Here is a 49,184-nt window from a genome sequence, read left to right as displayed (position 1 = left end):
AATTTTTTCACAAGGTTTTGTTTGTGTAACATGAATACTTACTATCTAGTTTTGAATGTATAACATTCAACTTTATCTGGTGCCTATGGCAAAGAGGTCACACCTGTTCCCATGCCGAACACAGAAGCTAAGCTCTTTAGCGCCGATGGTAGTCGGACTTACGTTCCGCAAGAGTAGGACGGTGCCAGGTAATTTAATGGGAGAGGTCATTTCGACTTCTCTTTTTTTTTATGCATTTGTGTCTAATACGATACATTATTAATAGCCTTAACAACAGAGGAAGGGGGATTCCAATGGTAAGTGATGTTCATACGTGGAAACAACTGATAGATGATTTATTATGTGATACACAGCCTCAGAATTATGAACAAGATGCCAGTGACGATATCACTGAAACGTATATGCGTGTTGTATGCAAAATCATATTGATATGATTAACAAGGTTACAGCGATTCCAACAGCGCTTTATTATGCGAAAGATATTGTTATAGAAGATCCATATGATGCAACCTTATTTAAAGGGGCGGCAGTTACATATGAAGGATTTCATGAAAAAGGGGATGTCTTGTTTTTACCACAAAAAGCTGAGTTGATTGCGCCTATTAGTACCGGACATAATCATAAAGCAGCGATGGCGTTTAAGCTCTATGCGCAGGTAGGTGATCATCATATTACGATAGATATTATTGAAACGATGGCTTTCAATGAAGAGGGAGATATTACCGACATCACTGCTTATTGGGGGAAAGAGAATGTGACATTGCTCGATTGAAACATGAGCATTATAAAAGACTGGCAGTATGTAGGGTGACTATATATTGCCAGTCTCTTCTATCTTAAATCAAAAGTGAATACAGCATTTTATTTTCGTTGATATAGATGTTTTTAGGATCGAATGTGTTTACGTTAGCAATCAGTTGTTTTAAATCTTGATGTTTTTGTAGTTGAATACCGATGATGACAGTTCCGGTATTTTGAGAAGCTTTTTTCAAGTATTCAAATTTTGTAATGTCATCATTTGGTCCTAGTACATCATTAACAAACTGACGTAATGCCCCTGGTCGTTGAGGAAAGTTTAAGATGAAGTAGTGTTTCATTTCTTCATAAAGTAATGAACGTTCTTCAATTTCTTTCATTCGGTTGATATCATTGTTTCCACCACTGATGATACAGACGACATTTTTACCTTTAATTTGTTCACGATACTGCTCGAGCGCACTAATACTTAACGCCCCGGCAGGTTCTGCGACGATAGCTTGTTTTGAATACATATCTAGAATGGTTGAACATACCGCGCCCTCATCAATTTGAACATAATCATGTAAAAGACGGTTACAAATATCGAAAGTAATCTCACCGACACGTGCGACGGAAGCACCATCTACAAATTTGTCGATATTGGGCAATGTTACGACTTGTTGCTGTTGTACTGCTGCGTGCATGCTACTTGCGCCTAATGGTTCGACTCCAACAAGTTGTGTTTGAGGACTATTGGCAGCAAAGTAGGTAGCAACACCAGACATCAAACCGCCACCGCCAATCGCACCAAATAAATAATCAAATGAAATATTTTCTTCTGCGGCTGTTTGTAATATTTCTTTCGCAAGTGTGCCTTGTCCCGCAATTGTATGAACGTTGTTAAATGGATCGATAAACGTCATATTATGTGTTTCTGTGTATGCCAATGCTTCTTTTAAGCAATCGTCAAAAGTATCACCAATCAGTTGGATTTCGACGTTGCTATCACCAAAAAATCGGACTTGGTTTACTTTTTGACTTGGTGTTGTAACTGGCATAAAGATAACTGCATGCAAGTCCAGTTGACGTGCAGTAAATGCAACGCCTTGTGCATGGTTACCCGCACTTGCACATGTAATACCTTTTACTTGTTGTGCATATGGTAGGACAGAAATGGCGTTATAAGCGCCTCTTAATTTGAAAGAACGTACCCATTGTAAATCTTCACGTTTTAAATAGACATTGCAGTCATATTTCATTGATAAGTAATGATCTTTTTCTAATGGTGTTTGTTTGACAGTTTGTTGTATGCGTAAAAATGCCTCATCGACATCTTTAGCAGTGACGGTTTGTGTTTGTACAGTCATATATTTCACTCCTTAGTGTTGTTGTTCATATGCGGTGATTTCTGACGCATATTGTAAAGTAATCGCAATGTCATCCAAGCCATTGACGAGTTTATGTTTCCATGTTTCATCAATATCGAAGCTGAATGTCTCATGTGCAGTTTTAATTTGTTGTTCAGGCAGGTTAATAGTAAGCTCTGATTCTTGCGCTAAGCGTTCACGTGTTGCTTTGTCCAATACGATAGGCAGTAACGCATTTTTCGTACAGTTCATGTAAAAAATATCGCTATAACTACCGGCAATAATGACTTGAAAGCCGTAATCTTTCAATGCCCATGCTGCGTGTTCTCGGCTCGAACCACAGCCAAAGTTTTCACCTGTAATCAAAATAGAGGCACCTTGTGCTTCAGGTTGATTTAGCTCAAAGTTAGGGTTGTTAGAACCGTCTTCCAAGTAGCGCCATTCGTCAAATAGAAAAGGACCAAAGCCTAGTTTGGAAATGCGTTTCAGATGAACCTTAGGAATGATTTGATCGGTGTCAATGTTGTTGTGAAAGAGTGCAACCACTTTTCCTGTATACTCAGTAATTGGTTTGATTTCCATTATGTGTGAACCACCTTTCTAACATCTACAAAACGCCCATGAATTGCCGCTGCTGCAGCCATAGCAGGGGATACAAGATGTGTACGTGCCCCTTTACCTTGGCGTCCTTCAAAGTTACGGTTGCTGGTAGAGGCACAGTGGACACCAGCAGGGACTTGGTCAGGATTCATACCTAGACACATACTACATCCAGGTTCACGCCATTCAAAGCCAGCGTCCTTAAAGATTTTGTCTAATCCGAGTGCTTCAGCTTGTTGCTTGACTTGTCTTGAGCCAGGTACAACAATTGCGGTAATCGAATCGTAAACATGTTGTCCTTTAACAAACTTACTTGCTTCAATTAGATCCGACAGACGTGCATTTGTACATGAGCCTAAGAAGACATAGCCGAGTGGGATGTCTGCTGCAGTTTGACCGGGTTGCAAGCCCATATAATCATATGCACGTGCATCGTTGGTATTTTTAATCGATGGAAATGGTGTTGAGAAGTTCACACCCATTTCTGGACTTGTACCCCATGTGACTTGTGGTTCTAGTTCTGTGACATCCAGTGTGATGACTTTATCAAAAACAGCATCGTCATCACTATATAACGCTTGCCATGCTGCTTTTTGTTCGGTGATATTGCCAGCGTAGGGTCTGCCTTCCATATAGTCAAAAGTTGTTTCGTCTGGACGCATGACACCATATTTCGCACCTGCTTCAATCGCCATATTACAAATGGTCATACGCGCCTCCATAGATAGCTGTGCAATTGTTTCACCTGTAAATTCAAGCGCATAACCTGTCCCAAAGTTCACACCATGTTGATTGATAAGATATAAAATAATATCTTTCGCATAGACACCTGCTGGAAGTGTACCGTTCACCTCGATTTTTAAATTTTTTGGCTTCGTTTGCCAAAGTGTTTGTGTGGCAAAAACATGTTCAACTTCACTTGTACCGATACCAAAAGCTATTGCACCAAAAGCACCGTGTGTAGCTGTATGTGAATCACCACAAACAATTGTTTTGCCTGGCTGTGTGAGGCCTGTTTCGGGGCCAACCATGTGGACAATACCTTGTTCATCTGAGCCCATATCAAAGAGTTTTACATTAAATTCTGCGCAGTTTTTCTGCAATGCTTGAATCTGTTTGTTTGCAATTTCATCTTTAATATTGAAGATATCGATAGTTGGAACGTTATGATCAAGTGTCCCAAACGTTAAGTCAGGTCTTCGTAACGTACGATTTTGGAGTCGTAATCCCTCAAACGCTTGAGGAGAGGTGACTTCGTGAATCAAATGTAAGTCAATGTATAACAATTGTGGTTCTCCTGGCTGCCCTGTAATGACATGATTATCCCAAATTTTATCGAATAGTGTGCGTCCCATGTCTAGACCTCCTTAATACGAGATTGAAGTGCTTCGAAAATCTCTGTTGTTGTTGCATGACCTCCTAAGTCAGGCGTTGTAATTTGTTGTGCAATTAGTGAATCCACTGCATTTTCTATCCATGTTGCCATATCATCACGTTGTGCGGAATTGCGTAGACACATTGCTAGTGATAACAACATGCCGAATGGATTGGCTTTGTTTTGACCTGCAATGTCTGGTGCAGAGCCATGAATCGGTTCATAAAGTGCCGGACCGGATTCGCTAAAGCTAGCAGATGGTGATAAACCGAGCGAACCAGGGAGCATGGATGCTTCGTCACTTAAGATATCACCGAATAGATTTTCAGTTACGATGACATCAAAGTCAGTTGGACGCTTCAGTAAGTGCATGCTGCAAGCGTCTACGAGTAAATGTTCGACAGCCACGTCCGGATACTGTTCAGCGATACGATTAATTGTTTGACGCCATAGCTTACTTGAAGATAAGACGTTTTCTTTATCAACGGATGTCAATTTTTTGCGTCGTTGTTGTGCCAATTTAAAAGCTTCATGTGCAAGGCGTTCAATTTCATGCGCAGTATACGTTAATGTATCAATCGCTTTATCTGCGTCCCAATGACTTGGTGTACCAAAGTAAATACCACTCGTTAGTTCACGTACAATGACTAAGTCCGTTTGTGCGACAATCTCCGCTTTTAAAGGCGACAAATTCACAGTATGTTCGCTGACACGTGTTGGTCGTATATTCGCAAACAAGCCGAGAGATTTACGCAACTTTAGCAAGCCATGCTCTGGGCGATTATTTGGGTCTTGCCATTTTGGTCCACCAATCGCTGCTAATAACACTGCATCCGCTTGTTGACACGCTGTCAAAGTCGTTTCTGGGAGGGGAGAACCTGTCGCATCGATGGCACAGCCACCCATAAGATGGTCTGTGATATCATATTTAAAGTTGTACTTTTCTGATAGTTTAGCAAGTACATCTAGTGTGCCTGACATAATCTCAGGCCCAATGCCATCACCTGATAACGTCACAATATGAAATGTCATTCTGTGTCACCTTCTTTTGGCTTAGGCGCATCGACTAATTGGGATGCGGCTTCGACATAGGCTTTACATGATGCATATAAAATATCATGGTCAAAGCCAACGCCTGAAACTTGTTTGTCATCGCGTTGCAAAGTGACATGTACTTCAGCTTGTGCATCGCGTCCTTCTGTTAATGCATCAATACGATAATCGATGAGTTTTGGTTGACTTTGTAAAATGCGATCGACTGCGTTGTAGACAGCGATAATTGAACCTGTACCAATACTGCTATCTTGGTAGGTGTTACCTGCTTGGTCTTTTAGCACAACGACTGCACTTTGTAGGCCTTTTGATACGAACTGCAGCTGTAGTGAATCCAACTGATAAGCAGCTTGTTTTTCATGTGCTGATCCTTGAATTAATGCATGAATATCACGGTCGGTTATATACTTTTTCTTATCAGCCATATCTTTAAATGATTTGAAAAGTACTTTTTGTGTCTCAGCATCAATGTCATAACCGAGCTGTTTTAACTTATCTTGGAATGCATGACGACCTGATAGTTTACCGAGTGGCAACTCTGTACTTTTCACACCGACGAGCTGTGGTGTCATAATTTCGTATGTTTCAGGATTTTTTAAGAAGCCGTCTTGGTGAATGCCTGATTCATGACTAAAAGCATTTTTTCCAACAATGGCTTTATTACGCGGTACACGAAGACCTGCATACCGAGCCACTAGGTCTGAAGTTTGTTTGGTTGCTGCAAGTTGAATGTTCGTTTGGATTTGATAATGATCTTGTCGGACGTAAAGACCAAGCGCAACTTCTTCTAAAGCGGTGTTACCTGCACGCTCGCCAATCCCGTTAACCGTACCTTCAATGCGTGTCGCACCATTTTCAATCGCAGCCATGCTATTTGCAACAGCTAAACCAAGGTCATCATGACAATGGGCACTATATGTAATAGGGTGAGGTGTTTTGACTTTATCAATGAGTGTTCTAAAAATCTGACCATATTCTTGAGGAAACGTATAACCGACTGTGTCTGGAATGTTAATAACTGTGGCACCCGCATCGACGGCAGTCTGGACACTTTGTATAAGAAATGGTAATGGTGTACGTGTGGCATCTTCAGGTGAAAATTGAACAATCTCAAAGCGTTCTTTTGCGTAACGCACATGTTCATCAATTGATGCTAATACTTGCGCTTCTGTCATATTAAGCTTAGAGGTTAAGTGGATAGGGCTCGTCGCAATAAAGACATGTATTGATGGAGAAACAGCATCTTTTGTTGCTTCGTATACCGCATCGATATCTGCCTTTAAGCAACGTGCAAGTCCTGTAACAGTTGCGCGTTTTAAGTGGCGTGCGATAGCTTGAACAGACTGGAAACTCCCTTCACTTGAAGCGGGAAACCCAGCTTCGATGACATCCACACCCCATTGTTCTAACTGTGTTGCAATGTTAAGACGTTCATCAAAAGAAAAGCTGACGCCTGGTGTCTGTTCACCATCTCTTAGTGTCGTATCAAAAATTTGAATATGGCTAGACATTGTTAACAACTCCTTAAAATATCATTTATGTAAGGTAGAAGGGTACCGAATGCAAAGGTTCAGTCCCCACATACCTCATCTTGTATGTTTACTTAGAAATACTTTTTGATTTAATAAATGGCATCATGTGACGCAATGTTTGACCCACTTCGGTAATTGCATGATTTTGTTGTGCAGCACGCATTTCTTTAAATGATGCAAAACCATTTTTGTTATCTTCAATGAAGCGGTCACTGAATGTTCCATCTTGAATATCTTTTAGGACAGCTTTCATATTTTCTTTAGTTTCTGCTGTAATTACACGTGGTCCAGAGACATAATCACCGAACTCTGCAGTATTTGAGATAGAGTAACGCATATTTTCAAGACCACCTTCATACATGAGGTCCACGATTAACTTCATTTCATGTAGTACTTCAAAATAAGCAATTTCTGGTTGATAGCCAGCTTCTGTTAAGACTTCGAAACCACTTTGAATGAGGCGTGTTACACCACCACATAAGACAGCTTGTTCACCGAATAGGTCTGTTTCAGTTTCTTCTTTGTACGTTGTTTCAAGGACACCTGCACGCGTTGCACCGATACCTTTTGCGTAACTTAATGCAAGATCACGTGCGTGACCTGTCGCATCTTGTTGGACTGCAAATAATGCAGGAACGGCTGAACCTTCAACAAATGTACGACGAACAAGGTGACCAGGGCCTTTTGGTGCAACTAAGAATACGTCAACATCACTTGGTGGTTTGATAACGTTAAAGTGAATGTTAAAGCCATGTGCGAACGCTAAGGCATTGCCCGCTTCTAAGTTTGGTGCGATTTCGTTTTCATATACATCGCCTTGAATTTCATCTGGTAATAACACCATGACAACGTCTGCTTGTTTGACAGCTTCAGCTACAGTGAATACATCAAAGCCATCTTCTTTTGCTTGATCGAAGGAACGACCAGGACGGATACCAACAATCACATCATATCCATTATCTTTTAAATTTTGTGCGTGTGCATGGCCTTGTGAGCCATATCCAATAATTGCAACTTTTTTTCCTTGTAATACATCTTGTTCTACTGAATTGTCATAATATACTTTTGCCATAAAAGCATTCCTCCATATTTTCATTAATTATATTTTTATTTTTAAATTAGACGATAGCGGCAGGGCCAGTACGTGAGACTTGTTGAATATCATAGACTGATAAATCTTTAAGTAAGCAGTCTAAAGTTTCTTGTGAACCAACAGCTTGTAAATATAAAGTGTCATTGTCTTCTTTTAAACGTATAACGTGTGTATCATAGCGTGTCATCACTTCTGTAAACGATGTGTCGTTCATAGGTTTACGAAGTTTAATCAGCAATAATTCTCGATTAAATGTATTCGTATCTGTAATATCTTTAACCGTTAAAGTATTGACTTGTTTCTTTAATTGTTGAATGATTGTGCGCAAAACTTGATCATCTGGAACTTCTGCCACAAAAGTGATCTCAGTGACACCTGACTCCAAAGTAGGGCTGGCAGTGAGATTGACAATATTGAACTGACGTCGGACAAATGTACTTGTAAGACGATTGAGTGTTCCTGCTTTGTCAAATACTGTTAATTGAAATGTGCGTCTCATTCTAATCCCTCCATTTCGTGGTTTGCCTTGCCACTTGGAACCATTGGTAATACAGGTTCTGTAGGGGAGATGCGAATATCAATCAAGGCAGGACCCGCATAACTGAATGCGTCATCAAGTGTTGATTCTAAGTTATTAGCATTATCAATCAAAAAGCTTTTAACCCCATATGCTTCTGACATTTTGGCGAAATCTGGTTGGTTATTAAAGATTGAATGTGAAAATCGTTTGTCAAAAAACTTATCTTGCCATTGTTTTACCATGCCGAGTGTGCCGTTATTAACGAGTACGATTTTGATATCTAAGTTGTATTCGTTAAGCAATGCCATTTCTTGGTTGGTCATTTGGAACCCACCATCACCAACGAAAGCAACGACTGTCGCATTTGGTTTCGCAAATTTGGCGCCAATTGCGGCTGGGATACCAAAGCCCATTGTGCCAAGACCACCACTTGTGATGAGCTGACCATATGTTTTAAATGGATAAAATTGTGCAACCCACATTTGGTGTTGTCCAACATCTGTCGCAACAAATGCATCGCCATTGGTTAACTTACCGATATATTCAATCGCGCGTTGTGGTTTACTAAATGCGATATCATCTGTATCACGGTATGAGAATGGATGTTTAGCTTTATATTGCGCCACTTCATCCAGCCATGCTTGATGTTCAGCAAACGTATCGTCAAATGCGAGCAATTGTTCGAGTACTTCTTTAACATCTGCAACAATCCCTAAGTCTGTACGGATGATTTTGTTGATTTCAGATGGATCAATGTCGACATGCACTACTTTGGCATTCGGTGCAAAGGCATCTGGTTTACTGGCAAGACGATCATCAAAGCGTGAACCTAAGTTAATTAATAAGTCGCATTCAGTTAGCGCCATATTGCTTGCATAGGAACCGTGCATACCGCCCATACCTAGGAATAGTGGACTGTCATATGGTATGGCACCTAAGCCGTGTAATGTAGTAGCTACTGGAATTTGATGACGTGCTACGAAAGTATCTAATAAGTCATTTGCTTGAGCAAAGTTGATACCTGCACCTGCTAGTACTAATGGTTTTTGTGACATTCTTAACATTTCGCATAATTGTTGTATATCATCTGCTAACGGTGTAGATGTGACTTGATAACCCGGTGTGTGGACTGTACTGTCATCAGGTGTTGCAGTGGTTAGGGTACCCATATCTTTTGGAAAGTCGATAACAACGGGACCTTTACGTCCAGAGTTTGCAACATGGAAAGCTTCCTTGATGATTTTAGGAATTTCGCTCACATTACGTACTTGATAATTATGCTTTGTAATAGGGGTTGTCATCGATAAAATATCCGCTTCCTGGAATGCATCTTTCCCGATACCTGGAGAGGCAACTTGTCCAGTGAAAACGACGAGTGGTAGGGAATCACTATATGCATCAGCAATACCTGTAATCGCATTCGTAGCACCTGGCCCGCTCGTAACGACAACAACGCCTGGTTTACCACTAACACGTGCATAGCCTTCTGCCGCATGTGTAGCACCTTGTTCGTGTCGATAGAGAATATGCTTTGGCCCTTTTTCGTCGTAGAATGTATCGTAAAGTGGTAAGACTGCACCTCCAGGATAACCAAAGATATATTCAACATTTTCCTCAATCAATGCATCAACTAATAATTCTGAACCGCTTTTAAGAGTGGTTGGTGTAGGTTCTGTTGCATGTTCATGATGCGTTGTTTTTACATGTGTCATAAAATTTGCCTCCATTTTAATGGGATTTATAATAAGTCTTCAGGCACTTTCATTACGCCGCCTGTGTTTGCACTCGTCACAAGTGCTGTATAGCGTGCTAAGTACCCCGTTTTTACTTTTGCTTTAAAGGGTTGTCGTGATTCTTGACGCAAGGCTAATGTCTCGGCATCTACATGCAAATCGAGTGTACGTGCGGTTAAATCAATTGTGATTTCATCTCCATCCTCGATTAAACCGATTGGGCCACCAGCTGCTGCTTCAGGTGAAATATGTCCAACAGCGATACCGCGTGTAGCACCAGAGAAACGCCCATCTGTAATTAATGCGACATCTTTGCCTAGTCCACGACCAACGATAGAAGAAGTAGGGGCAAGCATCTCAGGCATTCCTGGGCCACCTTTAGGCCCTTCATAGCGGATGACTACAACGTGCCCCGCTTTGACTGTATGATTGTCGATAGCCTCAACCGCTTCATCGTGACTATTGAAACAAATTGCTTTACCTGTAAATGTCTTAATACTTGGGTCAACACCGCCGACTTTGATAACAGCGCCATCTGGTGCGATGTTACCGTAAAGAACAGAGAGTCCACCCTCTTTATCGTATGGATTGTCGAGCTTTCGGATTACAACATCATTCGTAATCTCTTTACCTTCATTGTTCTCACGCAATGTTTTACCTGTGACAGTGATTCTATCTGGATGTAAAACACCCTCTTTTTTCATAAGTTCATTGATGATTGCTGGAACACCACCTGCTTCATGTACATCTTGCATTGAATAAGATGAACTTGGTGCGATTTTCGATAGGTAAGGTGTTTTTTTAGCGATAGCATTGATGCGAGAAAGGTCATAATCAATGCCCGCTTCTTGAGCAATTGCAAGGGTATGTAACACAGTGTTAGTTGATCCACCCATTGCCATATCTAATGCAAAGGCATCATCAATTGCTTCTTTTGTTACAATGTCACGTGGTTTAATATCATGTTTTACATTGTAGACGAGTTGTTTTGCAGCTTGACGAATCATCTCGCGGCGTTCATCACTGACTGCCAATGCGGTACCATTGTATGGAAGTGCAAGCCCGAGTACTTCCATTAAACAGTTCATAGAGTTAGCGGTGAACATGCCTGAACATGACCCGCATGTTGGACAAGCGTTTTGCTCCATTTCTAAAAATGTTTCTTTAGACATTGTGCCTTCTTTAAAAGCCCCAACTGCTTCGAACATAGATGAGAGTGTCAACGCTTTACCTCGTGAAGATAAACCTGCTTTCATCGGACCACCTGAACAAAAGACTGCAGGGACGTTCGTTCTCATTGCTGCGAGCATCATTCCAGGTGTGATTTTGTCACAGTTAGGAATGTAGAAAACCCCATCAAACCAGTGTGCATTGATGACTGTTTCTGCTGCATCTGCAATGATTTCTCGACTCGGTAGTGAATAGCGCATCCCGATATGCCCCATTGCGATACCATCATCGACGCCGATTGTATTGAACTCGAAAGGAACACCACCAGCTTCACGAATGGCTTCTTTGGCAATGTCACCAAGCTCACGCAAATGTACATGCCCAGGTACGATATCGATGTAAGAGTTACAAATTGCGATAAAAGGTTTATTCATATCAGTAGGTGACTTAATCTGACCTGTCGCATGTAATAAACTCCTTGCTGGCGCTTGGTGATCCCCTTTTTTTATCATGTCACTTCTCATTTTTATTGCCTCCTTGGTTGTTTACAGAAAATAAAATACGCCCCAATATGAATTGGGACGTATCATGGTAAGTCCCATTCAACTAGAAATAGGACTTAAGCACATTTAGTAAATAGTTCTTACTAAAGCTCCAGTCCTGGGCGTAATAATAAAATAATGACATTAAGTTGTTGGTTAGGGAATGAATACTTGTTCGTCATATCAATACGCTCCTTAAAATAGTTGAATGGTTGTTTTCTCAAATAAGCTGTCGTTAGTTGAATGAATTATCTGAAAAAAGGATAAACTAAATTTAACCTATCTGTACAAAGAAGTCAACAGTAAGTTTAAAATTTTCTGAAAAATATTTGAATAAAGTGTTTTTTAGAAGTTTCATAATTGTAATGATCGTTATCAATACCATGCGAAACATTCACAATTCTCCAAAGCGCAAAAATTTGATACAATAGATAAGAAAATTGAGTCAGGAGTGCACATAATGAAAAAGATTCAAAATTTAGCAGATATGGAAGACTTTGCACAACAACTTGCAACACATCTTGAAGCAGGGGATGTCTTGTTGCTTGATGGTAATCTGGGTGCGGGCAAGACGACGTTCAGTCAGTTTTTAGGGCGTGCATTAGGGGTAACACGCACAATCAATTCACCTACCTTTAACATTATCAAGTCATATAAAGGAACAGTATTGAACTTTCATCATATGGATTGTTATCGCTTGGAAGATTCAGAGGAAGATTTAGGTTTTGACGAATACTTCAACGACCATGCAGTAACAGTTATTGAATGGAGCCAGTTTATTGCAGAATATTTACCTGACACATATTTAAGAATAAAGATTGACGTGGTAAATACAGATGAGCGTTCATTACAGTTAGAATCTAAGGGTGCACACTATGAAAAAATAAAGGAGGCACTCGAACATGTATAGTTTACTGATAGATAGCTCGAATCAGCCATTATCCGTAGCACTTATGAAAGCGGACCAAGTTGTGTCAACATATACTACAGCAGTCAAACAAAATCATTCAGTCCAGTTAATGCCACAGATAGCCTCATTGCTTGAATCAGCTAAGATTACACCGCAAGATTTGACAGATATTATCGTAGCGCAAGGACCAGGGTCATATACAGGCTTACGCATTGGGGTCACAACGGCCAAAACACTTGCTTATACGCTGTCGGCGAATCTATATGGTGTTTCGTCATTGAAAGCACTTGCTGCAACATTACCTAATAGTGAGTGTATTCTTGTACCAATTATTAATGCACGTCGTGATCATGTTTATGCAGGCGTTTATCAATGGCGAGGTGGACAACTTCAACAATTGAAAGCAGATCAATATATCGCCATGACGGACTTGATAGCGTATGTCAAAACACTAACACAGGTCTTGTTCATTGGAGAAGATGTGAGACAATTTGAAACACAGTTAAAAGACTTTGATCTCTTACCGGTATTACCACGTGCAGATGCGATGTGGGCACATAAAGGTGAACCACAAAATATACATGGCTTTACACCACAATATTTGAAATTATCGGAGGCAGAACAAAATTGGTTGAACCAGCAAAGCTCAAAGACCAACTGAATATTCGTCGCATGTCACAAGAAGATGTACCTGCTGTGTTTGATTTGGAGCGTGTTAGTTTTCAAAATAGTTCATGGACAATCGACGCATTCTATCATGAGCTAGAGCAAAACAATTTTGCACATTATTTTGTGATGACATATGATGAGGCAATTATCGGTTATATTGGCTTATGGATTGTTGTAGACCAAGCTCAGATAACTACAGTTGCAGTGGCTCCTGAATATCGTGGTTATGGGTTGGGACAACTTTTGCTGAACTATGTCAAAAATTTTGCATCTGCTATTGCGACGATGATGAGCTTGGAAGTAAGAGAAAACAATCTTGTTGCTCAGCATGTTTATAAGAAGTTAGGCTTTCAATATGGTGGAAAGCGTAAAAATTATTATGGTGACGGAGAGGACGCGTGTGTTATGTGGGTGAACTTAAATGACTAAAACAACTTTGATATTAGCAATCGAAACAAGCTGTGATGAAACAAGCGTGAGTGTTATTGCTGATGGACATACTATTTTAAGCAATAGTGTGTTAAGCCAAATCGATAGTCATAAACGCTTTGGCGGTGTGGTGCCAGAGGTGGCAAGTCGCCATCATGTAGAGAATATCACATTAATGATAGAAGATGCGTTGGTGACTGCAGAAGTGACAATAGAGGATATCGATGCCATTGCTGTAACGCAAGGTCCAGGTCTAATCGGTGCATTGCTAGTAGGCGTGAATGCTGCAAAAGCACTTGCGTTTGCACATAACAAACCGTTGATTCCAGTGCATCATATTGCCGGACACATCTATGCAAATCAATTGGATCAAGGACTCACTTTTCCGCTGATGGCGCTTATTGTGTCAGGGGGACATACCGAACTTGTTTTAATGCGTGATCATTTGAACTTTGAAGTGATTGGCGAGACACGTGATGACGCTGTGGGTGAAGCCTACGATAAAGTGGCACGTACAATTGGTTTACCGTATCCAGGCGGTCCACATGTAGATAAATTAGCTGCACGAGGAATCGATAGTTATGACTTTCCACGTGTATGGTTAGAGCCTGATAGCTTTGACTTTAGTTTTAGTGGGTTGAAGAGTGCGGTTATTAATAAATTGCATAACTTAAAACAAAAAGGTGAAGTACCAGTACCTGAGAACGTCGCAGCGAGCTTCCAAAATAGTGTTGTTGAAGTGTTAGTAGGGAAAGCAATTCGTGCATGTGAACACTATGATGTGAAACAACTCATCGTAGCAGGTGGTGTCGCAAGTAATAGAGGTTTACGACTAGCACTTGAACAAGCGACACAAGAACATGACATTATGCTCTCTATTCCCGAGCCTAAATTATGTACAGACAATGCCGCTATGATCGGAGCAGTTGCACATCATTTGTATCAACAAGGTGTGACAGCAGATATGTCATTGAATGGTAAAAGCAATATGTTTTTAGAAACTGTATAGAAAGTAAGAGCACCTTACATTGGTTGGAAGTCAGTGGTAAGGTGTTTTTATAATGGAATCAAATACTATGCTTTATAGTTTATAATTTTGCCAATGCCATCATTGATAATATCCATGTTGGTTACTGACCCATAATTTATGAGATGAAGCAAAAGGGCTTAAGATTTTGAGCAGAACTGAACAATGTTGTTGAAATGATTGATAGTAGTTGACTGAATTGAGAAGGTGATTGAACAAGCTTTTCACAATTCTAGGTAGTTTTATCGTGGTACTACAATGAAATTTTGTAGGTTCCCCAATATGTTTTTTCTCAAGACATTCTTATTTATGGCTTTTAATTTTGGAGACATAAATATATTTTTTACAATTTGAGAGGACTTTACAGTGTAATACAGTGTAGGAAGAGATTTTGTATTTGCACAAAATTACAATGAAATTCTAACATCTAATGATATGATTCAACTTAAATGTCAATAGGGAACGTACGTACTTATGCACAAGTTGTTAACAAAAAGTGGATAACTTGCTGATAAAGCGTGGATAATCTATAAATTTGTGGATATAACTGTGTCATACATACTATTCTGTTTGTGGATAACTAGAATAACTTTGTGGATAGCTGTAATCATCACGTTTTAGCTGTGAATAAAAAAATAAAAGATGGCAGAAAATTCCTGCACATCTTTTACTCATTTTCATTTAACGTACTTACCAGAATTTGTAATTCTTCCCATTTTGTCATTGTATTTTCCAGTTCTTGTTCGATAGATGTTCGTTCTTCAGCGAGTGATTGCATCTGTTCATAGTCATCTATCAAAGTCGGATCTGTCATTGCGATATCAATTGCTTCAATACGAGATTCATACGTTTCAATCGTTGTTTCGTATGCTTCGATTTGACGTGTCAACTTGCGCTTTTCACGACGCATTGCTTTCAAGTCCGCATAAGTTGCTTCTTGTTCTGTAACCGGTGTTTTTGCCATACCCTTATGTCCATTTTGTGCATCGGTATGTGTCTCCAGCGCATGTTGCTGTTCAAGTTTTTCTAGGTAGTATTGATAATTTCCGAGGTAGATATGACTACCTTGGATATCCATAGCAAATATTTTATTGGCTAGTTCGTTGATAAAGTATCGGTCATGGGAAATAAATATTAATGTACCAGAAAAGTTACGCAAAGCTTGTTCTAGCATTTCTTTGGAATCAATATCCAAATGGTTGGTTGGCTCGTCTAGTATTAACACATTATTGCGTTCTAGCATAAGCAAAGCGAGTTGAAGACGTGCTTTTTCGCCACCTGACAAGTCATTGATAATTTTTTGGACATCATCTTGTGTGAATAAAAAGCGTCCAAGTACAGCGCGAATATCTTTTTCTGGCATATGTCTATACTGATCCCATACATAATCTAAAATTGTCTTGTTAGAACGGAACTCTGCCTGTTTTTGATCATAATAACCAATTTTTAAGTTGGCACCAGGTACAACATCTCCCGAAATCTTTGGCAATCGCCCTGCAATTGTTTTAATGAAAGTAGATTTGCCAATACCATTAGGACCGATGATTGCGATACGGTCTCCCTTGGTTATCTCGATATTGATAGGTTGTGTGATAGGAGATTGATAACCCACTTCAAGTTGACGAATATGCATAACATCATTACCGGTATTACGATCAAAGTCAAATTGAATATCTGCACGTCTAGCATCTAACATTGGTTTTTCAATACGTGTCATTTTCTCTAAAACTTTGCGTCGACTTTTTGCCATACCACTTGTGGATGCACGTGTGATATTCTTTTCAACAAATGTCTCCAAACGTTTAATTTCATCTTGTTGACGTTCGTATTCTGCTAATCTTTTTTGATAGTATTGATCACGTTGTGCGATAAACTTTGTATAATTACCAACATAGTGTTTGACTTCGCCTAATGATACATCGTATATCTGTGTCACAATTTTATCTAAGAAATAACGATCATGAGAAATGATAACAATTGCACCACTAAAAAATTTGAGATAGTCTTCAAGCCAAGCCGTTGTTTCCATATCTAAATGGTTGGTTGGCTCATCCAGCAATAACAAGTCTGGTTCGCGTAACAGCATCTGTGCAAGTGATAAGCGTGTTTTTTGACCACCGCTAAAGTCATTAATCGGGCGTTTATAATCCGCTTCTGTAAAGTTCAAGCCGTTCAATACCGTCTTGATTTTACGTTCATAATCATAGCCACCTTGTTTTTCAAAGTCGTTTGATAGGCTTTCATAGCGCTTGATATGTTCTTGATAATCCGCTGTTTCGTATTGATCAGCATGATTTGCCAGCCATGCTGTTTCAGCTTGCATCTTAGTACCGAGTTCCTGCAAGTGTTCGAACGGTTGCAGCATTTCTTCAAATACTGTGTTTTGCGTATTCAGTGTCATTTGTTGCGTAAGGTAGCCTATTTTTAAATTTTTAATTTTAGAGATATGACCTTCCTCATATGGCTCGACACCTGCAATCAGCTTCATCAATGTAGATTTTCCCGCACCATTACGTCCAACGATGCCGATGCGTTCACCCGTTTTTACTTCAAAGTTAACATTGTCAAAAATCGTCGTGCCGTCGAAGGACTTAGAGATTTGACTTAACTGCATTAATATCATAGCGCATACTCCTTTCATTATCTTACATTGTACAACAAAGTATTTACCTATCAAACAGTTAATGTTTCATTATCTTTGAAAGTCAGTTATAATAATACTGATATGCTGTGAAATGTATCACATGTTTTAGAAATAAATTTGGAGGATTGTAGAATGGCGAAAGAAATGACAAAAATTCCAAGAGCGACTTTGAAACGCCTGCCTTTATATTATCGTTTTGTAAATACGCTAAAGGCTAAGGGAGAAAACCGTGTTAATTCGAAGGCGATAAGTGAAGGTTTAAACATCGACTCTGCGACGATTCGACGTGATTTTTCATACTTTGGTGAGCTCGGCAAAAAGGGATATGGCTATAACATTGACAACCTTCTAGACTTTTTCAAATCAGAATTAAGCGATGCAGAAGAAATACGTATTGGCATTGTAGGTGTTGGTAATCTTGGACACGCATTGATTACTTATAACTTTTCCATCCATGATGATATGACAATTACAGAAGCATTTGATATACGTCCAGAAGTAATCGGTAAATCGATTGGTAACGTAACAGTTAAACCACTCTCAGAAATGAACGAGATTATAAATAAGCAAAAGCTTGAAGTTGTCATTATTGCGACACCAGAATCAGCGGCTCAAGCTGTCACAGATCAACTTGTAGAAGCTGGTATTAAAGGTATTCTTAACTTTACACCAAAGCGCGTGCAAGTCCCGCAATCGGTACAAGTACACCAAATTGATTTAGGGGTAGAGTTACAATCACTTTTATTCTTTATGAAAAACTATAGTTCAACACTCAAAGCATAAATGACTTAGATATAGATAGAAAACGCTATGAATGCTAAGCCGTGTTCTAAACCATAACGGAAAAGTAAATCTTTCTATAATTGAAGTGAGGTAACACGAATCCGGGGTTTTAGTGGATATTGACGGATTTCATATAAAAACTGGATAGGTTTGTTTTATTTTATGATAAAGACAGCTCGAATGTGGAAATAACATTACTTTTATTAAAACAAACTGCGTTGCCTCATATAAAATTATGGAGATGAAAGTTATGATAGGCGTTTGTTGTGATATTGATGTGTATTAAAAATGAATTCATATTTTTTCAGTCCCTTTGAACACACATAAGCCTAAAAATAGCTAAAAGTTTTAAAGCATTAACTATAGTAGTACGATTAAATAAGCCATCAAAATTCATTGCGGATTTTGGTGTTTTTTGTTGTCTGAAAAGGAAGGAGAAGTGATTAGGCATAAAACATTAGTGACCCCATAGTGACCATCGATATCGCCTCTATACAATTCATCTACAAGTTCATTAGGTGTTACTTTTCCAAAAACACGTTGTCACCTTTTCGATAATATCTAAATTCTGCTCGTATTGCGCTTCTATAATTGTTGTCTTCAATATTTTGCTCCGTTTTAGATGTACAAAATATGACTTCCTCTGCGCTTTTTAGGCGTTAATTCTCTTTTTATCTTATAAAATAAATTTTCATATTTCTCTTGCGTTATAGTAGAATATTGTATATAATCCAGATAATATTAGTCGGGTATAGGAGGTTAAGACATGCTTTGGACAATTTCTAGTGGTTTATTTGTAGGCTTGTTACTTGGATTTGTAATGCAACGTACACGATTCTGCTTAACAGGTGGTTTTCGTGATATGTACGTGCAAAAAAATAATAAAATGTTCTATGCATTGCTCATTGCGATTGCGATACAAGCAGTAGGTCTCTTTGTATTGCAAAGGGCAGGATTACTTACTATTGATAATGGAGCATTTTCAATTGTAGGGACAGTTGTAGGCTCATTTATTTTTGGTGTTGGGATTATTTTGGCAGGAGGTTGTGCGACAGGAACGTATTATCGTGCAGGTGAAGGCTTAATTGGAAGCTGGGTTGCTTTAATCTTTTATGCACTTTTTTCAGCGATTACAAAGTTCGGTGTATTAAAACCACTGAATGAACGTCTAAAGCACTTTACAGAAGTCCAAGCCGATATGTCAGCTTCAACAGGCGTACCAAGTTGGATTTGGCTCATTGTATTGATTGTAGTCACAACATTTTTTGTGATTAAAACATTACGTCAGCCAAAACCAACGATTGCGATTCCTAAATTAAAGCAACGTTATACAGGTGTGCGTCATTTATTATTTGAACGACGTTATCATCCATTCGTTGCAGCAATTGCGGTAGGTTTAATTGCATTGATTGCATGGCCGTTAAGCAGTTCAACTGGACGTAATGATGGCTTAGGTATTACAACACCTTCTGCACATATTGTTCAGTTTTTGACAACAGGGGATACATCAGGACTTGACTGGGGTGTATTCTTAGTGCTTGGTATCTTTTTTGGTTCATATATTGCAGCAAAAGGCGCACACGAATTCAAATGGCGTTTGCCAGACATTAAAACAATTCGTAACAGTGCACTGGGGGGCATTTTCATGGGCTTTGGTGCAGCCGTTGCAGGTGGTTGTTCAATCGGTAATGGTCTTGTTGCAACAGCTGCATTGTCATGGCAAGGTTGGATTGCACTAGCATCTATGATTTTAGGGACATGGTTTATGAGTTACTTCTTATTTGTAAAACCATTGCGTGCTGCACGACGTCAGACACAAAGTATTAAAGCACAATCAGTGAGCGCATAATTAAGAAAAGGAGAGAGCTACATGGTATACGAATTAGGTACAGTAGGGATGGTTTGTCCATTTCCATTAATTGAAGCACAGAAAAAAATGGAAACGTTGGAGGTAGGCGATGAATTGAAGATTGATTTCGACTGCACACAAGCAACGGAAGCCATCCCGAATTGGGCAGCAACACAAAGTTATCCAGTCACAAATTTTGAACAACTTGGTGATGCATCATGGACAATTACTGTTCAAAAAGCATAACCAGATGCATATCTAAACCCTCACAAACTTGAATTGTTGTGGGGGTTTAATAATGATATACTCACTTGTATATGATGAGATCGATGAAGGATTAAGGTAGGTGAGTGGATGGTATTGATTATCAAAACAGTATGGTTTCTTATAGCGGCTGTTTTAGCTATCATATTTATTTTAAACGATATGTTTGTACCACTGGCTGTCCTTTTAGTTATCAATATAATATGCCATATTTTAATTGAACGGTATTTTAAGTAACAATGGGAACAAATCATCAACTGGACACGATTCACAATGAGACCAGACGCAGAGAAGCTGATTAAAACAATTGATAGTAACTGAATTGACATAATCATATACTTCTTACACTTCTATGACGCAAGGACGACGGAATTCATCTGTTCGTCGCTTTTTTATTTGCCCAAACTTATCCTAATGTTGAATGATCGAGTCTGTTTGAATAATATGGCTGCTTTCAAAAAGAATCGTGACGTAAATGTGAAGACTCGTTGATATTAATAGAAGTTGATAAGAAAACACTTTAAGTTTAGCGAATTTTCAAGGTGGTTTATGGTAGAATAGCTTATGATGTAGTGAGGTGAACAAGATGAACATACAAGATATTGCGAGGCTTGCGGGCGTATCCAAAAGTACAGTGTCACGTTACTTAAATAATGGTTCTGTTAGCCCGAAAACACAATGCAAAATTCAAAAAATAATTGAAACACATGGATATGCGCCTAATCAGTTTGCCCAAAGCTTGAGAGCACAACAGACAAAATTAATCGGAGTGATTATTCCACGCATGTATTCTTATGCGGTTGCCAGTACGGTGCATGGTATCAAGAAAGCATGTGAAATACAGGGTTATCAGATGTTACTTACTTTAACAGAACGCGCGCGCAATCAGGAGTTAGAAGCGTTGCGTTCGTTTCAACGCAGCAAAGTAGATGGTGTGTTATTTATGGCAACTGAGATAACGGATGCACATATGGCAGTGATTGAATCAATGTCTATGCCGGTTATTCTTATTGGTCAGACACATGCACAATTAAGTGCAATCTATCATGATGACGAAGCGGCGGGTAGATTGATGGCAGAGCGCATTATTGCTGCAGGTTATGAACGAGTACGTTATGCAGGTGTATCTGATATAGATAAGGCAGTAGGTCATTTGCGTTATCAAGGTTTATACGATACGCTCAATTCAGCGGGGGTAGCAATTGAAACGTATCAAGCAGCTTTTGACTATGATGAGGCGTTGCGTCAAGTACAAAAGCAATTGACGATAGAAGTGAATACAGCATATGTTGGTGCGACGGATACGATTGCATTAGCTCTTTATCGTGTCATTATGAGCGAACCACAAACATTTACGCCATTTATTGGTGGATTTGGTGGAGATCCAGTTACCGATATTGTTCATCCTAAAATACATACGATTTACTATCAATATGAACGTGCTGGACAGATGGCAGTACAAGCACTATTTAGACAACTTACAAACAATCAAGAAGTAACGACACAGAAGTTAGAAGTATTATCATCACCTAATGTAATTTTATTTGACAAAGATGGAACCGTTACCATATAACAAGGAGGCAACTAATAAATGACAGAATGGACGCGTGACAAACGTTATCGCAAGTTAGAAGATACTACAGCGGAAGAATTAGAGACGTTAAAAGAGACTGTTCAACTTTCTCGCTATCGACAAACATATCATATTCAGCCATCAACGGGTTTATTAAATGACCCTAATGGACTGATTTATTTCAATGGGGCTTACTATGTTGCACATCAATGGTTTCCTCTTGGAGCGGTGCATGGACTGAAGTATTGGTATCAGTATAAGAGTAAAGACCTAGTACATTATGAGCATCAAGGTGTTTTATTGAATCCCGATACTTCTTATGATAGCCATGGCGTTTATAGTGGGAGTGCTTTTGAATATGAAGGCACATTGTATTATATGTATACTGGCAATCATCGTGATGCTGAGTGGGGGAGAGAAAGTAGCCAACTCATTGCCAAAGTGAATGATGATGGGCAAGTTGAGAAGCTTTTACCACCAGCGATTCCACACCCCCCAGCAGGCTATACACAGCATTTTAGAGATCCAAAAGTATTTGAAAGAGACGGCAAGCTTTATGCAATCATTGGTGCGCAACGTGCAAATGAGACGGGATGTGCGGTGTTATATGAAGCAGAACATCCAGAAGGTTCTTGGACGTTCAAAGGCGAAATTCAAACGTCACTCACAGATTTTGGTTATATGTGGGAATGCCCAGATTATTTCCAATTGAATGGGAAAGATGTTTTAGTCTTTTCACCACAAGGTATCGCACCGGAAGCAGAACGTTATCAAAATATTTATCAAAGTGGCTATATTATTGGTGAATTGAACTTTGAAACATTGGAAATGACACATGGTGAATTTATAGAACTTGATAATGGTTTTGATTTTTATGCCCCACAAACACTGATAGATGAAGCGCAACGACGTGTGATGATTGGTTGGATGGGATTACCTGATACAGAATATCCAACAGATTGTGAAGGTTGGGCGCATTGCTTAACTGTACCTAGAACTTTGACTATTGAAGATGGCAAGTTGAAACAAAAGCCACATATGAATTTACGTAGCTTACGTAGCAATAGAGAAACGGCGTTAGGCTATGCAAATAAGTTTTTGAAACAATTGCATCCATATGAAGGTGAGCAATATGAGCTCGTCATTGATATTTTAGACAATGAGGCGTCTGCGATTGAATTTCATTTACGAGCATCCAAAGATGAGGCAACTGTCATACGCTATGAGACAGATACACAGCTGTTAAAGTTAGATCGTTTTGATAGTGGTCGCTTACCAACACCAGTAGAAGGAACAGCACGCCAAACTTATTTGGACACGCCATTACGTCACTTGCGTATTTTTGTGGATACATCTAGTATTGAAATTTTTTGCAATGAGGGAGAACGTGTCCTAACATCACGTATTTTTCCGAAAAAAACAGCGAATAAGATTAAAGTCGCGACAGATTCAGGACAAGTATATTTGAAAATGACGAAATATGATATCGAAGGAGTGAAACAAGATGCCTAATGCGTTTTATGCGATAGGTGAAGCATTGATTGACTTTATCCCAACAGAGCGTGATCAATTGTTAAAAGATGTGAACGGCTTTATGCCTCAAGTAGGTGGTGCACCTTGTAATGTTGCTGCTGCCGTACAAAAGTTAACGGGGCGTAGTCATCTAGTTACACAACTTGGACAAGATGCTTTTGGTGATCGCATTGTAGAAACACTTGCAGAACTTGGTGTGAACACACAGTGGATTGAGCGTACTACTGCAGCGAATACGGCATTGGCATTTGTTAGTTTAACGGCGAGTGGGGAACGTGATTTTTCATTTTATCGTAAACCAAGTGCAGATATGTTGTACGATTCAGCGCATATTCAACGTTTACCATTAGCGAGTGGAGATATGATTCATTTTTGTTCGGTGGCATTGGTAGACAGTCCGATGAAAGAAGCGCATGAGGCATTGCTTGCAAAGGCACATGAAGTAGGTGCAACGGTTGTTTTTGATCCAAATGTACGCTTACCATTATGGGATGATTATCAGGCATATCAACAGACGATTCAAGCATTTATACCACATGCTGATATTGTTAAAGTATCTGATGAAGAGCTTGGTTTTATCACACAAATTGAAGAGGAACAACAAGCACTACAATCGCTATTTCAAGGGCGAGTCAAAGCAGTTATTTATACACAAGGAGGAGATGGCGCGAGCCTCATTTTTGCAGATGGGACGACCTATACAGCATGCCCGACAGCGGTTGATGTGGTAGATACGACAGGTGCTGGTGATGCGTTTATCGGTGCAGTTATTGCCGAATTGATGCAATCAGTTGAACCTATTGAAACGCTAAAAAAAGAAGGTCAAGCAATATTAACATTCGCTAATCAAGTGGCTGGTCATGTCGTACAACAGTATGGTGCATTGACGAGTTTGCCGACACGTGAAATATTAGATAATAATGTATAGAAAATTACCTAAAGTGATGCATGAATGAGATCACTTTAGGTAATTTTAATTTATATTTTTTTAATGTTGCGTACAGATACATAACAAAGTTCACCATTTTTGAAATGAACAACCCTTTCTTTCGGATCCACATTAGTAATGTTATGGCGATTTAGTACATAACTATTATGGCACCGGAAAAAGCGGTAATCTATCTGTGCAAGCTCTTTTAAATTGCCATAAAATTCAATTTGTCGATTATCCAAATGTGCAATCAGACGGTGTGACTTCGGTGAGGATTCGAAAAACATAATCTCATCATAATGGACATATTCAGAACCGCTCCCACGTTTTAATTCTAATGTCTCCACCGTTCCTTCTTTTGTCATGAGGTTCAGTCGATTCATCGCTGTTTCAAGACAATCAACGACACGTGTTCGTAATTGATCAGGGTCATCTTTAAATATAAAATCCATGGCTGCCACTTTGTATACAAATGTAAGATAGGTTAGTTCGCTGTGACTCGTTACATAAATAATATTACCAATAGGGTCATGTTTGCGAATCTCGCTACCAACTTTAATACCATTAATATCAGATTCTAACTGTATATCTAAAAAATAGCAGCCAACATCAGACAGATTTTTAGAGGCTTCAATCAGTTCGTATGGATTATCCGTTGAAAGTTCGATTTCCATCGGTTTTTCTTCAATCATAATATAATTGTTGATAATCTCTTCCATACGCGCTCGTTGTTTGGGATTATCTTCACAAATCAATATTTTCAAACAATCCATCTCCTATACATCTTCATTCATAATTTCTAATTTTTGAATAAAATAATTGTTTTCAAGTGTTGTATCTAATAAAACATTATCTGTACTATCTGTAATCTCTTTTAGTGTCGAGAGTCCAATACCACGATTGTCACCTTTTGTTGAAAAACCTTCTTCAAATAAGGTGTGCAGCTTTGGCATGTTTTCAGGCGCTTTATTCATAACAATGATAAGAATAGCTTCATTAGTTTGAATAAAGGCAATCTGTATCATGGGATCCTCCACCGACATAGACGCTTCAATCGCATTATCCATAATAATACCTAATACACGACTTAAGTCAATAATAGGCATATTAATATGTGTGATTTCGTCTGCAACTTCAACACTAATATCAATATGTTGCTCTTGGGCTTGAATAATTTTAGTAGTTACCATTCCTTTGATTTCACGGATTTTTAACTTTTCAACCCCATTTAATTTCAGTGTAGTATGTTCAAAGTGATCTTTGATTGGATGGATGTGTTTTTCGTAATATTGTTTAAGACCTTCCAAGTCATCCTCTCGTAAATACTCAGACATCGTAGACAATATGTTGATATAATCGTGACGAAATTTGCGCATGTTGTTGTTAATCTGTTCAATTTTGAGCGTGTACTTATAGTAATCCTCAATCTCTTGCTTATTACGGCGATATGTCAATTCTCGAGAAGCTGTTATAGATATAACAATAACGAGTATAGCAAAAGCAATAAAGTATACGATAACCACTAATGCAATCGCTTTCATATCTTCGAGCGAACGGACCTTCTCAGGTGTAAAGACATCAATAAGAATAAAGAATGCCATTAGCATAGTTGCAAGTAAGATAAGGTAGAGTTTATTAACATAAAGCCAAGAGATACGTAACAATCGCATTAAGAAACGAAATAAAATCGTAAAGATGACAGCCCCTGCAACAAAAGTTAAACCATAAATGGCCTGACGTATGTAAAAATACGTGTGACTTGAAGTTAAGTATTCGTATAATAATGTTGATAAGAAATCACTGATTATGAGAATTAAGAAGCTCATCAGTACGCTAATGACACCTATCATTTTCTGCTTCTTATAAAAGAAAATAATAAAACTTAATATTAGATAAAATAATGTTACTTTTCCAAATGACAGGAACAAAATAGTTGAAGGGACTACTATCCCTATGAGAATAGAGAGGTAATCCCTTCGTGTGTATTTTGGTTTGTCGATTAATATTAAATGCGTAACTAAAAATAAGACAAAAGTTTGAAAAAAAGCTAAAAAAGTAATATGAATAATTTCCAATTTTATACACACTTTCTAAAGTAGAGATTTATTTGTCTAATTCTAAAAGTTCACGCGGAATTTCTGGTTCGTCAAAGAAACCTGTGCAAGTTCTAATCCAACCGAAATTACCGATTGCTTTAAGTAAGTTAGTGAAGAATTTAACAATAGCATCTAAAATGTTCATCACAAATCTACCTCCTTAGGAAAAAATATAGGTAATAGTGTTGCTGCTTGAAGTGTTATACCAAAACATATCAATTGTTGATATGGTGCCGGAACGACAAGGGCTACACCAAGAACAATCGTTGTCATAACGATTGATTTGATTTTTAAGCCGCGCTTACGAGAAGCTTTGATTGGCTGTTTTTTCGTCGCAGCCGGTGCATATATGATGACTATTACCCATCCAATCAATGCCAGGATGAATAAATAATGAAATGGTATCGCAAAATAAACGATAGCCATTGGCACCAACACGAATAACAGTATATTTTGGATATGACACATCAATGAAGATCGTGCATGTGCCCCGTGTGAGAATTGACGCACGAGAATATAACTTATGTGAACAGTTAGTGTGTATAAAATGGTATTTAAGAGGAGTGCTAAACCGTATGTTACGATTGCTTTAAAAAAGTTAATCGCAACAATTTGAATGCCCAGTCGTACTTTTAAAAAGTCGATATGGTCTAAATTTTGATGATGTTGTATTTTGCGAGCCAAAGACTCTATACCATTATCAATGATTTGCACTTTGTTTCCCCCTTAAAAACATTATAAATGATAACGAGCAACGAAAGTCATTTTTTGCCTAACTGTTCAGTTTTAGTGCCTAACTGTCGAAAAATAAGTTTATAAGGCAATTTTAACACAAAACAATAACAGTTAAGAACTAAAAACAATAATCTAGGCAATAATTAACAAAAAGCTAAAAATTCATGTTGTAATATAGATACAATCACTTAGACATATCGCGTCATCCAAAGATATTGTTGAATGCGCAAGGTGTACTAAGGTTAGATTTTAGCCTAGTTTGTATTCTTCGCTCATAATACACATCTAAGGTCTAAAAACTAACAAGGATTATTTATATGATAATTTTAGTAGGAGGTGGCAATAATGGTAGCAGATATCGTAGGTACAATCTTAGAATTCATCAAACTTATTGCTGAAACTGTAATTAAATTTACTAAGTAATCTGAAGCATCAGTGTATTCTCTATATTTCAAAACCCCCATCCATATCATATGGAATAGTGTGGTAATATTTGGAATTCATTATATTCCCTTAATACGAACGAAAACAGACAAGTCTCTCCCAAGCTTGTCTGTTTTTTTAGCTGTTCAGTTTCTGTGATGGAAAGAAATGATACGTACCTAGTTTTGTTTATATTGTAGTTTCAGCTAAGTTGAAATAGCTGTCTTTGTTCAGCGTGTAGTCCGTTGTGGATGTGTGATTTTTGCATCTTAAAAAGAATAAGGTAGAATGGCTCACCATGCTATCTCATCACAAAAGATGTCGAATTATTCGAAAGCATTTTCTATGTTTTTAACTCACTTTTTAGCATAACGATATACATCAGGGCGCATATTTTTAAATACTGGGATAGCATCGCGTTGCGCATCAACTTTCGATATATCTAGTATTACTGTGTGTACAGTTTCGTGTTCATTTGCTTCTATTATAATTTCACCATTTGGATCGATAACCATAGAGTGCCCCGCATAAGTTGTCTTGCCATCAGAACCGCAACCATTTACGGCAACTACATATACGTCATTTTCAATAGCACGTGCTTGCAACAATTGACGCCAATGGTTCAGACGTACGTCAGGCCATTGTGCAACATAGAATAGAATCTGAGCACCTTCAGCAGCAGGATAACGCGATAATTCTGGGAACCGTAAGTCATAACAGATGATTTGAGATGCTATTGTGCCATTTGATAATGTAAAAGGGTGAGGTACGTGGTTGCCGGCAGTTAAATAATGTGGTTCATCCAACATCGGGACTAAGTGAATTTTATTGTAGTCATATATTAATTCTCCGTGATGATTCACTGTGAGTGCGGTATTGTATAAGGCGTCTTCATGATGATTGGATACTGAACCAGCAACGATATCTACATTGTATTGTGTTGCAAGTTGTTGGAGGAACGGCAAAGTCCGTGATAACTGATGGTCTGCTTTTTGGTGCAATTCTGTCAACGCATAGCCATTATTCCACATTTCAGGTAAGACTACGACATCTGTATCAGAATGTACAGAAGTTTCAAAAAGGTGTGTAATTTTGTGTTCGTTTGCTGAGACATTGCCGGCTGTGACATTAAATTGCAGTAATTGAACTTTCATGATAAACCCTCCTCATAAAAATGTATAAAATGAGTTTACTAAATAATGAGATGATTAGTAAAGGATGGACAAAAAACATCTTTTGACATGCAACTTTACGTAATAACTGGTAACATTTGAGTTGAAAAACGATTATAATGTGATAGGCAAATGGCCCACTAGGAAAGTCTCAGCCATTATACGTAGCATATACAGCATAACATTCCTAATGATATGAATCAGTGTGAAATGATAAAATGACTTCATAATGTGGGAAAGTACATAAGAGATTCCTACTTTATTGAAAGGACTGTATTATATGACACCACCATTTATCAAAAAATATATCATGTCGAGTTTAGCAACTTTTACAATATTTGGCGCTGTTCAAGTATCGACGAACGTTCAAGCAAAGGAAGCTGAAACACCAAGCTTACAATCTCAGGAGACACCTGATACTCAAGATGAACAAGTAAAGAGAGAATCGAATGAAGTGAAAATTGATATTGGTGAAGGTACTGAACCAGTGCAGCCGGAACAACAAGAAGAGAATGAAAAGGACGATGGCAGTACTGATGCAACTTCTGGGGCAACTGAGACACCAGATAATCATGAACAAACGCAGCGCCCAACTGAACAAAAGCCTTCATCGCCAACGGAGCATTCAGACAAACAACCGGAAAATACAGACCAACAGACAGAGATACCACAACAAGGAAGTGCACAATATCGACCGTCTCAATCCTCCATACAAGCAAATAATGATATGGGAGGCGCCTCTGCTACTTCACAGTTGAATGGTAGTTTTAAATATAACCCACTTAATAATAAGCTTTTACAACAAAGTGCTCATAGTGGTGATATGAATCAACAAGTAATACAACGATTAACGCAAAAAAAGAATTTTAGAGATAATCAATTTTTGAATCAATTACAGCAAGATACAGACTATTTTCGATTTCAAGCATTTAACCCATTATCCACACGTGCATATTATAAAAATTTAGATAAACAAGTCTTAGGGTTAATAGCCGGGGAAGTTGGTACGATGCCTGATTTAAAGAAGAAAGCAGATAAAGGTATTGCATCTCGTCAACAAGAAGATAAAGAACAGCAAATCGAACAAGAACAGACTCATATGACGATCGGGCAAGTACAGCAAGACAAAGAAAAGGTCAGATCTAAAACGAGTATTCATAAATGGTTGATTTGCGGGTTTGTGGTATTGTTGCTTGCAGGTGTGTTATATCGCTTAGTAAATAGAAGAAAAGAATAAGTATGGATTGAGCATAACGAAAGCGGATAGCGAGGGTGTGTTTGTTTTACTCGATTTTTAAAATGTTTTATTCTAACTGCAAATTTGTCCTTTTAGCTCCGATTTTTATAGTATGTCTAAATTTGTCCAAATAAATACTTGCCGTTAATTTTCAGAAAAATAACACGAAAAAATCTTGACAAATATTGTGAAATTAATCACAATATAAGTGTAAAGAAGAGTCCTTTGAAAATACCCACTAACGGAGGTTATGAATATGAAAGCAGTTGTTGTAAACCAAGAAAGTAACGGTGTAGAAGTTGTAGAACATGAAATGCCAACAGTCGGTCATGGTGAAGCACTTGTAAAAGTTGAGTGCTGTGGTGTCTGCCATACAGATTTACATGTAGCACATGGTGATTTTGGTAAAGTTCCAGGACGTATCTTAGGACATGAGGGTATCGGTATCGTACAAGAGCTTGGTGAGGGTGTAACATCACTTAAAGTTGGAGATCGTGTCTCTATCGCATGGTTCTTTGAAGGCTGCGGGCATTGTGAATACTGTACAACTGGTCGTGAAACATTATGTCGTAGCGTAAAAAATGCGGGCTATAGCGTTGATGGTGGTATGAGTGAATATGCGGTAGTAACGGCTGACTATGCGGTTAAAGTACCGGATGGTTTGGATTCTGCACAAGCATCATCTATTACGTGTGCAGGTGTAACAACTTATAAAGCAATCAAAGAAGCAGGTGCAGCTCCAGGGCAATGGATTGCGGTATATGGTGCAGGTGGTCTTGGAAACTTAGCGGTTCAATATGCAAAAAAAGTGTTCAATGCACATGTTGTTGCAATTGATATTAACAATGACAAGCTTGAATTAGCCAAAGAAGTAGGTGCTGACTTAATCGTCAATGGCAAAGAAGTTGAAGACGTAGGTGCGTACATTCAAGAAAAAACGGGTGGCTGTCACGGCGTTGTAGTAACTGCAGTATCTAAGGTAGCCTTCAACCAAGCAATTGACAGTGTTCGTGCAGGAGGTACAGTGGTAGCAGTTGGTTTACCTTCAGAGTACATGGACTTAAGTATCGTTAAAACAGTACTTGATGGTATACGTGTTGTAGGTTCTCTCGTAGGTACACGAAAAGACTTAGAAGAAGCATTCGCATTTGGTGCACAAGGACTTGTTGTACCAGTTGTCGAAAAAGTATCTGTAGACGAAGCACCACAAGTATTTGATGAAATGGAAAAAGGAACGATTCAAGGACGTAAAGTACTTGATTTCTCAAAATAATCAGTTGATATAAAGAAAAAGGACTTAGCTCTGAAAATGCTCAGAACTGAGTCCTTTTTGTGTTTATTTAAATATAGAATAGAATAAACTGTGCTTGTTCTAATGCTTTTTGCATCACATCTTCTGGAATGGAAAATTGGATGAGTGCTACAAGGGCATTTTGAGTCATATGAATACCAATAGCGATACTAAGTCGTTTTGTATAAATATAAAAAGCCGAAAAAATAACGCCCATAACAAAGTAAGTGGCAAAGTGTGTTAAATCAGCATGCGCAACAGCAAAAATTGTAGAACTTACTGTTGTTGCAATCGTAAACTTCACGGCTTTATGCGCTTGGAGTGCATTATAAATGCCACCAAATAATACTTTACGGAAAACGAACTCTTCTAATAAGGGACCTACAACTGCAATAAGTATAATGAGTATCGGCATTTGACGTGCAATTCTCATAATGCGCATCGTATTTTCGCTTTCTGGACTGATACCTAATAGATATGTACTGATTAAGTTGGTAATGATTTGTGCGATAAAGACGATGACAAGTCCAACAAGTATCCATAGAATAATATAGCGCTTTTCTTCTTTGGGCTGTGTTTCAAAATGATATGGATTTTTAATGCGTGACTGTATGATAAGAATCAGTATGGCTGCCAGAACGAATGCAATGACTTGTAAATAAGTGATTTGCTGTAATTGTTCATTGGCTGACTGGGAATCAATCAGACCGAAAATCATTGCTAACTTCGGTGATAACAACGCAGCGATATAGATAACAACTGTTAATATCGATACAACTATTCGATTCATTCGTTAAGAACCTCCTTTTATACCACATTCATTCTATAGGATTTTCAGTCATTCAACAAATGATAAAAGCTTTCTACTTGATATTTTGACCAAATTTGATTATTATTGTTCTTGTATTAGCACTTGGTACATATAAGTGCTAAATAAATGTTGACCATAAGGAGGTACAATGAAATGTTAAAACCATTAGGTAGCCGTGTTGTAATAGAGAAGAAAGAACAAGAACAAACAACGAAAAGTGGTATTGTCTTAACTGAATCAGCAAAAGAAAGTTCAAATGAAGGTGTGGTTGTTGCAGTAGGACCAGGACGTCTATTAGACAATGGTCAACGTGTCGCACCAGAAGTCCAAGTAGGTGACCGCGTTGTTTTCCAACAATATGGAGGCACTGAAGTGAAGCGTAATGATGCGAAGTACCTTGTATTAGATGCCGAAGAAGTTTTAGCAGTTATTGAAGAATAGTAAGTAAAACAATACAAGTTAGAATATAATGGAGTGAATATAAATGGCGAAACAACTTAAATTCTCAGAAGATGCACGCCAAGCAATGTTACGTGGCGTTGATCAATTAGCAAATGCTGTCAAAGTAACAATTGGACCAAAAGGACGCAATGTCGTATTAGATAAAGAATTTGGTGCACCATTAATTACAAATGATGGTGTTACAATTGCGAAAGAGATTGAACTTGAAGATCCATATGAAAACATGGGCGCAAAACTCGTTCAAGAAGTAGCAAACAAAACAAATGAAATTGCGGGTGACGGCACAACAACAGCAACGGTTCTTGCACAAGCGATGATTCAAGAAGGGCTTAAGAACGTTACAAGTGGTGCAAACCCAGTCGGTATCCGTCAAGGTATTGATAAAGCAGTCGCAGTGGCTGTTGAAGCGTTACACAATATTTCTCAAAAAGTAGAAAATAAAGAAGAGATTGCTCAAGTCGGTGCGATTTCTGCAGCCAATGAAGAAGTTGGGCGTTATATCTCAGAAGCGATGGAAAAAGTTGGTAACGATGGGGTTATTTCAATTGAAGAATCAAACGGTTTCAACACAGAATTGGATGTTGTTGAAGGCATGCAATTTGATCGTGGTTATCAATCTCCATACATGGTAACAGATTCTGACAAAATGATTGCCGAATTAGAAAACCCGTATATTTTAATTACGGATAAAAAAATCTCATCATTCCAAGATATCTTACCGTTATTGGAACAAATTGTACAATCAAGCCGTCCAATTTTAATTGTAGCTGACGAAGTTGAAGGCGATGCATTAACAAATCTTGTGTTGAACCGTATGCGTGGTACATTCACAGCAGTTGCAGTTAAAGCACCAGGATTTGGTGATCGCCGTAAAGCAATGTTAGAAGACTTAGCGATTTTAACAGGTGCTCAAGTGATTACAGATGATCTTGGTTTAGACTTGAAAGAAACGTCAATCGACATGTTAGGTACAGCAAGCAAAGTTGAAGTAACGAAAGATAACACAACAGTTGTAGATGGTAATGGTGACCCAACAAATATTGATGCTCGTGTTAATCAATTAAAAGCACAAATCGACGAAACAGATTCAGATTTTGATCGTGAAAAATTGCAAGAACGCCTTGCGAAATTAGCAGGTGGTGTAGCAGTCATTAAAGTTGGTGCTGCAACTGAGACAGAATTGAAGGAACGTAAATTACGTATTGAAGACGCATTGAACTCAACACGTGCTGCCGTTGAAGAAGGTATCGTTGCAGGTGGTGGTACAGCGTTGATGAATATCTACAAAGAAATTGAAGCGATTGAGGCAGAAGGTGACATGGCAACAGGTGTGAATATTGTGTTGAAAGCCTTACAAGCACCTGTACGCCAAATCGCTGAAAACGCTGGCTTAGAAGGCTCAGTCATTGTTGAACAAATGAAGAATGCAGAACCAGGTGTTGGTTACAATGCTGCAACAGACGAATGGGTAAATATGTTAGATGCAGGTATTGTTGATCCAACGAAAGTAACACGTTCAGCCTTACAACACGCCGCAAGCGTTGCCGCAATGTTCTTAACAACAGAAGCGGTTGTTGCAAACATTCCTGAAGACAAAGGCAACGATATGCCACCAATGAGTGGAATGCCTGGCATGATGTAGTCTGAGACAGGCGACAAACAAGTAAATATCAAAAATAATTAAGAAGTAATCTGCTTTTTAATTAATTTACAAGATTTTAACTACTTCCTATTGTTAATTAACATGTGGAGGTAGTTTTTTTAGGTTATTGAAATTTGTCGTGTTGGATTTTATCGAGGATAGAAAATTTAGTGTTTGATGTGAATAGCTGATATTTTTCTTGAGATTAGTAGGTTTAGTAATATGTTTAGTCTTTGAATGCGTTTGGATAAGTATTTCTAGTTCCAACTTGTATCATTTATACCTAGAAAATTTACAGAAAATTCTTTAAAATAGATTAAAATTTTATAGTTTTATGCGATACTAGTAATGTACTATGAAAAAAGTATTGGAGGAACAAGCATGAGCAACTTAATAAATAGATTTATAAAAAATAATTGGATACACACCATTCCACGTAAAGAGCGGGATAAAATAGAACTTTTCAAATATCTCTTAACTTCATTTGATAGGGACAAGGTTTATAGTGAAAAAGAAGTGAATGCCATTTTAAAACAGCATTATGATGATTATGTATTATTACGTAGATATTTAGTTGATTATTCACTTTTGACTAGAGATATAGAAGGGAAAAAATACAAAGTAGCTGAGGGAGAATAATCAAATGGATAATAAAAGGTTGACTAACTTATTTATCTCTTTTAATACATTAGTTATATCAGGTATAGCGCTTTTTTCTCCAATATTGTATATATTCTTAGTTAATTTAGGCTATAGTTATACGGAGGCTGGCATATATTTATCAGTTTTTTGGGGAGTTTCAGCTATATGTGAATTTCCGACAGGGGTGTTGGCAGATACCATAGGACAAAAGCGGTTGTTGGTATATAGCTGCATACTAAGAGCACTTGGTCTGTTATTTATCATAACTGATCATTTTATATTGTTGATAGTGTCTGGAATATTAACAGGTGCTGCTGAAGCTATGTTATCTGGAAGTTTAAGCAGTTGGTATATGAATCAAATAGAAAATAAAGATACTGTGAACTTAGATAAAGTGTTTTCTAGAGCCTCATTATTTAGTGCGCTGTTTTCACTTATAATAGGCTTTGTTAGTGCAGAATTTTTATTTAAAGTAAATATACTTTTACCTATTATAATAAGTGTTGGTTTCTTTATCGTGTTAGGCATTATAATTTATATGTTTTTGCCGGAAAAAAATATATATAATATCTACGGTTTGAATGAAGAAATTAAAAATGTGAGCCCTACGTGGAGAGTAAATTTAAAAAGAATTGTAGCGTTGTTCATAACAAACAAACCATTGATATTAATTTTATTAGTATTAGTCATTCCGAGTATACTTGATATTGGACCGTCTAACCAATGGCAAGTGAGCTTTAATAGCCAACTTGGTTATATGTGGATAGCTATATCTCTCATTGGAATTATGACTAATTGGTTAATTCCTAAGATACCACGTTTTGGCAGTGAACTGAAAGAAATCATGACATATATTATGATAGACAGTGTTGTTATTTTTTTAATTACTATTACCAATATGAGTGTTATATTTTTTATGATTCATATAGTGATTTTCACAATTACAAGCGTACGGATTACAGTATGTATACACAAAAGGCTAGTTACAAATGATAAGTTAAGATCGTCTTTTGTATCCGCATTTTATACGATTGAAGCAATTGTGACAATGTCATTATTGCCTTTGAATGGTTATATAACAGAAATTCATAATGTATTCTATGCTTGGAATGTTTTTATTGGTATTAGTATCGTGCTTTTGGTTTTCTGTATTATCTTAATCTTAAGAAAAAATAAGTATTCAAATTTCTTGTAACTTAAAAGTTCAATAAATACAAAAGAACCCACAACAATCCAATAATGGAAGGTCGTGGGTTTTTCTCAATTATGAACGGTACTGATTATAGTCACCAGCGAATAAGCTATTGATAAATGCGATTGTGTCTGCTGTCGCATAGTTATTATCTAATATTTCTGTGAGCGTGTCTTTTGTATGGTCAAAGAAGCGAACAGGCGCATATTGACCACGCTTAATCATATTCGTGTAGCGATTTAAAAAGATTGCAAGTAATGTGACTTTACGAGGATGTGGAATCTGTGGATGCTTCATAATAAAGTCATATACGGCGATAAAGATTTTTACAGCGTCTCTCGGTGGTGTCTTAATACGACTGCAGAAAACATAGTAAATATAATTTTAAATTTTGGAAACGCTCAAATGACGTACTTTATAAAAAAAGTCTTCCATATAATTCGTGTTTTTGTTACTGTTTAATTATAAATATTAAATATTGGAGGATTAAAATGACTGAATATTTACTATTATTAGGTGCTGAACAGTTTTTACGCGAGAGATCTTATGCAGGTGGGAAAGCTGTAGGAGATTTTCAAATATGGACAGCAATTAAAAATGCGAAGTATAACTACAATGCATATTTTGATTTTTGTTTAGATGCAGATCCATTGAATTATGAGGCATTAAAACAACAAATAGATTTGTATCAATCAGAGGGGTATACACTGAAAGCTGTTGTGCCTTTGAATGATTGGACTTTAAAGGTCGCAAATCAATTGAATGCCACATATGGATTACCATTTTTGAAAGAAGAAGTAGTTGAAGCGTGTCGCAATAAGTATGAAATGAAACAACTTTTTCAACAATATGGTGTTTCAACGGCAAAGTCTAAGAAGTTTAATAGTCTCGAACAGTTAAAAATATTAGTAAATGAATATACATTTCCAGTCATTATTAAACCTGTTGATTTTGGTGGTAGCGGTGGTGTCCATTTAGCGAATAATCTAGAAGAATGTCTAGATGCCTATGCACAATCTCAAAAAGTGATGGAACGATACGCAGATGCCTTCAAAGTTTCAAAAAATGAATTTTTGATTGAAGCATATATAGAAAGTGATGATGAAGTATCTGTTGAAGTGTTATGTGGTAAAGACTTTTATCAAGTCATCACTGTAACTGAAAAATACTTGTCACCGAAGCCATGGTTTACAGAAATGGGACATGTTGTACCGAGTCACCGACATCAAGATAACCGGTTGAGGCAATTAGCAATAGATGCTTGTAAGGCATTGGGTATTGATCGTGGTGTTGCGCATGTTGAAGTTAAAGTAAAAGGTCATGAATTATATGTGATTGAAGCGGCTGCGAGACCTGGTGGTGACGCTATTATGGATTTGATTGAATCTGCTTATGGTATCAACCCTTATCAATTGCATACGATGATGTATCTTGATAATAAAGTTCAAGGAAACTTTGATTTTGTACCAACACGAACATCAGCCATCGCATTCTTAAAAGCACCAATGGGTGAAATACAACATATTAATTATCCAGATGTTTCTGAAGATAAGGAGATTGTACGCGTAAATCTTCTAAAAAAGGTAGGGGATATTGCGGGTAATCCTGAAAACTGGAGTAGTAGAGAAGGATTAGTACAATTTACATTTTCACAACTGCCAACAACTAAAGTATATCGTCATATTGAAAAGAGTCAGCAATTAGCTGAACAAATTTTTGATTATGGTACAGCTTCACATGAATAGATACTTACTTATTACAGCGCTATATCGCTTTATCTGTGGAGGACTTATTTTAATTATCAACTGGGAATTGGCAGATCCCAAGTCAGCAATAGATTTAGCGATTGCAACAGTACTATCGTTTGTACCAGCTATCTTTACACCGATTATTATTAATACGATATTTAAAAATGCATCAGGAAGTTCATTGACGAAATATGCTATTTTATTAATATTTGTACTCGTATTGTTGATGTCTTTTCTATATACCGAAACATCATTATTAATCCTGTGTAATTTTATTTTATGGGTTATTTTCTTTGTTTTGGAAACAAGTTTTGAATTTTGGTTTTCTGAACTGATTGAAGGGGAAGAAGAAGCATTTATTAATAAATATAGTTCGTTATCTATGACTGTGAACCAAGTTGCTTTGATGATTGGACCACTGTTTATTACACTACTGACAGGTTTTCTAAGCTTGCACATTATTTTTGTGTTATATAGCATGATGTATTTGTTAATTTTCTTTATGACGAAAGCAGTCAAAAATACTAAAGTTAGCGAGGAAACGCAGGCGGCAAAGTCGGAGTCAGTTAAGGTGATTCATTACGTTATTAGCATGTTGATGTGGCCGATTTTAGGTACAATTAACTTTATGTTACCTATTTATACGTCTTATCAGCATCGTAAAATCTATGAAGTTGCTTTTTTAGATAGTATGTTGGGTATTGGGATGGCATTGATTGGTATTTTACTGAGTAGGTTTTTGTCACACAAATGGTCTTTAGTCTTTCTCATTGCAAGTATTATCATTCCAGTAGCATGGTATGTGTTTGATGACTTTTTGATTATGCGATTGTTACTTATGTTACTATTTGGTATTGCTTTTGGTGGTGCACGTATTCTTTTTAGAAAAATTATTGTGGTTGCATATGCAAGTCATACAGTTAAGAAAATCTATTCAATTGGAAATGCGATTGGCTTGCCAGTGCTGGCTATTAGTATTTACCTTGGTATTATCGATTTAGGTTATGTGTGGTTAACACCATTCCTTTTATTATTTCTTTTATTGTTATTAATGAATATAAATTATCAGAAGAGTGCTTTATAAAGTTTCTATATCTTTTTGTGGTGGAATGGCATGATGAGTTGTTCTACCTTTTCTTTTTTGGCATTCAAAAACAATTATATTGGACTGTACGCTAAACGAATACAGTTATTTAAACTTATAGGTAACGGAAATAAAACTAGGTGTTTGTTGATATCTTTCCATCACAAAAGCTGAACAGCTAAAAGAACCCACAACAATCCAATAATGGAAGGTCGTGGGTTTTTCTCAATTTATGAACGGTACTGATCATAGTCACCAGCGAATAAGCTATTGATAAATGCGATTGTGTCTGCTGTCGCATAATTATTATCTAATATTTCTGTGAGCGTGTCTTTTGTATGGTCAAAGAAGCGTACAGGCGCGTATTGACCACGCTTAATCATATTTGTGTAGCGATTTAAAAAGATTGCAAGTAATGTGACTTTACGAGGATGTGGAATCTGTGGATGCTTCATAATAAAGTCATATACGGCGATAAAGATTTTTACAGCGTCTCTCGGTGGTGTCTTAGAATGATGTGTTAATGCGACATTATCTTGTTGTTCAATGAAGTAATAATTTTTCTGGTTGCCTAGAATGGTAATGCCCTTTATAACACTATAGACTTGCATGATGAACCAGTTATCTTCGCGCACTTTGATACCAACTGGGAATCGAATATTATTTTCCTCAATAACGTGGCGTTGAATCAATTTACCAATGGCATTTAATGAGTTAAAAAGCTTTGTATTTTCAAATTCTAAGTTGCCAATAGTTTGAGGAAATGAAAAAGCTGAACGGCTAATTGGTCTCTTACTATGTGCACCTCTAAAGTATGGTAAGCAAACCATCTCATCTCCATAGTTTTCTGCAGCAGCTAATGCATCTGTTAATGAATGCTCCGTAATGTAATCATCGGAGTCAATAAATAATACCCATTCACCTGTTGCAACATCTAAAGCTTTGTTTCTTGGCACAGACGCACCGCCAGAATTCATCTCGCTTTCAAGAATGATTAAATTTGGGATTTTGTTAATAAATGATTTTGCAGCATCCAATGATCCATCCGTTGAACGATCATCTGAGACAATAACTTCTACTTGGTTTAAGTCATATGTTTGATGCTGAATTTTTTCTAATAAACGCATAATGGGTTTTTCACGATTGAATAGTGGAATGATAATAGATAATTTCTTAGTCATAAGTCACCTTAGTTTATTTAAATAATTTTGGTATTAAGTTATTCGATTATACAGTGCGATAATCATACTTATTTTTATCTAAAATTGATACATATTGTGAATAACTACTTTGATATTAGCATATGTTGCTAATGATGAAAAGTACGTATTACCCTCTACTTGTTTTCTTGTAAAAGTAATTTGTGTTTTGTATAGCTACTTTGTACGATTGTTTACAACGCTTTTCTTATTCGTGCCAATGACTTCCTTCAAGGGTCAGTAAATATTTTTTGCGATGGATACCGCTATTAAAGCCACCGAGGCGCCCATCTTTTCTCAACACTCGATGACAGGGCACAATAATCGATAGCGGATTTAGACCGATAGCCGTTGACACCGCACGAACACTTTTCGGCTTACCAATCGCCTTAGCAATCGTACTATACGTCACTTGTTCGCCATAAGACAGTTGTTGTAACGCATGCCAAACCTCTTGTTGAAAAGGGGTACCAACTACATAGGCAATCGGTGTTTTAAACTGCTTAGAAGCCCCATGAAAATAGGCTTCAAGTTCGTTTGCGATTTGATGAATGACCGGATGTGTTGAGGTTTGAATCAACGTTCCTTGTCGTTGGAGTTTTTCCCAGGCGGTATGATAATCTTTAGAATCTGTAAATGATAGGCTCAGCAATGCATGTTCATTGACTACAGCTGTCATACGACCTAATGGTGTTTGGATATGTTGATAATAAAAATGCATGTTGTGCTCGTCTCCTCTGTTAATTGTTGTAAAGTATGAGAAAAAGAGACAGTCGATTGTTGTCACAAACGCTGTCTCTAGATGTTGTTTTAGTTTTGCAAGTCTTGAATACCTTGTGCAATTTTTTCAAAAACATATGGGATATCGTCTTTTTCAATACAGCTAAAGGCGATACGAATATCTGTGTTGTTAAGTGCGACAATACCGATTGAATATTGGTCAATCAAATGTTTACGTAATGTTTCAGCGTCGATACCTTTTACACGTAATGCCATGAAGTAACCGGAGTTAAAGTCGTATGGTTGCCATAATGATTGGTAGGCTTCTTTATATACCATTTCTTTTGTCACGTGGTAACGCGCTTCTAATGTATCAATGTTGTCTTGAATATCTTTATTGAATTGTTCAGGATTTTCAAGGACATAGCGTACCGCCGAATGTGATGGTGTTGAACCATTTGAGTTGTTACTGCGGATGAGACCTTTCATTTTCGCTTCAACGATTTCTTTAGAAGCTGCGTCTGATAAACCAAATGTGATAAAGCCAACACGGAAGCCCCATGCGAAAAATTCTTTCGTCGCACCGTCTAAGCGGATTGGGAGAATATGTGGGTTGTTCACATTTGTTAACGCAGTAAAAATGGATTGCGTGTATACATCTTCATAGAATAAGCCGAAGTAGGCATCATCGACAACTGTTATCACGTTAACGCCACGTTTCGCCAGTTCATCCACTGCTTCCACAATTGTGCGTACTTCATCAACAGTTGGCGTATAACCAGTTGGGTTATTTGGATAGTTTAGGATAAGGATAATCTTGTCCTGTTTGACTGCTTGTAATGTATCAACCAGTCCTTGTGTTGTGTAATGACCATTTTCGTCAAAGATTGGATACTTTTGAATATTTGCTTGATGGCGGACGCCATATATAAGATTATAGTTTCCCCATGTATGTGCAGGGAGTAGTACAGTATCACCAGGGTTCACAAACATATCACCAACGAGGGATAGTCCATGTGTCAAAGCGTTCGTTACAATTGGGCGTGTAATTTGAGCCGCTTGAAGATCAGGATTGTCGGCAAGGACTTTTTTTAGCCATAAATCACGTAAAGCCTCTAAACCTTGTGGCGGTGCATAGGCAAACACCTCTTCTGGAGAGAGATGATTGAACATATCGTATAACGTATCTGCATACATCATACCGTCACGATTCGTTGCCATACCAATTGTCGCATTATAGTCAGTTGCTTTGGCTTCTGCTGATTGTGTTAAAATGCCTTTTGGATAGTACATGTTTTTACCTAAATCTGACATCATATCAAGTAAGTTAGGATTTTGTGCCATGAGTTGTTCGTTGAGAGTGAGTGCTAAAGGGTTCATAAAATCTGACCTCATTTCTACATTTGAAATTATAAGTCTATCATACCGTGAATTCTCTGAAAGTTAAAGAAAGCTTATGAAAAAAAGTGAAAATAGCTTATATCGCCTTTCATTCATGATGTGGTATGGTAAAGTATCAGTGAATAAAGAAATATATGAGGTGAATAGCATGAAACATCTTACAAAAATATTTGTCGGATTGGCATCGATTATTTTTGTGATTGGCATGATATTTCAAATACAAGGTGAAGAACCGGCAGCGATTAAATTATTTAGTGCCACTATTTTATTTATGGTATGTGCATTTATTAGTCGCAATAATAATAGAAAAAAGTATAAGTAATCAAAGAAGAAGCACATTATGTATACAATTGCGATATACATGATGTGCTTCTGACGTTGTTATAACAATTAAAAAAAAAGGGTTTACATATAATTATATAGTGTGTATACTCAATATATACAATCAAACAAAAGGAAGGTGTGCATGTGAAAATTTTACTTCAAAATAATAGTGCATCACCCATTTATGAACAGATTAAGCAACAAATTAAAGAACAAATATTGCGAGGTACGTTGCCAGTAGGTGCGAATTTACCGTCAATGAGAGAACTTGCAAAAAATTTGGGTGTCAGCGTTATTACGACGAAACGCGCTTATGAAGATTTGGAAAAAGACGGCTATTTAACGTCTATTCGTGGGAAGGGCACATTTGTGAGAGAACAAGACACATCTATTTTGAAAGAAAAACAATTTATTATCATCGAAGAACTGACACAAGCGCTAGTGAAAGAATCAAAAACAATTGGGATGTCATTGTCAGAACTTCAAGACATCGTGAAAATGCTATATGAGGAGGAATTGTAATGGGTGAAACAGCAATTGAATTGCAACATGTTAACTATGAAACGAAACACTTTGCGTTAGAAGATATCCATTTTAATGTGCCGACAGGGTATGTGACAGGCTTTATTGGTGCGAATGGTTCAGGTAAGACGACAACGATTCGTATGATTATGGACTTATTACAACCAACATCAGGGGAAATCAATGTATTTGGGCAACCGATGAGTGCGGATCCAGTAGGCATTAAAGATAAGATTGGTTTTGTGTATTCAGAACTATATTTGAATGATAAATGGACGGTCAAAAAAGTAGAGAAGTTAATTGCACCTTTTTATAGTCAATGGGATCATGAAATCTTTATGAATTATTTAACACGATTTGGCTTACCGTATCGCAAAAAAATACGTGACTTTTCAACAGGGATGAAAATGAAGTTATCTTTAGCCATTGCGCTTAGTCATCATGCAGAATTGTATATTTTTGATGAACCCACTGCAGGATTAGATCCAGTTGTCCGTAATGAAGTTCTCGATATTATACAAGAGGAACTACTCGATGAACAAAAGTCCGTGCTGTTCTCAACACATATTATTTCTGACTTAGAGCGCATTGCAGATTACATCGTGCACTTACAAGACGGTCATATTATCGTGAATGAATCTAAAGAAGTTTTATTAGAGACGCATCATTTAGTACGTGGAGACGTTGCAGACTTAGACGATGAGTTACGAAATTTGTTGATTCATTGTGTCGAGAAAGATGGCATGTACAGTGGTATGACAAAAGAAGCACACACATTTCATGAGTTATTCGGTCAACGTGTCACGATTTCGCCGATGACTATTGAAGAAATTATGGCGCATTATGAGCGTAATCGAAAGGGTGTGATACACTATGATGACACTTTTAAAGCGTAATTTAATGTTAAGTGATGAGCCAAGATATGTCTGGTTTGCAACATATATTATTTGGTTCACTATGGCTATAGGCTCTTATATTTGGGATGCGCAGCTTTTTTTTATAATGATAAAATTGTTAATTTTGGCATTATCAGGATTTCCAATTTATATAAGTGAGTATTTAAATCGTAATAAGGCGTATATTACATTTCGTAGCTTACCAACGAGCGACCGCAAGTTACTAGCTAGTTTCAACTTATCGACATGGCTCATTTGTGCTATACAAATTGTAAGTATCACAATTGTTTGGTTGATTGTGCCATTTCCGATGTTTTTTGAAGTTACAGCAGTGCAATTGAGTTTAACATTTTTCATTGCGACATTTTGCATCAAGACTTTGCTAGAAGAAGCGTTAAACATATGGGTTGCTTATGGTATTGGTTTGTTTTTAGTATTCAATCTTGGTCCTGGTCTAATAGGTCCATTGTCTAATGGTGTCGACCTATTTTGGTTACGTATCTTACCATGGGTGTTGTTAGTTGTCTCATTATTCAGTTATGAGATTAAAACATTAATGCGTTATCGACGGCTTGATAGAAACAAAATTAAACTTTGAGATGCGAGGGGAAATTGCATGTTGAACTTAATGAAACGTAACTTATATTTGCATAAAAATATGTTAATTTTATATCTCGTGTTATTAGTCTTTTATCCAATATATCATGCTTTAAAAGCAGATTACGAACTTTGGTTGATACCTATTTGGTTGATTGTCGTTATGATTGCGATTATTAACACAGCACATGCTTATCATCTGTATAGCCGTTTCGGACATAATGAAGCGTATTTGTTTCATCACAGTTTACCAGTATCTAAACGGCAATTACTAAATGCACACTACATGACGGTCATAGGCCTCACTTTACTTAGTGCATTGCTAATTATACTATATGATGCCAATAAAAATTATATTGAGGTAAACAAGATTCAGTTTGAGTTTGTATGGTGTTTTCTAGCAACAAATCTCTTTGCATTTATCATTTATTTTCCGATATCCAGTGAAAAGTCACGCAAACGTCGTGATTCGGTAATCATTTATATCATAGGGCTGTTAATCGTGCTACCGTTGTTTATTGGCATTGTTGCAATGGCAATTGGCATGGTTTGGTATGACAATCCCAACCAGTTTGCGCATGTGCCGTTCGACTTATATTACTTTGGTGTGAGTGTGGTCTCAGCAGTCGGCACATACATTTCTCAAATGTTGCGTATCAAAAATACTTAGGGGAGGTTTTTGTAATGAAATTAAAACAAATTTCAAAACAATATGGCAATCATACCGTTATTGATCACATTGATTTTGCTTTTAACGATAGTCGTATTGTGGGATTAATTGGTAAAAATGGCGTTGGTAAAACGACTTTGATGAAAATAATGAATGGCAATATTATTAATTATTCAGGAGAAGTGAAAGTTGAGAAAGAAGAGGCGATTGGCTACTTAATTGAAAATCCGAAATTGTATAATCATAAATCAGGTTTGTGCAATTTGAAGATATTTGCCCAAGTGTTAGGAAAGGGCTATGACAAAGCCTATACAGAAAATATTATTCGTGCATTTTGTATGGAATCATACATCGACAAAAAAGTTAAGAAATATTCAATGGGGATGAAACAAAAACTTGCGATAGCAGTGTCGTTGATGAGTAAGCCCAAGTATTTAATTTTAGATGAACCGACAAATGGTATGGATCCAGATGGTTCAATTGATGTGTTGAAAACAATTGAACGATTAGTCAAAGAACTTGATATGAAAGTATTAATTTCAAGTCATAAATTAGAAGATATTGAATTGATTTGTGATCGTGCCGTGTTCTTACGTGACGGTAAATTTGTACAAGATGTTGATATGACAGGTGGAAAAGTCAAGGATCAAACCATTATCCAAGTGGCAATAGAAGACTTTGAAGCGGCAAGTAATTACTTAACAACACATTTTAAAGTGGTTCAAACACATAAAGAAGCGGGCGAGATTATCTTGAGCTTGCAGGAAAGTTACCAACCACTGTTAAAAGGTTTGGCGTCACAACACGTTTATCCAATACGTATTGAAACGCGCAAAGTCACATTAAGAGATACGTATTTTAATATTAATAAACGAGGTGATCAATCATGAATAGTATGCAACTCGTCAAATTTGATGTTTTAAGTATTTTAAAAAGTCCGCTTACATATATTGCGATTGTGTTAGGTACAGCACCGGCAGTGGGTATAACGATGATTATGGTTGCTCAAGATATTGATGTTGAGGCATATGTTATATTAAGTGTCTTAAAATGGTTCTTTTCAATCATTGGAATGCTTTTCGTTGTTAAGACTATTACAAGAGATAGTGGACAAGGCACGATTCAATTGTATCTCAACAGTGTACGTAATCGTCTGTCTTATTTAATTGCGAAAACAGTATCTATTGTATTTATTAGTTTGATCGTCACAGGTGTTGTCTTATTGGTTACGTATTTGGTGCAATGGTCGATAAATGGTATGGGTCTTAAAACAAGTGTAACATGGCAACTTTTCATATTTTATCTCATGTTATTTTTAATCTATGGGTTATTATTGTTCTTAATCAACTTGTTTGTGCAAAAATCATCACTGGTATTTTCATTAGGTATTTTATTATTGCTCGTATATCCAATTGTGACACCGTTTATTCCATTTATTCCACAAATTGGTGAAAAGATTATGGAAGCATTAGGTTATATACCAATTGGTTATTTAACAGAGAAAACACTTAGCGATGACATAACATTTACAAATGTGCAATGGCTCATTAATATTGCATCACTTGCAGTATTAATGATAGGGAATGCCTTATTAATTACGAAAAAAGATATTTAATGACAAACAGCTTTTCTGACCAATATAAATGGTAGGAAAAGCTGCTTTTATGTTTTTACAAACTTTTATAATTGATTACAAAGTATGAGGGGGAAGAGGGATATTAATCGAAACATTCAATGGAAGTTAAGGTTTCATGTAAAAGCAGTAGATAACTCGAATACAAATACGATTAAACAAGCATACTTAGCCTTTTCACAAAGAGACAACGGGATTGAGCCATCATTAATTTGTACTCTTGAAAATCGATAAACGATGCCTCAATCCCTGTTTCACTCCCTTTCAAATTTATGACAATTTGAAGGTAAGCGTTTACAAGAAAGCGCTTTTGCATTAGAATACTTGTATACAAGTCGGGGTGATAAGCATGGAATTTCCGAAACAATGGCAGCAACAGATGTCTAAGGGCGAATGGATTGCTGCATGTTTGCGTTTAAATATGATGAACGGAGAGTATGACACACAAGATGTGATTACAGAAAATCAAATTGCGAAACAGTTCAATGTTAGCCGTTCACCGGTTCGAGATGCGTTTAAGATTTTGAGTCAGGATCGTTTGATTCAGCTTGAAAGAATGGGTGCGGAAGTTCTACCTTTTGATGAAACGAAGCAACAAGAAATGACGGATATGCGCTTAATGGTTGAATCGTTTGCCTTTACGAAAGTGATTCAACGCGATGATTTGCCAACCATTGTGCATGCGATGTATCAAGCACTAGAAATGATGAAGGTGAGTGTGAAGTTTAAAGATCCTGTGAGTTTTACGGAACATGATATCGCCTTTCATGAATTAATGGTCAATGCGTGTGAACATAGTTATTTGACGCACTTATGGATGCAGATGAAGCCATTGATGTTATGTCTTGTCTATATTGGTATGTTACAACGTATGACACATGATATTGATGATTTTGAACGTATTATCACGAATCATCAAAAGTTCGTTGAAGCAATAGAACAAAAAGATCGCACGTTGATGTATGAAGCATTTCGTTTGAACTTTAGTGATTTAAATAACGATATTGGTGCATTTTGGTCGGATCAAATGTAAGGAGAGAAAAATATGACAGCGTATATGATCGGGATAGACATTGGCACAACCAGTACGAAAGCAGTGCTCTATGATGAAGAAGGTGCTGTGATTGATAAAGCACAACAAGAGTATCAAATGTTGACACCTACGATTGATACATCTGAAGAAAATCCAGAAGTATTGTTCGATGCGGTCGTCAATACACTACAAGGCGTTATTAGCAAGCAACGTGTACAACCTGAACAAATTTCATTGATTGCGTTCAGTGCACAAATGCATAGTTTAATTTTAGTAGATCAAGCAGGTAAGCCATTGACGAATAGTATTACATGGGCGGATAATCGTGCACGTTATGCCGTTGAAGATTTGAAAAATAATCATCAAGGTCAACAAATTTATGAACGTACAGGAACACCGATTCATGCGATGTCCCCGCTCTGTAAAATGTGGTGGTTAAAGAACGATGAGCCAGCACTTTACGCACAAGCAGCACGTTTCGTCGATATTAAATCATATATCATTTATCGTTTGACAGGTGAATGGGTGATGGACGAATCTATTGCGTCTGCAACGGGATTGTATAACTTATGGGAACGCGATTGGGATGCTGAAGTGTTAGCGTTACTTGAACTGACGACAGAGCAACTACCTAAGCTTGTATCAACACAATATATTTGTCAGGCGATGGATGCAGGGTTGGCGAATCAAATAGGTGTAAGACCGACAACACCATTGGTCATTGGTGCGAGTGATGGTGTGTTATCTAACTTAGGTGTGAATAGTTATCGATCTGGTGAAGTGGCGGTAACAATTGGAACATCTGGTGCGATAAGAACGGTAGTCGATCGTCCACTTACTGATAGTAAAGGTCGTATTTTCTGTTATGTACTTGATGATACGCATTACGTGATAGGGGGACCAGTAAATAACGGTGGTGTGGTCTTACGTTGGTTGCGTGACGAATTATTGGCAAGTGAAGTTGAAACAGCGAAGCGACTAGGTATGGATAGCTATGATGTCATGACACGTATTGCGGAGAGGGTAGCACCGGGTTCACAAGGTTTGATGTTCCATCCATATTTGGCGGGGGAACGTGCGCCACTTTGGACATCAGATGCACGAGGTTCATTTATTGGTTTGACGTTAGCACATAAAAAAGAACATATGATTCGTGCAGTGCTTGAAGGTGTTCTATTCAATTTATACACGGTTTATCTTGCATTAGTCGAGGTAATGGGCGAGATGCCATCGAAAATTCATGCGACAGGTGGCTTTTCAAAAAGTGCATTATGGCGTCAAATGATGGCAGATATTTTTGATTGTCAGTTGGAAGTACC

49 protein-coding genes and 1 rRNA gene (1 of these 50 only partly in view) are annotated in these 49,184 nt (G+C 37.5%); 30 read left to right on the top strand and 20 right to left on the bottom strand.

Annotated elements, in window-relative coordinates; all coding sequences use genetic code 11:
• Positions 1-75: 75 nt before the first annotated feature.
• The 3 genes from rrf (at position 76) to NXS11_RS08715 (ending at position 772) form a co-directional block, all read left to right on the top strand.
• Positions 76-190, top strand: a 5S ribosomal RNA gene (gene rrf / locus NXS11_RS08725).
• Positions 191-293: 103 nt separating this feature from the next.
• A complete protein-coding gene (locus tag NXS11_RS08720; protein WP_259200598.1) occupies positions 294-434 on the top strand; it encodes a hypothetical protein in 141 nt (46 codons plus the stop codon).
• On the top strand, positions 413-772 hold the full coding sequence (locus tag NXS11_RS08715) for a nuclear transport factor 2 family protein (RefSeq protein ID WP_259200595.1): 360 nt from the start codon (positions 413-415) through the stop codon (positions 770-772). The genes NXS11_RS08720 and NXS11_RS08715 overlap by 22 nt, the downstream gene beginning before the upstream one ends.
• A 64-nt stretch (positions 773-836) precedes the next feature.
• Here NXS11_RS08715 and ilvA read toward each other — a convergent pair whose 3' ends face one another.
• The 9 genes from ilvA to ilvD form a co-directional block, all read right to left on the bottom strand.
• On the bottom strand, positions 837-2,105 hold the full coding sequence (ilvA, locus tag NXS11_RS08710; protein ID WP_259200594.1) for a threonine ammonia-lyase IlvA: 1,269 nt from the start codon (positions 2,103-2,105) through the stop codon (positions 837-839).
• Between the two features lie 12 nt (positions 2,106-2,117).
• Entirely contained in the window at positions 2,118-2,687 is a 570-nt protein-coding gene (leuD, locus tag NXS11_RS08705; protein ID WP_259200593.1) for a 3-isopropylmalate dehydratase small subunit, read from the bottom strand.
• Positions 2,687-4,060: a 3-isopropylmalate dehydratase large subunit gene (gene leuC / locus NXS11_RS08700; RefSeq protein WP_259200592.1), complete on the bottom strand. Its 1,374-nt coding sequence runs from the start codon at positions 4,058-4,060 to the stop codon at positions 2,687-2,689. The genes leuD and leuC overlap by 1 nt, the downstream gene beginning before the upstream one ends.
• 2 nt (positions 4,061-4,062) lie before the next feature.
• Positions 4,063-5,112 (bottom strand): 3-isopropylmalate dehydrogenase, encoded by a 1,050-nt coding sequence (gene leuB / locus NXS11_RS08695; protein WP_259200591.1) that lies wholly within the window; start codon positions 5,110-5,112, stop codon positions 4,063-4,065.
• Positions 5,109-6,644, bottom strand: a complete 1,536-nt coding sequence (locus NXS11_RS08690) for a 2-isopropylmalate synthase (protein WP_259200590.1) — start codon at positions 6,642-6,644, stop codon at positions 5,109-5,111. Before NXS11_RS08690 ends, leuB begins: the two co-directional genes overlap by 4 nt.
• Positions 6,645-6,732: 88 nt before the next feature.
• Positions 6,733-7,737 carry a ketol-acid reductoisomerase gene (ilvC, locus tag NXS11_RS08685; protein WP_259200589.1) on the bottom strand — a complete coding sequence of 335 codons (1,005 nt, stop codon included), beginning with the start codon at positions 7,735-7,737 and terminating at the stop codon, positions 6,733-6,735.
• 46 nt (positions 7,738-7,783) lie between these two features.
• Positions 7,784-8,257, bottom strand: coding sequence for an acetolactate synthase small subunit (gene ilvN / locus NXS11_RS08680; protein ID WP_259200588.1), 474 nt, complete (start codon positions 8,255-8,257; stop codon positions 7,784-7,786).
• Entirely contained in the window at positions 8,254-9,990 is a 1,737-nt protein-coding gene (ilvB, locus tag NXS11_RS08675; RefSeq protein ID WP_259200587.1) for a biosynthetic-type acetolactate synthase large subunit, read from the bottom strand. Before ilvB ends, ilvN begins: the two co-directional genes overlap by 4 nt.
• A 26-nt stretch (positions 9,991-10,016) precedes the next feature.
• A complete protein-coding gene (ilvD, locus tag NXS11_RS08670; protein WP_259200586.1) occupies positions 10,017-11,705 on the bottom strand; it encodes a dihydroxy-acid dehydratase in 1,689 nt (562 codons plus the stop codon).
• Between the two features lie 478 nt (positions 11,706-12,183).
• On the opposite strand from ilvD, the gene tsaE reads away from it, so the two are divergent.
• Genes tsaE through tsaD form a run of 4 tightly spaced genes read left to right on the top strand, consistent with a single transcriptional unit; the run spans position 12,184 to position 14,740 of the window.
• A complete protein-coding gene (gene tsaE, locus NXS11_RS08665) occupies positions 12,184-12,633 on the top strand; it encodes a tRNA (adenosine(37)-N6)-threonylcarbamoyltransferase complex ATPase subunit type 1 TsaE (protein ID WP_259200585.1) in 450 nt (149 codons plus the stop codon).
• The gene (tsaB, locus tag NXS11_RS08660; RefSeq protein WP_259200583.1) at positions 12,626-13,294 is read left to right on the top strand and encodes a tRNA (adenosine(37)-N6)-threonylcarbamoyltransferase complex dimerization subunit type 1 TsaB; all 669 of its coding nucleotides are present in this window, start codon (positions 12,626-12,628) and stop codon (positions 13,292-13,294) included. Before tsaE ends, tsaB begins: the two co-directional genes overlap by 8 nt.
• A gap of 11 nt (positions 13,295-13,305) precedes the next feature.
• On the top strand, positions 13,306-13,731 hold the full coding sequence (gene rimI, locus NXS11_RS08655) for a ribosomal protein S18-alanine N-acetyltransferase (protein ID WP_259200606.1): 426 nt from the start codon (positions 13,306-13,308) through the stop codon (positions 13,729-13,731).
• Complete coding sequence (gene tsaD / locus NXS11_RS08650; protein ID WP_259200581.1) at positions 13,724-14,740, top strand: tRNA (adenosine(37)-N6)-threonylcarbamoyltransferase complex transferase subunit TsaD; 1,017 nt, start codon at positions 13,724-13,726, stop codon at positions 14,738-14,740. Before rimI ends, tsaD begins: the two co-directional genes overlap by 8 nt.
• A 685-nt stretch (positions 14,741-15,425) precedes the next feature.
• Here the strand turns inward: tsaD and NXS11_RS08645 are convergent.
• Positions 15,426-17,381, bottom strand: a complete 1,956-nt coding sequence (locus NXS11_RS08645) for an ABC-F family ATP-binding cassette domain-containing protein (protein ID WP_259200579.1) — start codon at positions 17,379-17,381, stop codon at positions 15,426-15,428.
• A 153-nt stretch (positions 17,382-17,534) separates the two neighbouring features.
• Here NXS11_RS08645 and NXS11_RS08640 point away from each other — a divergent pair, with 153 nt between their 5' ends.
• From NXS11_RS08640 to NXS11_RS08615, 6 genes are all read left to right on the top strand, one after another.
• The gene (locus NXS11_RS08640; RefSeq protein ID WP_259200578.1) at positions 17,535-18,185 is read left to right on the top strand and encodes a redox-sensing transcriptional repressor Rex; all 651 of its coding nucleotides are present in this window, start codon (positions 17,535-17,537) and stop codon (positions 18,183-18,185) included.
• Between the two features lie 766 nt (positions 18,186-18,951).
• Positions 18,952-20,034, top strand: a complete 1,083-nt coding sequence (locus NXS11_RS08635) for a YeeE/YedE family protein (RefSeq protein WP_259200576.1) — start codon at positions 18,952-18,954, stop codon at positions 20,032-20,034.
• Between the two features lie 21 nt (positions 20,035-20,055).
• On the top strand, positions 20,056-20,280 hold the full coding sequence (locus NXS11_RS08630; protein WP_259200575.1) for a sulfurtransferase TusA family protein: 225 nt from the start codon (positions 20,056-20,058) through the stop codon (positions 20,278-20,280).
• A 604-nt stretch (positions 20,281-20,884) separates the two neighbouring features.
• Positions 20,885-21,871, top strand: a complete 987-nt coding sequence (locus NXS11_RS08625; protein WP_259200574.1) for a LacI family DNA-binding transcriptional regulator — start codon at positions 20,885-20,887, stop codon at positions 21,869-21,871.
• 18 nt (positions 21,872-21,889) lie between these two features.
• Entirely contained in the window at positions 21,890-23,383 is a 1,494-nt protein-coding gene (locus tag NXS11_RS08620) for a sucrose-6-phosphate hydrolase (protein WP_259200573.1), read from the top strand.
• On the top strand, positions 23,376-24,332 hold the full coding sequence (locus NXS11_RS08615) for a carbohydrate kinase family protein (protein WP_259200572.1): 957 nt from the start codon (positions 23,376-23,378) through the stop codon (positions 24,330-24,332). The genes NXS11_RS08620 and NXS11_RS08615 overlap by 8 nt, the downstream gene beginning before the upstream one ends.
• Positions 24,333-24,382: 50 nt before the next feature.
• On the opposite strand, the gene agrA is transcribed toward NXS11_RS08615, so the two are convergent.
• From agrA to NXS11_RS08590, 5 genes are all read right to left on the bottom strand, one after another.
• Entirely contained in the window at positions 24,383-25,099 is a 717-nt protein-coding gene (gene agrA, locus NXS11_RS08610; protein ID WP_259200571.1) for a quorum-sensing response regulator AgrA, read from the bottom strand.
• 12 nt (positions 25,100-25,111) lie between these two features.
• Positions 25,112-26,422, bottom strand: a complete 1,311-nt coding sequence (gene agrC, locus NXS11_RS08605; RefSeq protein WP_373319401.1) for a quorum-sensing sensor histidine kinase AgrC — start codon at positions 26,420-26,422, stop codon at positions 25,112-25,114.
• Positions 26,423-26,438: 16 nt separating this feature from the next.
• The gene (gene agrD, locus NXS11_RS08600; RefSeq protein WP_259200569.1) at positions 26,439-26,576 is read right to left on the bottom strand and encodes a cyclic lactone autoinducer peptide AgrD; all 138 of its coding nucleotides are present in this window, start codon (positions 26,574-26,576) and stop codon (positions 26,439-26,441) included.
• Positions 26,576-27,145, bottom strand: coding sequence for an accessory gene regulator AgrB (locus tag NXS11_RS08595; protein ID WP_259200568.1), 570 nt, complete (start codon positions 27,143-27,145; stop codon positions 26,576-26,578). Before NXS11_RS08595 ends, agrD begins: the two co-directional genes overlap by 1 nt.
• 800 nt (positions 27,146-27,945) lie before the next feature.
• A complete protein-coding gene (locus NXS11_RS08590) occupies positions 27,946-28,743 on the bottom strand; it encodes a carbon-nitrogen family hydrolase (protein WP_259200567.1) in 798 nt (265 codons plus the stop codon).
• A gap of 328 nt (positions 28,744-29,071) precedes the next feature.
• On the opposite strand from NXS11_RS08590, the gene NXS11_RS08585 reads away from it, so the two are divergent.
• Both NXS11_RS08585 and adhP read left to right on the top strand, forming a co-directional pair.
• Entirely contained in the window at positions 29,072-29,998 is a 927-nt protein-coding gene (locus NXS11_RS08585; RefSeq protein ID WP_259200566.1) for an SdrH family protein, read from the top strand.
• A 256-nt stretch (positions 29,999-30,254) separates the two neighbouring features.
• Positions 30,255-31,271: an alcohol dehydrogenase AdhP gene (adhP, locus tag NXS11_RS08580; RefSeq protein WP_259200565.1), complete on the top strand. Its 1,017-nt coding sequence runs from the start codon at positions 30,255-30,257 to the stop codon at positions 31,269-31,271.
• Between the two features lie 67 nt (positions 31,272-31,338).
• Here adhP and mroQ read toward each other — a convergent pair whose 3' ends face one another.
• Positions 31,339-32,079, bottom strand: coding sequence for an intramembrane glutamic endopeptidase MroQ (gene mroQ, locus NXS11_RS08575; protein WP_259200564.1), 741 nt, complete (start codon positions 32,077-32,079; stop codon positions 31,339-31,341).
• A gap of 174 nt (positions 32,080-32,253) precedes the next feature.
• On the opposite strand from mroQ, the gene groES reads away from it, so the two are divergent.
• The 4 genes from groES to NXS11_RS08555 all read left to right on the top strand — a co-directional run bounded on the left by groES (position 32,254) and on the right by NXS11_RS08555 (position 36,041).
• Complete coding sequence (gene groES, locus NXS11_RS08570) at positions 32,254-32,541, top strand: co-chaperone GroES (protein ID WP_259200563.1); 288 nt, start codon at positions 32,254-32,256, stop codon at positions 32,539-32,541.
• A 43-nt stretch (positions 32,542-32,584) separates the two neighbouring features.
• Positions 32,585-34,204: a chaperonin GroEL gene (groL, locus tag NXS11_RS08565; RefSeq protein ID WP_259200562.1), complete on the top strand. Its 1,620-nt coding sequence runs from the start codon at positions 32,585-32,587 to the stop codon at positions 34,202-34,204.
• Between the two features lie 381 nt (positions 34,205-34,585).
• Positions 34,586-34,843 carry a DUF2087 domain-containing protein gene (locus NXS11_RS08560; protein ID WP_259200560.1) on the top strand — a complete coding sequence of 86 codons (258 nt, stop codon included), beginning with the start codon at positions 34,586-34,588 and terminating at the stop codon, positions 34,841-34,843.
• Positions 34,844-34,847: 4 nt separating this feature from the next.
• Positions 34,848-36,041, top strand: coding sequence for an MFS transporter (locus tag NXS11_RS08555; RefSeq protein WP_259200559.1), 1,194 nt, complete (start codon positions 34,848-34,850; stop codon positions 36,039-36,041).
• Between the two features lie 69 nt (positions 36,042-36,110).
• Here NXS11_RS08555 and NXS11_RS08550 read toward each other — a convergent pair whose 3' ends face one another.
• A complete protein-coding gene (locus tag NXS11_RS08550; RefSeq protein WP_259200557.1) occupies positions 36,111-36,335 on the bottom strand; it encodes a hypothetical protein in 225 nt (74 codons plus the stop codon).
• 194 nt (positions 36,336-36,529) lie between these two features.
• Here NXS11_RS08550 and NXS11_RS08545 point away from each other — a divergent pair, with 194 nt between their 5' ends.
• On the top strand, positions 36,530-37,783 hold the full coding sequence (locus NXS11_RS08545) for an ATP-grasp domain-containing protein (RefSeq protein ID WP_259200556.1): 1,254 nt from the start codon (positions 36,530-36,532) through the stop codon (positions 37,781-37,783).
• Positions 37,776-38,870 carry a hypothetical protein gene (locus NXS11_RS08540; protein ID WP_259200555.1) on the top strand — a complete coding sequence of 365 codons (1,095 nt, stop codon included), beginning with the start codon at positions 37,776-37,778 and terminating at the stop codon, positions 38,868-38,870. The genes NXS11_RS08545 and NXS11_RS08540 overlap by 8 nt, the downstream gene beginning before the upstream one ends.
• 230 nt (positions 38,871-39,100) lie before the next feature.
• Here NXS11_RS08540 and NXS11_RS08535 read toward each other — a convergent pair whose 3' ends face one another.
• From NXS11_RS08535 to NXS11_RS08525, 3 genes are all read right to left on the bottom strand, one after another.
• On the bottom strand, positions 39,101-40,051 hold the full coding sequence (locus tag NXS11_RS08535) for a glycosyltransferase family 2 protein (RefSeq protein ID WP_259200554.1): 951 nt from the start codon (positions 40,049-40,051) through the stop codon (positions 39,101-39,103).
• A 226-nt stretch (positions 40,052-40,277) separates the two neighbouring features.
• Positions 40,278-40,790, bottom strand: a complete 513-nt coding sequence (locus tag NXS11_RS08530; RefSeq protein WP_259200553.1) for a methylated-DNA--[protein]-cysteine S-methyltransferase — start codon at positions 40,788-40,790, stop codon at positions 40,278-40,280.
• 89 nt (positions 40,791-40,879) lie between these two features.
• Positions 40,880-42,169, bottom strand: coding sequence for an aminotransferase class I/II-fold pyridoxal phosphate-dependent enzyme (locus NXS11_RS08525; protein ID WP_259200552.1), 1,290 nt, complete (start codon positions 42,167-42,169; stop codon positions 40,880-40,882).
• Between the two features lie 169 nt (positions 42,170-42,338).
• Between NXS11_RS08525 and NXS11_RS08520 the strand changes: the two genes are divergently transcribed.
• From NXS11_RS08520 to gntK, 9 genes are all read left to right on the top strand, one after another.
• Positions 42,339-42,512: an SE1626 family protein gene (locus NXS11_RS08520; RefSeq protein ID WP_259200550.1), complete on the top strand. Its 174-nt coding sequence runs from the start codon at positions 42,339-42,341 to the stop codon at positions 42,510-42,512.
• A 146-nt stretch (positions 42,513-42,658) separates the two neighbouring features.
• Positions 42,659-43,036: a PSM export ABC transporter transcriptional regulator PmtR gene (pmtR, locus tag NXS11_RS08515; protein WP_259200548.1), complete on the top strand. Its 378-nt coding sequence runs from the start codon at positions 42,659-42,661 to the stop codon at positions 43,034-43,036.
• Entirely contained in the window at positions 43,036-43,932 is an 897-nt protein-coding gene (gene pmtA / locus NXS11_RS08510; RefSeq protein ID WP_259200546.1) for a phenol-soluble modulin export ABC transporter ATP-binding protein PmtA, read from the top strand. The genes pmtR and pmtA overlap by 1 nt, the downstream gene beginning before the upstream one ends.
• Positions 43,933-44,038: 106 nt before the next feature.
• Complete coding sequence (locus tag NXS11_RS08505; RefSeq protein ID WP_259200544.1) at positions 44,039-44,530, top strand: hypothetical protein; 492 nt, start codon at positions 44,039-44,041, stop codon at positions 44,528-44,530.
• 18 nt (positions 44,531-44,548) lie between these two features.
• Positions 44,549-45,199: a phenol-soluble modulin export ABC transporter permease subunit PmtB gene (gene pmtB / locus NXS11_RS08500; RefSeq protein WP_259200542.1), complete on the top strand. Its 651-nt coding sequence runs from the start codon at positions 44,549-44,551 to the stop codon at positions 45,197-45,199.
• Positions 45,200-45,213: 14 nt separating this feature from the next.
• Entirely contained in the window at positions 45,214-46,089 is an 876-nt protein-coding gene (pmtC, locus tag NXS11_RS08495) for a phenol-soluble modulin export ABC transporter ATP-binding protein PmtC (RefSeq protein ID WP_259200541.1), read from the top strand.
• The gene (pmtD, locus tag NXS11_RS08490) at positions 46,086-46,814 is read left to right on the top strand and encodes a phenol-soluble modulin export ABC transporter permease subunit PmtD (protein WP_259200540.1); all 729 of its coding nucleotides are present in this window, start codon (positions 46,086-46,088) and stop codon (positions 46,812-46,814) included. Before pmtC ends, pmtD begins: the two co-directional genes overlap by 4 nt.
• 367 nt (positions 46,815-47,181) lie before the next feature.
• On the top strand, positions 47,182-47,865 hold the full coding sequence (locus NXS11_RS08485) for a GntR family transcriptional regulator (protein WP_259200539.1): 684 nt from the start codon (positions 47,182-47,184) through the stop codon (positions 47,863-47,865).
• A 12-nt stretch (positions 47,866-47,877) separates the two neighbouring features.
• Positions 47,878-49,184 carry the 5' portion of a gluconokinase gene (gntK, locus tag NXS11_RS08480; protein ID WP_259200538.1) on the top strand. It continues 244 nt past the right edge of the window, so the window shows 1,307 of its 1,551 coding nt (coding positions 1-1,307); the start codon lies at positions 47,878-47,880; the stop codon falls past the right edge of the window.

It is taken from the genome of Staphylococcus americanisciuri (assembly GCF_024814435.1).
In the GTDB taxonomy this organism is placed as follows: domain Bacteria; phylum Bacillota; class Bacilli; order Staphylococcales; family Staphylococcaceae; genus Staphylococcus; species Staphylococcus americanisciuri.
This window is presented reverse-complemented; position numbering and strand designations above follow the sequence as displayed.

Bases quoted from the DNA above. Each gene is read 5' to 3' on its own strand.
- NXS11_RS08545 (WP_259200556.1), top strand. From the start codon at position 36,530: ATGACTGAATATTTACTATTATTAGGTGCTGAACAGTTTTTACGCGAG.
- agrD (WP_259200569.1), bottom strand. From the start codon at position 26,576: ATGAACATTTTAGATGCTATTGTTAAATTCTTCACTAACTTACTTAAA.
- NXS11_RS08530 (WP_259200553.1), bottom strand. From the start codon at position 40,790: ATGCATTTTTATTATCAACATATCCAAACACCATTAGGTCGTATGACA.
- NXS11_RS08520 (WP_259200550.1), top strand. From the start codon at position 42,339: ATGAAACATCTTACAAAAATATTTGTCGGATTGGCATCGATTATTTTT.
- NXS11_RS08560 (WP_259200560.1), top strand. From the start codon at position 34,586: ATGAGCAACTTAATAAATAGATTTATAAAAAATAATTGGATACACACC.
- NXS11_RS08625 (WP_259200574.1), top strand. From the start codon at position 20,885: ATGAACATACAAGATATTGCGAGGCTTGCGGGCGTATCCAAAAGTACA.
- NXS11_RS08485 (WP_259200539.1), top strand. From the start codon at position 47,182: ATGGAATTTCCGAAACAATGGCAGCAACAGATGTCTAAGGGCGAATGG.
- NXS11_RS08535 (WP_259200554.1), bottom strand. From the start codon at position 40,051: ATGACTAAGAAATTATCTATTATCATTCCACTATTCAATCGTGAAAAA.
- groL (WP_259200562.1), top strand. From the start codon at position 32,585: ATGGCGAAACAACTTAAATTCTCAGAAGATGCACGCCAAGCAATGTTA.
- NXS11_RS08590 (WP_259200567.1), bottom strand. From the start codon at position 28,743: ATGAAAGTTCAATTACTGCAATTTAATGTCACAGCCGGCAATGTCTCA.
- NXS11_RS08615 (WP_259200572.1), top strand. From the start codon at position 23,376: ATGCCTAATGCGTTTTATGCGATAGGTGAAGCATTGATTGACTTTATC.
- pmtC (WP_259200541.1), top strand. From the start codon at position 45,214: ATGAAATTAAAACAAATTTCAAAACAATATGGCAATCATACCGTTATT.
- NXS11_RS08715 (WP_259200595.1), top strand. From the start codon at position 413: ATGCAAAATCATATTGATATGATTAACAAGGTTACAGCGATTCCAACA.
- NXS11_RS08550 (WP_259200557.1), bottom strand. From the start codon at position 36,335: ATGAAGCATCCACAGATTCCACATCCTCGTAAAGTCACATTACTTGCA.
- groES (WP_259200563.1), top strand. From the start codon at position 32,254: ATGTTAAAACCATTAGGTAGCCGTGTTGTAATAGAGAAGAAAGAACAA.
- NXS11_RS08640 (WP_259200578.1), top strand. From the start codon at position 17,535: ATGGCGAAAGAAATGACAAAAATTCCAAGAGCGACTTTGAAACGCCTG.
- NXS11_RS08720 (WP_259200598.1), top strand. From the start codon at position 294: ATGGTAAGTGATGTTCATACGTGGAAACAACTGATAGATGATTTATTA.
- ilvC (WP_259200589.1), bottom strand. From the start codon at position 7,737: ATGGCAAAAGTATATTATGACAATTCAGTAGAACAAGATGTATTACAA.
- NXS11_RS08525 (WP_259200552.1), bottom strand. From the start codon at position 42,169: ATGAACCCTTTAGCACTCACTCTCAACGAACAACTCATGGCACAAAAT.
- leuB (WP_259200591.1), bottom strand. From the start codon at position 5,112: ATGACATTTCATATTGTGACGTTATCAGGTGATGGCATTGGGCCTGAG.
- NXS11_RS08540 (WP_259200555.1), top strand. From the start codon at position 37,776: ATGAATAGATACTTACTTATTACAGCGCTATATCGCTTTATCTGTGGA.
- tsaD (WP_259200581.1), top strand. From the start codon at position 13,724: ATGACTAAAACAACTTTGATATTAGCAATCGAAACAAGCTGTGATGAA.
- pmtB (WP_259200542.1), top strand. From the start codon at position 44,549: ATGTTGAACTTAATGAAACGTAACTTATATTTGCATAAAAATATGTTA.
- NXS11_RS08635 (WP_259200576.1), top strand. From the start codon at position 18,952: ATGCTTTGGACAATTTCTAGTGGTTTATTTGTAGGCTTGTTACTTGGA.
- NXS11_RS08505 (WP_259200544.1), top strand. From the start codon at position 44,039: ATGATAAAATTGTTAATTTTGGCATTATCAGGATTTCCAATTTATATA.
- rimI (WP_259200606.1), top strand. From the start codon at position 13,306: ATGTCACAAGAAGATGTACCTGCTGTGTTTGATTTGGAGCGTGTTAGT.
- leuD (WP_259200593.1), bottom strand. From the start codon at position 2,687: ATGGAAATCAAACCAATTACTGAGTATACAGGAAAAGTGGTTGCACTC.
- ilvA (WP_259200594.1), bottom strand. From the start codon at position 2,105: ATGACTGTACAAACACAAACCGTCACTGCTAAAGATGTCGATGAGGCA.
- pmtA (WP_259200546.1), top strand. From the start codon at position 43,036: ATGGGTGAAACAGCAATTGAATTGCAACATGTTAACTATGAAACGAAA.
- tsaB (WP_259200583.1), top strand. From the start codon at position 12,626: ATGTATAGTTTACTGATAGATAGCTCGAATCAGCCATTATCCGTAGCA.
- ilvB (WP_259200587.1), bottom strand. From the start codon at position 9,990: ATGACACATGTAAAAACAACGCATCATGAACATGCAACAGAACCTACA.
- ilvN (WP_259200588.1), bottom strand. From the start codon at position 8,257: ATGAGACGCACATTTCAATTAACAGTATTTGACAAAGCAGGAACACTC.
- NXS11_RS08630 (WP_259200575.1), top strand. From the start codon at position 20,056: ATGGTATACGAATTAGGTACAGTAGGGATGGTTTGTCCATTTCCATTA.
- ilvD (WP_259200586.1), bottom strand. From the start codon at position 11,705: ATGAGAAGTGACATGATAAAAAAAGGGGATCACCAAGCGCCAGCAAGG.
- NXS11_RS08620 (WP_259200573.1), top strand. From the start codon at position 21,890: ATGACAGAATGGACGCGTGACAAACGTTATCGCAAGTTAGAAGATACT.
- tsaE (WP_259200585.1), top strand. From the start codon at position 12,184: ATGAAAAAGATTCAAAATTTAGCAGATATGGAAGACTTTGCACAACAA.
- pmtD (WP_259200540.1), top strand. From the start codon at position 46,086: ATGAATAGTATGCAACTCGTCAAATTTGATGTTTTAAGTATTTTAAAA.
- NXS11_RS08645 (WP_259200579.1), bottom strand. From the start codon at position 17,381: ATGATATTAATGCAGTTAAGTCAAATCTCTAAGTCCTTCGACGGCACG.
- NXS11_RS08555 (WP_259200559.1), top strand. From the start codon at position 34,848: ATGGATAATAAAAGGTTGACTAACTTATTTATCTCTTTTAATACATTA.
- NXS11_RS08585 (WP_259200566.1), top strand. From the start codon at position 29,072: ATGTCGAGTTTAGCAACTTTTACAATATTTGGCGCTGTTCAAGTATCG.
- NXS11_RS08690 (WP_259200590.1), bottom strand. From the start codon at position 6,644: ATGTCTAGCCATATTCAAATTTTTGATACGACACTAAGAGATGGTGAA.
- mroQ (WP_259200564.1), bottom strand. From the start codon at position 32,079: ATGAATCGAATAGTTGTATCGATATTAACAGTTGTTATCTATATCGCT.
- leuC (WP_259200592.1), bottom strand. From the start codon at position 4,060: ATGGGACGCACACTATTCGATAAAATTTGGGATAATCATGTCATTACA.
- adhP (WP_259200565.1), top strand. From the start codon at position 30,255: ATGAAAGCAGTTGTTGTAAACCAAGAAAGTAACGGTGTAGAAGTTGTA.